The sequence below is a fragment of the Ruegeria sp. E5 genome (assembly GCF_056534105.1).
In genome coordinates, this window is the sequence record NZ_JBQFPA010000005.1 from 110521 (window position 1) to 168191 (window position 57671).

Consider the following 57671-nt stretch of genomic DNA (forward strand, 5'->3'; position numbering starts at 1 on the left):
ATATCGGGCTCGACACCTTTCGTGGCATCGGATTCCCGCGCCGTGGCCAAGGCTGTTGACGAAATCGCTCGTGAATACCCGGCGATGCAAAACGAGTTTGCCGCACAGAACCAAGTTTATCTCGCTACAGGCGTTGTGCTCGACACCTATCAGATTTTCTGCACGGAACCTGTTTCATCGGTTGCTGATCTTGAGGGCCGAAAAATCGCCGGTGCAGGTTTGAACCTGCGCTATCTCGAAGGGATCAAGGATGCCGCCGGTGTACGCGGGGGACTAACCGATTTCTACAACATGCTTCAAACCGGACTTGTCGATTGCGGCATGCTTTGGCCCGAAGCCGCAAAGACGTTTAAGATCGCGGAAGTAGCACCTTACATGCTCAAGGCTGATCTGGGAGCAGTGAATTCGAAGACCATCACCGTCAATGCCGACTACTGGGCTAGCCTCCCGGACGAAGTTAAAGACGTGTTGAAGGCTGTCGCCATCGACTACCGTGACCATGTCGCTGGCATCGCGATGGACCGCGCAGCTGCTTCGCGGGACGCGTATGTTGAAGCGGGTGGAACAATCGTTGAGGTTTCGGACGAAGACCGTGCCGCTTGGGCAAACGCCATGCCGAATGTCGCGCAGGAATGGGCCGCGACGCTGAACGATAACGGCGAGCAGGGCACAGAGATGCTGGCCGCCTATCTTGGAAAGCTGCAGGACGCCGGTTTCACCGGAGTACGTGACTGGACGGCCGAATAACTGGCTGGCGATCCACGAAAGGGTCCTTTCATGCTGAAGACCGCAGTTGCTGGCTTGTCGCGGGTCGCCAAATCGCTTGCTGTCGCCGCCAACGCATTGGGTACGCTTGTCGTCCTAGCGCTGGTGGTCATTCTGAATGTTGACGTCATTGCGCGGGGCCTGTTTTCGGCCCCACTGCGAGGTACCTATGAGATGGTGCAATTCTCGGTCGTGATGATCGTGTTCCTGCAGCTGGCCGACGTTGTCAGAGTGGATCGATTGACGCGCTCAGATGGGTTTCTGAACCTGCTACACCATCGTCGCCCCGGTCTGACAGCTAACCTGAGGCGCATCATCAACGCCATTTCGGCAATCTTCATGGCCTTGATCGCCTATGTAACCTTACCAGAATTTCTTCACATGTGGGAAACACAGGACTACTTCGGAGTGCCCGGTCTTTTCACATTGCCTTGGTGGCCGGTCAAACTGGTCATCGCGTGCGGTACTGCGCTTGCCTGCGTGATCTTCCTGCTCAAGGTCGTCACGGCGCAGGACCGCCCGCAACTTATTCGCACGCCAGAGCATGACGAGGCCGCAGAATGACGCCGATTGAGATTGGCCTGATCTCGGTCATTGCCATAGTCTTTCTGATTTACGCGGGCGTCTACATTCCGATTGCTTTGGGCGTGGTCTCCTTCGTGTCGATCTGGCTGATGCGGGACAACTTCACGCTTGCGCTCAACCTGCTGAAGGTTGCGGTCGGCGACAGCGCGATGGAATACAGTTTCGCGACAATCCCGCTGTTTACCTTTATGGGCCTCATCGTTTCAAAAGCGGGACTAGGCAGGGATATTTACGAGGTCATGACCATGCGATTTCGCAAGGTCAAAGGCGGTATCGGAATGGCGACCGTCGGAGCAAATGCTGTGTTTGCGGCCGTTACCGGGTCGTCCATTGCGTCCGCATCAGTGTTCACCAAGGTCTCGGTCCCGCAGATGATGGCGCAGGCATATAATCCACGTTTTGCGGTTGGGGTTGTGGCCGGGTCGTCGGTTTTGGGGATGATTATTCCACCCTCGGCGATGCTGATCATCTATTCCTTTGTCGCCGAACAGTCCGTAGGGGACATGTTTCTGGCGGGAGTAATACCCGGTATCATGCTGGCAATAGCTTATGTGGGCGCGATCTGGTTGATGGGCCGTTTTACACCTGCATTTGTGGGCGGCCGGGTCGTCGAAGACACCGAATGGATGTCCGGGCGCGAGATCGCATCCAAGACCCTGCCCACATTGTTCATTATCACGGTAGTGCTCGGTGGCATTTACACAGGATGGCTAACCGCTGTCGAGGCGGGTGCCGCCGGGGCACTGGTTGCGCTCGTGATTGCAGTCGTACGCAAGTCCATGACACCAAGAGCGTTCTGGGACGCGTTGCTGGAAACCGGTCACATTACAGCGGCGATCTTGTTCCTGATTACGGCGGCTTCGATCTATAGTCGCATGCTGGGGCTGGCCGGGCTGCCAAATCAGTTGCAGGATTTGCTCGCGGGAAATTCCGCGTCCTTTTGGTCGATCATGCTGCTCTACGTTCTCTTGATGCTTTTTCTGGGAACTTTGCTCGATACTGCGTCCATCATTCTGATCGTCGTCCCGCTGTTCCTGCCCATGGCCGAAGCCCTGGACATGTCGTTGATCTGGTTTGGCATTATCACTGTGGTCGGCGCCGAAATCGGGCTTTTGACCCCGCCTTTGGGCATATCTTGCTTCGTCATCAAATCGACGATCAACGATGACCGAATATCGCTCAAGGATGTATTCATGGGCGCACTTCCCTTTGCGTTCGTGATGCTGATCGTTCTGTTTATTCTGATCGAGTTCCCGATCCTCAGCCTTGCCCTGATTTAAGGAGGCGCAGATGCGCTCTGTTACCAAAGACAATATCACCGACGTGTTCATGGGATACCTGTCCAAGGACACCGATCCGCGGATGAGAGAAATCATGGGGTCTCTGGTCAAACACCTCCATGACTTCGCTCGGGAAACCAACTTGACACATGACGAATGGCGCGCCGGGATTGCGTTTCTGGAGGGATGCGCTGCCGTGGAATCAGAGGACAGGCATGAGTTCGTGCTCGCCTCGGATGTGCTAGGCCTTTCGTCATTGGTGGACATGTTGCATTCAAGTTCTGATGCAACAAGTTCATCCGTACTTGGCCCTTTCCATGTCTCTGGCGCGCCGCCTCTGCCATTCGGCGGGGATATGAAGCGCCACTACGGTGGACCTGTGCTGCTTTCTGAAGGCGTGATCCGGGACACCGATGGTAATCCGATTTCCGGTGCAGAACTGGATATCTGGCAAACCGCGCCGAATGGAATGTATGCAAGCCAAGACGAAGAACAGGACACCTATTCATTCCACGCTCTGATGACGGTTGGGGAGGATGGAAAATATGCGTTCACCACGGTCAAACCGGTGGAATACACAGTTCCGTCGGATGGACCCGTCGGAGACATCCTACGGGCGTGTGGGCGCCATCCTTGGCGGCCTTCGCACCTACACTACATCGTCAAGGCTCCTGGCTACCGTTCTTTGGTGACCGAGATTTTCCCCGACGACGATCCTTATTTGGATCAGGACACGGTGTTTGGAGTTCGGGACGATCTGGTGATGACCTATGTCGAACGGCCGGCTTCAGAATTTCCGGACGGCATGGAACTTTCTGGTACGATCACCGAACCATTCTTGCACGTGAAATTCGACGTGACGCTTGCCAGATTCTGAATAATATTGAGGAGGCATGTGGTGCTTAAACACATCTGCATTTTGAGTGCCGCGCTGTTTTGCAGCAGTGCCATCGCACAAGAGCGCCCGATCTTTGACGCGCATATTCATTACAGCCACGACGCCGTCAAACTGGTGCCACCAGAACAGGTGGCTAAAATCCTTCGGGATGCGGGTGTGCGGAAAGCACTGGTTTCCAGCTCGGATGACAATGGCACTCAGCTTTTGTTAGCCGCGGCACCGGACATCGTCGTTCCAGCACTGCGCCCGTACCGTCGTCGCGGTGAAATCAACACATGGATGCACGATGAAACTGTAATTGACTATTTGGAAGAAAACCTGGCCAAGAACGACTATGAAGCCATCGGCGAGTTTCACGCTTACGGCGACGACATCAAAACGCCGGTCATCCAGCGCATGATTGCACTGGCGAAAGAGCGGAACCTCATTCTACACCACCACGGCGATCGAGAGGCAGTGGACCTGATCTTCGAAACCTGGCCTGAAGCTCGGGTATTGTGGGCGCACTCTGGCTTTGATGATCCAGCGAGCGTTGTTGACGCGCTGGACACGTATCCCAGGCTTTGGGCCGACCTGGCGTTTCGTTCAGACATGGCTTCACGAGGCAGAATTGACCCCGATTGGAAGGAGGCTTTCGAAGCCCATCCGGATCGTTTCATGGTTGGTACGGATACATTTGCCCCGGAACGTTGGTATTACGTAGGACCTCATGCCGATTTTTCGCGTGAATGGCTGGATTTACTGCCGGACCAGATTGCGGACAACATCGCCTTTGCTAACGCAGAACGTTTGCTGACATCAAAATGATCCGTTGCGCCGTCTGTTTTATGATTTGGTCCAGCACGGCTTTTGCTTGTGACGTAATTGGGCAACGTATGAATTCGGAAGTTCAAAACGCACCCGAGATTTATCTGTCCGTCGATGAAATTCCGTTGGCTCAACCGTTTTCCGTACTGGTTTCTATTTGTAGTGAAACTGCCGTGGGCCAAATGCGTGTGGATGCAGTCATGCCCGCTCATCGACACGGTATGAACTATACCCCCAAAGTTAGCGCATTGGGCGGCGGAGCGTTCCTTGTTGATGATATGCTGTTTCACATGCCGGGTTTGTGGGAGCTGCAGGTTGATGTCGACGTCAATGGCCAATCAATTTTCTATACGTCAGAAATTACGCTGAAATGAAGCTGTGGTTTACAGCTGCGCTAATAGCCCTGACAGGTGCAGTGCGTGCAGAGGTCTTGTTATCTGCAGACGAAATTGAACAAACGCTTTCCTTTGGGCCTTGGCCACCATCCTTCCATTCGGACCCAAGCAATAGAGTTTCGAACAATGCCAGAGCGATCGCGCTTGGAGAGTCCTTATTCACCGATCCGGTGTTATCCGTCGACGGTGCATTTTCTTGCGCAAGTTGTCATGATCCGGAACAGGCATTTACAACTCCAGAGGCGCGGGCGCTCGGCCGTGTACTGTTAGATCGAAACACTCCATCACTGCGGAACCTAGCCGGACTCCGCTGGTATGGGTGGGGTGGCAAAAGCGATAACCTTTGGGCAGCTAGCCTGCATCCGATCATCGAAGAACAAGAGATGGCGCACAGCCCCGAAAGCCTAAAAACAGCAATGTCTGAAAGTGCCTACATTGATGACTTTGAAGCTATTTTTGGCGTCATCCAAAATCAGGGCCCAGAGCTTGTTTTGGTGAATGCCGCGAAAGCTCTTTCGGCTTACTTGGGGACTTTGGTTACAGACCGGACGCAGTTTGACGATTTTCGCGATGCCTTAGAGCGTCGAGATTTTCCAGCGGCTGCCTACTACCCCGAGGCAGCCCAGCGAGGTCTTCAGCTGTTTTTAGGGCGCGGGAATTGCGTATTTTGCCACAACGGCCCGAGGTTTTCCAACAATGAGTTCCACGATGCTGGTGTGCCATATTTTTTGAATGAAACCGAGGTCGACGAAGGTCGGTTTAGTGGATTGAACTTTTTGCTCTCAAGCCCCTATACACTGGACGGCGACTGGAATGACGATCCAGATAGGCAAGGTGCTTGGGCGGTTCGTAATCTACGCCGAAGCCACGCTGATTTTGGAACCTTCCGCACGCCCAGCCTGCGCGGAGTGGCTGAAACCGCACCGTACATGCATGACGGCAGCCTAAAGGATCTGAACGCTGTGGTCCGACATTACAGTAAAATCAATACCGAAAGGCTGCACGCCGACGGTGAAGCCATTCTCTCGCAATTGAATTTGTCTGAGCAAGAGATTGCAGATTTAGTTGCGTTTTTGATGACGCTGTCCAAGGCGCCTTACTAAAGCGTTTGTGTTTAAAGCCCGGGAATGGGCTATTTGGCAAGCTGGTTCGGCGACTATCGTTAGCAGTGCGGATGAGGGGGTGCTGCTCGCTCTGGGTCAGAATTGCTTGACGTTTGGGTCAGAAATGGATGACGTGATCGGCCGATTTGTGGAGGTTTTGAAGTCGATTGAGTCAAATATCAGTGACGTTCCACATGTCCTTGTAGGGCGACACATAGTTCTGCCACCAGCGACAGAACCTTGCCATTTTCGCTTCACTTCCTTCATCCAGCACCCAGACTGATTTCATTGGTCCTGACTTCCTTTTGGGAAATTCATGGCTGATTTGCAGATCAGACGCCGAAGGTGCCTGTTCCTGCTGATCTGCCACGTGGCGAACGCGGATGGGGGCGAGGCAATGCTATTCGACAATAGTGGTGCGGCCCGCAGGCACAGCCGAGGACACGGTGTTGTCTAATAGGGTTGCCCGAGGGGGAAGGCAGCGTCTTGTCCACTTCTACAGCAGCCAGATAGGAAACCTGACGCAAGCTCTACTTAAGCAACAAAGCGCCGCTTAGGTCAAAATGCTTCGGGAACATTGCGCGCAGAAATCGAAAAACAATTCTCATTGCTTCGTCACGATCAAATGAATCCGGGTGGAGTAGGTAATCTGTCCACATGCCTTCCAGCATTGCGAGTGTGCCGTGCGTAGCATCCCTAGCAACTTGATTAGGGTGTTCGCTTCCAGCTTCTTTCGCAATTCGAGCGAATGCGTTGAAAACCAGATTACGAAGCTTAGCATCGCGGGTATCTGAAAACGCAGCGATTGCCGCTCTGTTTCGGGCCTCGCCTCGAAACGCGTACCAAATGGAAACGTTTTTCTTATTGAGAATGGCTTCACTCAAGTCGCCCCGAACAATCATCTCAATATGTTCCTGTCCGGTTTGCCCGGTCGTTTCCAACAGGTCGTAAATGCCATTGTAGTATTGTTCGGATGAGTAGCGGGCGGCTTCGTCAACCAAATTGTCTTTGCCGCCAAAATGAAGGTGAATCATGCCGCGGGACAGTTCGGCGCGTTGAATGATTTCGCTGACGGAAGTCTCGGAAATCCCTTTTTCTGCAACCGAGTCGAGTACTGCCTCGATCAGGGAAAGGCGGTTTCGCTCGCGTATTTCTTGTCGTCTTCCAGTCATTGGATCAGGCGGCTCTGTTTGTTTTCAGTCTCTTGCGGTGTCTTCTAATGGCCGGTGTGAATTTGGCCATCCCCAGTTGCGAAATTATCAGTTGACACAGCTAGTCCAAAAATTCCAGATTTAAATGGACGATTGTCCATTTTGTGATCGACATTGTCGTGCCACCGAAAACGAAGCTCAGCAGGGAAGCATGGCCGGAGTACTACGAAGTGAAACGGGCAAGGGCCTGGCACTGAGCGCGCCTGCGACGCTCTATGTCGGCCTGCTCGTGGCTGTTCCGCTTTGCATTCTTGTCGCCTACAGCTTTTGGACCCAGACCTATGTCGAGATTGACCGCACACTGACCTGGGCGAATTACCAAGAGGCGTTTACCGACCCGCTGGTTCGACATCTGATGATCCGGTCGGTCGCGATTGCGGGGGCAGTGACATTGGCGACGGTCGGTCTGGCCTATCCGATTGCCTACTTCATCGCGTTTCGGACGCAGAAAAAAACCCTCTGGCTATTGCTGATTACCATCCCGTTTTGGAGCAGCTACCTGCTGCGGGTGTTCAGCTGGAAATTGATCCTTGGCTTCAATGGGGTGATGAACTCAGCATTGATTTCGCTGGGGCTGATACAGGAACCGCTTACATTCCTGCTCTACAATGAATTCGCCGTTGTCCTTACACTTGCACATGCCTGGGCGCCGTTTGCGATCCTGCCGATTTATGTGTCGCTGCAAAAGATCGACCGCAGCCTCTTGGAGGCCGCAACCGATTTAGGGTGCAGCAAGTTGGAACGGTTTGTGCGCGTAACTTTGCCCCTGACGGTGCCAGGGATCATCGCCGCTTGCTTGATCATTTTCATCCCCACGGTTGGCGACTATGTCACGCCAGCCCTGGTCGGCGGTTCGCAGGGAAAAATGGTGGCCAATTTGATCCAGGTTCAGTTTGGCGCGGCCAATAATTGGCCATTGGGTGCAACCCTGTCTCTGCTTGCCATGCTTTCGGTCGGTTGCGTCGCAATCCTGTTTGTGGTGGTCGTCACCGCACTGGGGCGGAGGATCAGATGACCAAGGCTATTCGTATCCCATGGTTGCTTGTTTACGCGATCGCCTATCTGGTGTTTCTGTACCTGCCAGTTCTGCTCTTGCCGCTGTTTTCATTTAATGACGGAACCATCGTGGCTTTCCCGCTAAAGGGGTTCACGTTGAAGTGGTACGCGCAGTTGGGTCAGCAAGACACGTTGCTGCAGGCGATGGTCAATTCGCTGATCGTCGGCAGTGTGACTGCCTTGATGGCGACGTCTCTGGGCCTGTTCGCCGCGCGCGCCTATGTCCGGTACCGTTTCAAAGGACGGGAATTCTCCGAAGGTCTGGTCATGCTCCCGCTGGTCGTGCCCGGTATCATTGTCGCCAGTTCGATGCTGGTACTGTTCATCAGCGTCGGGTTGAAACCTTCACTGACAACCGTGATTCTTGGGCATGTATTCGTGGCTTTGCCCTTTTCCGTATCGATCATGAAATCGGCCTTTGACGATTTCGACCAGTCGTTGGAAGAGGCTGCCTTCGACCTCGGCGAAAGCGTTGTGGGAACCTTTCGGCGTGTCACTCTGCCTATTGTTGCGCCCGGCATCATCGCCAGCCTGCTGGTGACATTCACCGTGTCGTTTGATGAATTTGTCCTGGCCTTTTTCCTATCCGGGAACAGCCCGACATTGCCGGTCTATATCTGGAGCCAGATCCGCTTCCCGGCAAAATTGCCCAACACGCTGGCGCTTGGGTCGTTGCTTTTGCTGTCTTCGGTCCTGCTGCTGTTGATTGCCGAGTATTTCCGCCGCCGTTCCACCCAGTCCTCGGATTGAAGCCAAAGGAAATGAACAAGATGAGCGAACAGAACATCATCGAAATTCAGGGCGTTGAAAAACGCTTTGGCTCCTTTGTGGCTGTGTCCGATCTGAACCTGACCTTGAAAGAGGGTGAGTTTTTTTCGCTGCTTGGGCCTTCGGGCTGCGGCAAGACCACGGCCCTCCGCATCATCGCCGGGTTTCAGGATCACGAAGAGGGCGAGATCCGGATTGATGGGCGCGTAATGGGCGAGGTGCCTGCCAACAAACGTCCCACCAATATGGTGTTTCAAAGTTATGCAATCTTTCCGCACTTGAATGTGGGCGACAATGTCGGGTTCGGTTTGCGCAAGACAAAGCTCTCGCGCAAGGAAATCAAGGAGCGCGTTGCTGAAGCGCTTGAGATGGTTGAACTTGGCGGCTTGCAGGACCGCAAGGCCAATGAATTGTCGGGCGGTCAGCGTCAACGCGTGGCGCTTGCTCGTGCGTTGGTTATGCGGCCGAAAGTGCTGCTGTTGGATGAGCCTCTTTCCGCGCTGGACAAAAACCTGCGCGAAGCCATGCAGCTGGAAATGCGCCGTCTGCAGCAAAAGCTTGGAGTTACCTTCGTCATGGTCACGCATGACCAATACGAGGCGATGACCATGTCCGATCGCATCGGTGTCATGTTTGCTGGGCAGCTCAAGCAGGTCGACAAGCCCGAAGTTCTGTATTCTCAACCGTGCAATCGGGAAGTGGCTTCTTTTATCGGTGGAATGAACTTTCTGGATGCTGAGGTAACGGCTGAAAATTCTGAAACGCTGGAAGTAACTGTTCAGGGGTTTGGGCAGATGACGATTGGGGTGAATCCAAACGTTCATATGCATGACAAAGAACTGCTGGTCGGCGTTCGGCCCGAACAATTGGAGATCAGCGCAGAAAAACCGGAAGGCTACGACGCTTATGTTCAAGGCGTGGTATCGGACGTCGCCTTCTATGGTGAGAGCGTCCATTATTATGTGCGCATCGACGGATTGCCCGAAAGCATCGCCGTCGCAGTGCCCAACTACTTTCACACAGTCGATCACAGCCGGGGCGATACCGTCTGGCTTGGTGTTCAAAGCGCCTCGGTGATCGATTTGGGCAAACGTGAATCATGAATCTGTGGGAGGAGACAAATGAGTAAAACAGCACCACTTATGGCAGCAGTAGTTGCCACCTTTGCCGCCAGCCAAGCTCTGGCGAACGCCGCTGATCTGACCGTTTTTGACTGGTCCGGATATGAGGATCAGGGTTTCTACGGCGACTATGTCGAAAAATACGGCGGCGCGCCTAGCTACACCTATTTTGGCAGCGTTGAAGAAGCGTTCACAAAGCTTCAGTCCGGTTTTGAAGCTGATTTGGCCCATCCCTGCACGGATGCCCTGAGAAAGTGGGTAGCGGCAGACATGATCAAGCCGATTGACACCAGCAAGCTGGAAAACTGGGACAAGCTGATGCCCAAGATCAAAGAGGTCGATGGCATCACCATTGATGGGCAGACCTACATGGTGCCGTTCGAATGGGGCAATACTGGTCTTATCTATCGAACAGATATGATTTCTGCAGATGACGTTTCGCTGCAATTGCTTGCCGATCCTGCATATCAGGGCAAAGTCGCCATTCCGGACGCCGCTTCCAGTGCCTTTGCAATGGCGGCATTGGCAACCGGCGCCTCCAGCTATACCGATATGAGTGACGAGGAATTCCAAAAAGCGGCGGACTACCTGCGCGCGATTCATCCGAACGTGCGCTTTTATTGGTCTGACGCCGGCCAACTGGATCAGGCAATTGCCAGCGGTGAGGTCACGCTGGGTTGGGGATGGAACCAATCGGAACTGAACCTGATCTGGAACGAAACGCCAGCGGTCATGATGCGTGATGTAGACAAAGGTATCGCAACTTGGGTCTGCGGTTATGTGCATCTGAAATCTGCCAAGCAGTCGGATGAGCAAGTCTATGACATGCTGAACGCGCTCAGCTCTGCGGCAAGCGGTAAATACATCATTGAAAGCTGGGGTTATGCCCACGCCAATGAAGACGCTTTTGCACAGGCAGACCCGGAGCTGATCGAAACCTACGGGTTTTCGGATGTGGACAGCTTCTTTGAAGGCAGCCTGTTCTTTGACGCTGTTAACCCCGAGCTGGAGGCCAAGATGTTGAAGGAATTCGAGCGCATCAAAGCTGGCTTCTAAGGGCACTCTTACAACACAGCCGGGAATGGTGGGGACGTAGAAATCCTTCCATTCCCACGAACCAATTTCCAATTTCCTTGGAGGAAGCGCGGCAATGTCAGGCGCTGACGAATATTCTGTTCTCTTCGAACCGGTCAAGATCGGGCCAGTAACGGCTCGAAACCGGTTCTACCAGGTGCCCCACTGCAATGGTTTGGGTCATTTGCGACCTCACGCCGAAGCTGCCATGCGGGCGATGAAAGCCGAGGGCGGTTGGGCGGTGGTGTCCACTCAGGAGGCCGAGATTCATCCGACTTCAGATTTGTCTCCTTATTCTGAAAACCGAATTTGGGACGATCAGGATATTCCCGCACTGCGTCTGATAACCAACTCAATTCATGAGAAGGGCTCGCTCGCGGCAATCCAATTGGCGCATAACGGGCACCATGCCCAAAACCACCTGACCCGCGCGCCTCTGCTGGCCCCATCAGAACTTGTCTTGCAGACTCCATACCCGAAACAGGCAAGGGCAATGGACAAGGCTGACATTCGAGAATTTCGCAAGTGGCATCGCGCGGCGGCTCGTCGCTCGCGCGAAGCCGGGTTCGACATTGTGTATGTCTATGCGGGGCATCACATGACATTGCCTCATCATTTTCTGCTGCCGCAGTTCAATGATCGGACGGATGAATATGGAGGTTCGTTGGAGAACCGGGTGCGACTGACCCGCGAGCTTCTGGAAGAAACCAAGGAAGAGGTCGGAGATGATTGCGCCATTGCCCTTCGGTTTGCGGTTGATGAAATGCTCGGGTCAGAGGGGATGCAAGCGCAGGAAGAAGGCCGTGCAGTAGTCGAATTGCTGGCCGAGCTTCCAGACCTTTGGGATGTTAATGTGGCGGATTGGAGCAACGACTCTGCGACGACCCGGTTCGAGCCCCGCGACGGCTTTCAGACCTCATACATCGAGTTCGTGAAACAGGTGACTTCTAAGCCTGTTGTGGGCGTCGGGCGTCTTACGTCGCCGGACTTGATGGCGTCACTGGTCAGGAAGGGCATCCTTGATTTTATCGGCGCGGCGCGACCATCCATCGCCGATCCGTTTCTGCCCAACAAAATTAGGGAAGATCGCATCGAAGAAATACGTGAGTGTATCGGTTGCAATATCTGTGTTTCATCCGACTCTCTCGGCGTCCCAATACGCTGTACTCAAAACCCGACTATGGGTGAAGAGTGGCGGAGGAAATGGCATCCTGAGATCATTGAGCGTCGGGTAAACGAGGAAGCTGCGCTTGTTGTCGGCAGCGGACCAGCCGGACTTGAATGCGCCATGCAATTGGCGCGGCGGGGCTACGAGGTAACTCTGGCGGAAGCAAAGCAAGAGTTCGGCGGCCGTGTGATGCAGGAAGCTGCCCTGACCGGGCTATCCGCTTGGAAGCGCGTGACAGATCACAGAATCTACGACCTGCAACAACGCGGGAACGTTCAACTGTTCACCGACAGCCGTTTGTCAGCCAGTGAGGTCATCGAGTTGGGTATACCGAACGTCTTTGTTGCAACCGGCGCAAAATGGCGGCGAGACGGGCGCGGGAAATCTGCATTTCACGGTGCACCAATCGGTTTAGGTTCTCAGATTTTCACTCCGGATGACATTGTGGCCGGAGTCATGCCGCAGGACGGCCCGATTGTGGTCTACGATGATGATCAAGCCTATCTCGGTGGAGTCTTGGCTGATCATTTGGCTCAGGTTGGGCGAGAGGTTGTCTTTGTAACGCCGGCCTCAATAGTTTCGCCGTTTACCGAATTGACGTTGGAGCAGACCAAAGTGCAACGCAGTCTGTTGGAAAAAGGCGTTCGTCTGAACCTGTCCCAGACCTTGGCCGGTGTCGCGCCCGGCCAAGCGACATTGCAGTGCGTCTACACGGGGCGAGAGAACTTCATTGAATGCAGCTCCGTGGTACTGGTGACGCAGCGAATGCGAGAAACCACTCTTTACGACGAGCTTTGCGGTTTGACAGCAAGTCCGCTGGAAACGTTGGAATTAATCGGAGATGCCGCAAACCCCGGCTTGATCGCGGATGCTGTATATTCGGGTCACATGGCTGCCCGGAATTTCGAACGTAACGCGGACGACATCGACCGTGAATTCTTCCGCCGGGAAGTCATTTCCCTTGAATCTGCATGAGGTGCGCTATGCCAAAAGATGACTTGCAAGTAATGCGCGACTTGATGGATGCGCAGCGGGAAGGTTTCGCCATGCCGCGCCATTTCTATACCTCTCAGGCAGTATACGACAACGACATCAGCACGTTCTGGAACCGCAACTGGATCTGGGTCGGCCATGTCAGCCAGGTCGCCGAACCGGGCAACTACTTCCTGTTCGATTACGGCCCGGAATCCATCATCATCGTTCGGGATCGCGAAGGCGAGGTGCGCGCGCATCTGAACGTGTGTCGCCACCGTGGATCGCGGGTTTGCATCGAACAGAAAGGCAAAGCCCGGAACTTCATATGTCCGTATCATGCATGGACATTTGACCTGAACGGCAAGCTGCGAAACGGGCGATCGATGGGACAGGACTTTGACCTAAGCCAGTATGGGTTGTTCCCTGTTCAGGTGAAGACTTTTCAGGGTCTGATCTTTGTCTGCGCCGCAGAAGATGCTCCGCCGCTGGATGCTGCCCTTGAAAGGCTGGCCCCGCTTTCAAAGCCGTTCGATTTTGAAAACCTGAAGGTCGCGCATGAGGCGTCATACCCGGTTCCGGCAAACTGGAAACTGGCTTTGGAAAACTACTTGGAATGCTATCACTGCGCGCCATCCCATCAGGATTATTCGCGTAGCCATTCTCTGAAAGACCCTGCTCAGGTTCTGGAGTTCAGCGGTGCGCTTCATGAGCGGATGAACGAAGCCGGAATTCCCACTGAGGTGCTTGATCTGACGGGAGAAAATGCGGACGCGCCGGGCGCAGATGTATATTGGCGGCGCTACCCCTTGTTCCCCGGTTATGTGACCGGCAGCAAGGATGGAGCGCCTCTGGCGCCGCCTTTGGGCGAACTGAAATCTCTCGATGGAGGAGCAACTGATCTGGGCATCGGCACACTGAACTACTTCCTCGTCTATGCAGATCACGTGGTTGGGTATCGGTTCGTCCCGCGTGCCCTGCAAGAAACAGATATTCAGATCGTCTGGTACGTGCGCAGCGACGCAGAACAGGGCCGCGACTATGACAAGGATGCGCTGACATGGCTCTGGCATGTCACATCGCTCGATGACGAGCGGATCATACGGCACAATCAGGAAGGCGTGAACTCGCACCATTTCGTCCCAGGGCCGTTGTCCGAGATGGAATGGAGCATTCCCGGTTTCTATCGCAACTATTTCAGCATGATCTGACACGCTCAGAATTCGGAGACTAAACATGACAGAGTTAACGCAGCGCAGATCACGACGGCGCGGTGGTGGGCGTGAAGCACGTGCAGCAGTGCGGACCAGCAATGTCGCTTCCCAAGCAATCTGGCCGGGCATTTCGGGTGGACGATACAGGCCTCTTTCAGACGCGGACATGTCGTGTATTCATGAAGCCGCCCTTGGCATTCTGGAGCGTACGGGTGTCGGTGATCCAACGCAGGAAGTTCTTGATCTAGTGCTGCCCAAAGGGGCAACGGTGAACGAGTATGGTAGGCTGTGCTTTCCTCGCGCGTTGATGGAAGATCTTTTAGCTAAGGCGGCCAGCGAATTTTATGTCCATGCGCGCGGATCTCGGGCCGGTAAGGACGATATGCACTGCACCAAGGACAAGGTGTACTACGCAAACTCCGGCACCGCTGTGACAACGTTCGACGCAGAAACGCGCAGTTACCGGCCATCAACTCTCAAGGACATCTACGATTTCACCCGTCTGGTAGACCGGCTCGACAACATTCACATGACTGGCGACACGGTTCTGGCAACGGATGTGCCGCAGGACTACGAGCATGACATGAGCATGCTCTACGCGATCTTGGCGGGTTCCGAAAAGCCATCCTGTCTGACGTTCCGTACGCGCGAGCATATTCAGGACGCGATCCATTTATTCGATCTGGCTTCGGGCGGGGAGGGCAAGTTCCTTGAAAAGCCCTCGGTCATTTTTGGCGGTTGCCCCATTGTTTCACCGCTTAGGTTCGGGCGGGAAAACCTGGAAATCCTGATTGATACAGCGAAGATGGGACTTGTCTGCGATTTGGCTGTTCCGCCACAAGCTGGGGCGACTTCACCTGCGCCGTTGGCCGGAACACTGGCCCAAGCCGTAGCTGAGACCTTGTCATGCGTCGCCATTGCAAACTTGATCAATCCGGGCACCCCGGTCGTCTTTGCGGCATGGCCGTTTATTACCGATCTGCGCACCGGTTCCTTCACTGGTGGAAGCGGAGAGCAAGCGTTGATCTCCGCGGCGGCAATTCAGATGGGCAACTTCTACAACCTGCCGACCAGCGTCGGGTGCGGCATGACGGATTCCAAGATACCTGATGCGCAATATGGTTTGGAGAAGGCGTTGACCTTCGCGTTGGCAGCCCATGCTGGGGCCAACCGGCTCTGTGAATTTGGCGGGATGGTTGGCAGCCTGATGGGCTGTAGTTTCGAGTCCATGGTCATCGACAACGAGGCCGCTGGTATGATCTCAAGAACACTTCGTGGGATCGAGGTGAGCGACGACACGCTGTCGGTCGACGTCATTCATGAATGCGCAATTGATCCCGGTCACTTCCTCGGCAACGCGCAGACTTTGCAATACATGGAAACCGAGTATGTCTACCCGACCCTCATGGACCGAGAGCTGACCGATACTTGGGAAAAAGCTGGTCGTCAGGACATGTTCGAACGGAGCCGATCCGTTGTGGATGACATTCTGTCCAATCACTATCCGAACTACTTTGGCAGCAAGGTGGACGAAGAGGTTCGGTCCAGGTTCCCGATCAAATTGCCCCCCGAGGCAATGCGCGCTGGGTAAGCGCCGCTGAGCGTAGGGCGGGCGCGGTTGTGCCTAAGTTTTGAATACGCCTTGGCGCGTCAGGTCTTCGGTTGTTAGCCGGATTCCTTTTTCAAGGATGTCAAACATCTCGTTCAACTCGCCCTCCGTGATGATCAGCGGAGGGGAGAACACACACATGTTGATGATGGGCCGCAAGATCAGGCCGTTTTCCTGGCAATATTGATCAATCATCGCACCAACGGACTTATCAAGATCCAATTGATTGTTAGCCTCGGCGTCCGCAACGCACTCAACGCAACCAACCAGTCCCATACCGCGGGCATCGCCGACCAGCGGCAAGTCGGCCAGAGCCTGAAGACGCTCTTCGAACAAGGGCGTGATCGCGCGGACATGTTCCAGAACGCCGTCGCGCACCATGATTTCAATGGTTTTCAAACCTGCCGCTGCGCTCACTGGGTGGCCCGAATATGTGAAACCATTTGAAAAGGTGGCATCCTGCCCGTTGTCTCCGCTCACATCTGCAATCAGCCGGTCAGAGATAATACAGGCCCCCATGGGTACATACCCTGACGTCATGCCTTTGGCGCAGGTGATGATATCAGGTTGAATTCCAAAGACGTCTTCCGAAGCAAACCAATGTCCAAGCCGCCCAAAACCGGTTACGACCTCGTCTGAAATATACAGGACATCGTATTTCCGGCAGATTTCCAGGCAGCGCTGATGATACCCCCGTGGAGGCACAATGACGCCACCAGAGCACAAGATCGGTTCAGCGATGAAAGCAGCGACCTTGCCTGCTCCAGTCTGCAGGATCGTGTTCTCCAGATCAGCAATTTTTTCGTCCAGGAAATCATTGATCGTCTGATCGGGGCGACGCGTATACGGGTTCACATTCGGTAGGAAACGCGTAAGGTCCGAGGCCTGATCCAACCAACCTTTGTCGCGCTCTTTTCCGGAAACCGAGGCCGCCAGGTACGTCGATCCGTGATAGGCCTTCTGCCGTGAGATTACGATCTTCTTTTCAGGTTTGCCCAGCAGGTTGTTGCGGAATTGTACAAAACGTATGGCGCTATCAACGGCCGTTGATCCACCCGTTGTGAAGAACACGTGGTTTAGGTCACCCGGGGTTCTCTTGGCAATCTCATGTGCCAACCGGGCTGGAGCCGAGTTGGCATTATTGAAGGGCGAAAAATACGCCATCGCTTTCGCCTGCTGCGCCATCGCATCGGCAATCTCGGTGTTTCCATATCCCAGTTGAACACACCACATCCCGGCAGGCCCGTCTATCAGGCGCTTTCCGTCCTCCGTCACGACGTGGATACCAAGACCGCTTTCGGCAAAAGTTCGTTCATTTTGGCCTAGGTACGACATCCCCTCCCACGGGTGCAGGAAGTGTTTGTTGTCCCAGTCACGTACAGACTGAAAATCGGAGTTCAAGAGTGTCATTTGGAACCTGTATGAAACACTTATCACAAAATGAACAAACATTCATTCAGTGTCAATCCTTGAACTTCTGCTCCTCTAGATGCGACAAGTAACAGGCGCGTTCCTCAACAAAGGAAAAAGACATTTCTGCCAAGACTGATATCCCAACTAATGCACGAGATTTGAGCAAGCTGCAGAACCGAAAGCAGTTGATCCACGCGGCAGCAGACGCAATCCATAAGTACGGAATTCGCGGAACGACCTCGGCAAGAATTCAGGAGCTGTCAGGGTTATCGCGGGGAATGGTGAACCTGCACTTTGGCTCAAAGGAGAAGCTGCTGCTCGCCGTGGCAGAGGAGCTATCAGCGCGGTACGCAAGGCAATGGAAGGCAATCGCAGATAACCCCGAGTTTGGCCCTGCGGACAAGCTGATCTCTATCATAAAAGCTGATTTCAACCCGTTGGTCCTTAATGCGCGGGACGTTGCGATCTGGTTTTCGTTTCGGGCCGAAGCGCTCTCGAATCCACACATTTTTCCTTTCATCGACTCGCGGGACAAAGGTTTCCGAGCGGTGATCCAAGACCTGTTGAAGCAAATTGAGAGTGAAGGTGAGTACGAAGACATCGACGCCAAACTTGCAACAGACGCTTTGATTGCTTTGCTGGAAGGACTCTGGACCGACTACCATTTGCACTCAGAAATCTTCAATCCCGAGGAGGCTTTGAAGATCTGCCTGTATGTATTGCAGTCAATGTTTCCGAAGCACTTTGTGACACAGTCGTTTCACATGTGACCGCGACAAAATGATTGAGAGTGTACTAGGGTTAATCACAAACCAGTTCGGGTTTCGCGGTTCAATCGGCGCAGGTCGTTTATCATTGCTTTGGCCAGAGAGACGCACATGAGCAGCAAGACGACACTGAACGGCAGCGCGCCGATTATCATGGAATTGGTCAAAGCCTCTAATCCGCCGCCGCCAGCGACAAGCAGAGTTCCAATGACAAGGGCCAGAAGAACGCCCCACAGGATACGATGAAGCGGGCTGGTGTCTTCAGACCCACCGGACATGATCGTGTTCATCACAAGGATGCCAGAGTCGGCGGAAGTAACAAGGAATGTCATGGTTAACATCACGCACATGACACTCACTACCGTGAGCAAGTTGCCCGATAGCATTTCCCCCAAGGTGACAAACAGTGTTGCCGTCGTTGAAGCGGCCAGGATAGATCCATTTGCATCCCCGTTAAGCTCCAAATCGATGGCGGCCCCGCCAAGTATGGCCATCCACGCGAAGCACACGAGGGAAGGGGCAATGACGGCCCCAAGTATGAATTCGCGTACGGTTCGTCCCCTGGAGATACGCGCTAAGAAAAGGCCGACAAAAGGCGAAAACGCGATCCACCATGCCCAGTAGAATGTAGTCCATCCGGCCTGCCATCCGAACAACCTGCCTCGTGTGCCCGCGTCATAAACTGCAGTCTTGGTTGCATCAGAAAGACCGGCTGAATCGTTGCTCAAACCCTCAAGATAGGTTGCGTTTGTTCCCCATGGATCAGTTGCACCTGCGAAGAGTTCGCCGACAAAGGGCGCCGCCTCTGCTGGCAATACGGAGGCAAACTCGACTTCGGAAATCGGTCGAAAAGCCTGGAAACTCAGAGGGACAAAGTTTTTGATATAGTCAACCAGCGCTGTAGCATAGGTCGTCGCCGCAAATGCGAATGAGCCATAAACAATGAATACCGCCAGCAATACCATTGAAAAGAGAAGATTAATGTTTGACAAGTACTTGACACCACGCCCCACGCCAGAGACGGCTGAGAGTGTGGACATAATCATAACAACGATCAACGCCGTAATTAGGCCGGCGGTCGACGGAATCATTTTGGTTACGTCTTTCTCCACAAGCCAATTCGCACCAGTAATTAGAAACGCACCGTCCACTAATTGAGAAACGCCATATCCGATCGTTACCGCCACGCCGAGTATTGTCGCAACGACGCCGAGCACATCGATCACATGCCCTGCAACACCGTTTGAGTATTCTCCGAGCAATGGGGTCAGTGCGGTGCGGATTGTTAGCGGCATGCCTCTTGTAAACGCGTAATAGGCAAGGCTAAGGCCGGTGACGACGTATATTGCCCAGGCGTGAAATCCGGTGTGCAAAAATGTATAGCGGTAGGCTCCTTGAATTGCGTCCTCGCTTTTGGGTGTGATTTCCCCGGAAATAGTCAATGGATTGGTTTCCCAAAGGCCAAGTGGTTCAGCGGTTGCATAGACCATTAGGCCCACGCCCAGACCCGCCCCAAACATCATCGAAAACCATGAGAAGTTCGAAAATTCCGGTTTCTCATCATCTAAGCCCAACCTTATTCGGCCAGTTGATGGAATAAGCGCGACAAGGAAGAGGAAGAGTACAAATAATCCAACGGAAAGGTTGTAGAAGGTATTGAACTCGGACAGCATTCCTGACTTCCAAGATCGCAGTGTATCGTTCGCTGATAGTGGCCAAACCAGCGCCCAGAGAACAAGCAGAGAAACCGAGAGTTTGCTGACTAGAGCAATCGGCAGGCTATACCCTTTGTAAAAGCCAGTCCGCTGAGTCCTTATTTTGAGGTCTGTGAAAGGTTCTTCAAGCGCCATGTTTTCTCGGTCTTGCATAAATTGACTGCTTTGCACGCCGCACTGCCAGTCGCTGGGTTCCAGACTAGATTACTTTCAGACAGAATAGGACTGTAGCTGCGGAAGCGATAGCTGAGAGGAAGAACTTTGAGTCGCAAATGGCAAAACCTTTGCGGTTATGAAATTTTGAATGACTCAAAATCAAAGGCTTAGCCATTGTTCAATGGCAAAACTATGTGTCGCACGACAACTCTTGTCAGGCGACACATAGTTCTGCCACCAGCGACAGAACCTTTCCATTTTCGCCTCACATCCTTCCATCCAGCACCTAGACCGATTTCAATGATCCTGACTTCCCTTTTGGGAAAATCAGGGCTGATTTGCAGATCAGACGCTGAAGGCGCCTGTTCCTGCTGATCTGCCACGTGGCGAACGCGGATGGGGGCGAGGCAATGCTATTCGACAATAGTGGTGCGGCCCGCAGGCGTAGCAGCGGTCCATTTGGGTCCGGCATTGGATCGCAGAGAAGTTGAGACTAAGCCAGCTGGCCGACGGTTTTGGAGAATTTGTGCCGATTGACGATGGTTTGACGCGGATCGGGTAGTCAAAGCAAGTTGGAACTCACACTAAATTATGAAACGGGAAGTTTTAGCGCAGTTAATGGGGTGAAATCGGCGACGCACTCAGCAAATTATTTTAGCCTTATCGCGGTTTGATGTGGATTATGTTAAAGTAACTACGGCTTTTGTGGACGAAGTTGTAATGCTGGTACACCTTGTTTATCTGGTTTTTTCGCGACTTAGGTCTGGCTTCATTGCTATTGTCATGTTCGGACCTGCAATTGTACTGGCGGACATATCTGATGCCAGGCGTATGGCGCTTGTCATAGGAAATTCGAAGTATGAGTACGTTACAAATATTCCAAACTCGGCAAATGATGCGCGGGATATAGCGGCCGCGCTTGGTCGGATAAGTTTTAATGTGACCGAACTATACGATCTCGACTACCGTCAAATGCGGCTGGCCCTTCGGGATTTTTCCGATAAGGCTGCGAAAGCTGACGTGGTGTTGGTCTATTTCGCGGGTCATGGCATCGAAATAGACAACACCAATTACCTGATTCCCACCAACGCGGAACTCAAAAGCGATAAGGATGTGGAATTCGAGGCTATACGGCTGGACTCGGTGCTAAATGCGGTATCTACGGCGAAAGGTCTCAAGCTTGTTCTTATTGACGCCTGCCGAAACAATCCGTTCCTTTCAGATATGGAGCGCACAACCGCAACGCGGTCCATCGGGCAGGGATTGGGCAGTATTGATCCCGGAGGTGTTCTGGTCGGTTATTCCGCGCGCGGCGGAACTCTGGCGTTGGACGGTGATGGCCGAAACAGCCCCTATGCCGAAGCCCTGCTTGAACATATCGAGGTGCCGGGGCTGGAACTTGGCAAACTGTTTCGAAAAGTACGCGACACCGTCTTTGAACTTACCGATGGTTATCAGGAGCCTTTTACCTACGGTTCATTGCCCGGGCGTGATATCTATCTGGTACCGGCGGCGGTGAGTGCCCCGTCGGTCGTGCAGGAAGCCTCGAAGGTCGCGACCGATCCCGTGGACGAGCGTCAAAGTTCGGCCGAGCGGGTTTTGCGCGAAGCCCTGACACTGGCAGACGAAACCACGAAACAGAATGCGCTGAAATTGATTGCGCAGCTCTACCCGGACACGCGCGCCGGTCAATATGCGCAAGGTGTTTTGGATGCCGCCAGCAGCACGAACCGAAATCCGGCAACGCATGTTGCCCCAAAAACAACGGAAGAACCGCTGCGGCAGGACGTGCCCGAGGACAAGACTGCTGCACGGTCAAGTGCAACATCGAATACCGAAGCCAATTTGAATCTAAGCCGCGGCGACTACCGAAACATTCAGCGCGGCCTGAATGTTCTTGGCTTCGCTGCCGGACCTGAAGACGGTATTTTCGGCCCCAGATCGCGCGCCGCGCTTGAGAGATTTCAAAGTAAGAACGGCGTGGCCAGGACTGGCTATTTGACTGCAGAAAGCGTTGCAGTTCTCAGCAGCATTCCTCAGCCGGAACGCCAGGAACCGGTTCAAAAGACAAGTCGGGGTCAGACGCTGGTTGCTCCGGAAGCGGCGTCGGCGACCTCTGCTGCGATTGGATTCAACGGCGAGTATGTCGTTAATATTCGTCGGCGACCGGACCCGCTGGGCACGGATGCCGGTTCCGGGATCGACACGGTGCTTTGGCTGAAATATCGCAAGACCGATGCTGGATTCGCGCTAGTAAATGCGGTCGATCGCTCCAAAGGGGGTGATAGCCGGTCCAAGAAATATCGGGCATCTTTGTCCGACAAAGGGCGTTTGAAAGTTTCCGGACGCACGAATTTTCTGTTCAACAGCGTTTATGTAGTACCCTTCTCGGTCACGCTGGACTTGCCTTCAACTTTGGCACCCAACGCGTCAATACGCAGCAATCAGGGGCGATTTGACAAGAATTGGTACGTCGATGTTGTTGTGACGCGAAAATAGGATTCACCACCAATTCCACGATAGAACTAATTTCGCAGATCTCACGTTGTTGGCGGTGCTTTCACCACCTGAATCTCTGTTCTGCCATCGTCATGAAAAAGCCCCGGTATGACTGGCCAGTTGCGGTCCGGATCGGTCAGCCGCGCAGTTTCCAGCGTCATGCAGATCGGACGGCATCCGTCCTTATCAGGTGGTAGAGTCTTTATCCAGCTTTCCAGACGTGCGGCGATGTTAATCGTGTCGCCAATGACGTTGTAATGCATGGACCCTCTGACGCCTAGGGTGCCCCCAATTGCGTCTCCGCTGTTCAGTGCAATGCGCAGCTTGTATGCAGGTTGGTTTTCAAGTGTTCCATTCAGTGTCGCAACGGCTTTGCGCATGGCATGGGCGCAGCGCAATGCGGCCTGCGCGTCAAATTGTCTTTGTTTGTGCGTTTCGCTGGGAATTGGCGCGCCAAACACAACCAATATGCCGTCGCCAGTGTATTTCTCGACAAACCCATTATGCGCGCGGGAAATTTCACTTAGCCGATCCAGTATGCGTGAGATCCACGCCATGAACGCTTCGGCATCCATCGAATTACCAGCAAGGGTCGATCCTTCAATATCCGCGAGCAGCGCCGTGACAAACAGTTGCCGAGATCGGGGCTTTCCACCCGACATTAGATATTTGCGTTGTTTCCAAATCTCAGCTGCCAGCTCTTCGGACAGATGAGAAGAAAACACCTGCGCGATGGCACGCCTTTGGTTGCGCGAAAAGCCTGAGATGATACCAAAGCCGCAAAGAAATCCAAAAGTCCAACCCAACAGAGATGGCGCGACGGGCATTAACAAAGCGAACTGTTGAAACACGGACAACGCAACCGTTAGCAAGAGGCCACCCATCCCAGCCAACAACACCGCATTGCCGGTAACCCTGACGAAAACAGACACGCAGGCACCTAAGAAGACCGAAGCGAGGATGATGAACGCAGGAATCTGGCCGTCCAAGGCGCGCAGCGGAGTGGCTTGGCCGTTGAAGTAGTCTATCAACTGTTGAACGATCGTGGCGTGGATTTCGGCCCCAAAGGTAAAATTTGACCCGGTTGACCGGTTGAGTGGTGTTAAAAAGTAATCTTTTACGGAATGACTGGTAACGCCGATTATCACAGCGTTTCCTTTAAAGCGATCCAGCCCAGTTTGAGTCAGAATCTCTGCGGCGGGAACACTGCGAGTGATCGGCAATGCATTTTTGTAATCAATGACGATTTGATAGCCTGACGTATCCACGTTGCGGAACAGGTTTGCACCCGTGGCCAAAGGTTTTACAACTGTATCGCCAAACATCAAATAGCGCGGATTGTCGGGAGCGCTTTTCAATGCAGGTTGCCCGGTATGGGTCGCGGCCAAATGCATAGGCAGTGACAGGGAAATACCATCGTGCGTATTTACTAACAACAAGGCGCGTCGGGCAACGCCATCAGGGTCAATTGGAATATCAGCGAACCCCGTGTGCGAGTCCTGCGGCGCGGAAATGCCAGCAGTCTCGCCGTCCTGTAGTTTCGAGATCACGAAAACTCTGGGATCGCTCAGCACCTCAAGCAAGGCGTCCCGACCTTCACCTACCGGAACGTCCCTGTAAATGTCTACACCCACCGTAGTTGCACCAGAGGCGAGCAAATTGCTTACAATCTGCGCCAATTGCAGATCGGGGACAGGCCAGCCCCATTCGCCCAAATCTTTGTCATTGATGGTAGCCAGATAAACGTCTGCTATAGGTTTATCTTCGGCAAAGGCTGATGTCGTCCAATCGTATTGGAGAAGCTCAAGTGGTTCGAGTATGCCTTTTTTTCGGAGTTCGATCAGAGGTATGCCCACAATCAGTGAAATGACACAGACCAAAACCCAGCGTTGCCAAATCGGCATGAGCGATGACGTTCTCTGCCATGCATGCCTTGGACGCTTCAATTTCACGGACCTACGCCAGCTGAATTCAGAAATTTTTCGAGTACGGCTGGGTTCGTCGCCTGCACTCGGCCGCTGAGGCCTATATCCACAAGTTCGGAGAGCGCATCGAACCACAGACCAGCTGCGGCCGGAGTGGCTGATCTAAATTCTTCCGGCAAACGCTCAATCAACCCTGACGACCGTTCGACCACCGCGTCGGTGTTTGGATCGAGCAGCTCAAGTTGCCAAAGGTAAACCTGGTCGGTATCCAGCATAAAACTTGACCTACTGAGGTCCAGACCATAATCGCCGGGCGGGAAAGGACCCATAATGTGTAGTTCTGTTGCAGTCGTCCCGATTGGGTTCAGCTTGACGATTACATTTCCTCGATGGCCGCGGGTCAGCCGCCAGATCAACGGCGGAAAGGCCAGAGTTGTTAACCCACCGTCTGCTGGAACCAGTAGCAGTAGGTCAGAAGCGGCATCCGAAGGTATAGTCCGGGTACCAGCGCCCATTCGATCTTTTGGCGTGCCGATTTCGGGAGGAATGAATACAATTTCTGAGGACTTTTCCGCGTTTTTCTCATCGCCTGAAGCCAGTGCAAAACCGCTGGGAAACAGGCCTGCAGCCAGTACGAAGACAAAAACAGCTATTGATACCCAATTCCACGACACAAGACGCCTCGCGAAGAAAATTGCAAATAAATCCGCTTTTTGAAGGTTTAGCGTAGGCTTGAAATTACGTTGAGTCCAGTTCCTGCTCTATCTCGCTTCAGCTGATCCTAAGCTCGGTTATCAAGCAATTTTATGCTAATATTAGGAACTGTTCGGTTCAGAGTTGAGTCTGTACTTATGATTCCTGAAATCAAATGGCGAAGCGGTGCCTGGTGTTTGTTGGTGGTTTGTTTGCTCTTGACCTTGCCGCTTGCGACAGAGGCTAAGGGCGAGCGCGTAGCTCTTGTTATAGGTAACTCTGCCTATCAATACGTCCCGGACCTGCGCAATCCGGCCAATGATGCCGAGGACATATCCAAGGCGTTACAGCGCGTTGGGTTTGAGGTTACACAACATCAAAACCTGAGTTACACCGATATGCGCATTGCATTGCGCGACTTTGCCGAAGCCGCAGCCAATGCGAAAGTGGCGCTTATGTATTTCGCGGGTCATGGAATCGAAATCGAGAACACAAACTATCTGATACCGGTAAATGCAGCGCTGAAAAGTGACCGGGACGTCGAATTCGAAGCCATTCGTCTGGACGCTATCGTGAATGCCATTGCTGGCTCATCCGCGCTAAATATCGTGATTGTCGACGCATGCCGAAACAACCCGTTTTTAACCCAGATGAAAAAGGCATCGAACACTCGTTCGATCGGGCGCGGTTTGGCCGCGGTTGAACCAGGAGGCGTCGTGGTCGGATACGCGGCCCGCGGTGGGACTCTGGCGCAAGATGGCGACGGTCGGAACAGCCCTTACGCGCAGGCGTTTCTGGAACATGTTGAACAACCGGGTCTGGAACTTGGCAAATTGTTCCGCAAGGTGCGCGATCGCGTGTTCGCGCTGACCGACGGGTATCAGGAGCCTTTTGTTTACGGCTCACTTCCGGGCGAGGACATTTTTTTGGTACCCAAGGTAGAACAAGCTGCATTGCCATTGTTGGGCCCTAAAGAACCTGACGCATCAGGCGTGCAACCGCAGGCAACTGAGAAGAACGCGCTGGCCGCAGCTATGAAGGTGAACACTGTCAGGGGGTGGGATTTGGTTGCCAGATCCTATCGCACAGCAACGTTATCCGAGCCCGAAGTACTGAAGCGGATGGCCCAGATCACACCTGCCTGGACCAGAAAGAGTGGGCAGTTCGATGAAATAGAAGCCGCGCTCTTGCCGAGCCCTACTCAGAAAAAGGAAATACAACAAAATCTTAACAGCGCAGGCTTCGACGTTGGTGTGCCCGACGGAGTTTTCGGGCCGCGGACACGATCAGGCATCAAGGCGCTTCAGGCCAAATTGGGGTTGGAACAATCCGGATACGCCGATCTTGCCGTCCTTTCCGGCCTTGGGATCAGGCCGCAGGCGCAGGATGGCGCGAGTTTTATTAGCAATCCCTTCGCTGTCCGACAGAATATTTCCGAGTTGAAGGTGTTAGGTGAATCTGAAGAAGTCACGCAAATTCTTGGTTGTTTGGGTCTACGTAAAAGTGTCTATGGCACGTTTCGTGGCAACCTTTACGTTGCGCTGGTCTATTCAGGCAGCGTGCAGAGTGCGCGCAGCGAGGCGCAAAAATGTGGATTGGATTTGGCCGCAATCACATCGGCTGCAGAGAATGCGTTCATCGTCAGGATGATTTCAAGCGACCCGGCTTTCTTTGAAATGGGATACGACAGCAAAACGAAAATCAGCTATAAGGCCGGACCTTATTTCGGGTTCAGAAAGGACCCCAAAGAAGACGGTGCCGTCATCGGATGGCGATGGTTCAGCGGAGAACCCGTGACCTATACCAACTGGTTGCCATCCAAGCCAAACAAAACCCACGGCAAGGGCAGTAAATCATTCGCGCAGTTTCAGTACGAAGCGCGAGGGAGACGCGATCTTGACGATGTGACCCCGACAAAATGGTTCGATGGCTCTGGATGGAATGTGCGTTCCGTGGTCTTGGAAGGCTCTCTGAAATAACGCGCTCTGCCCAAGGGGTTTCAGCGAAACCGTATGTTTTTTATGAGGATACGCTGGCAATCGGATCGGAATATTCGATTCAATAAGGTTTTGTGGTAGTGTTAAGGCGTCTCAACTTGTTCCGATCGGGGGCACTTTGTTTTACAGTTCATTTCAATATCTTTTCAGGACATTCTTATGGCTGATAGGCTTTGCGATTTGGTTCTCTGTTTCGCATATTGCGCACGCGGACACCAAACGGGTCGCATTGGTGATTGGAAATGCTGAGTATCAACATGTCGCCAATCTTCCAAATGCAGACAATGATGCCTCGGATCTTGCCGAAGCCTTGCAACGCATCGGTTTCACGGTTTGGCATAATCAGAATCTAGACTACCGTGGTCTTCGCATTGCGTTGCGCGACTTCGGTCGAGCGGCGAAAGATGCGGATATGGCCATCATCTATTTTGCGGGTCACGGGATTGAGATCGAAAACACAAACTACCTCATTCCTGTAAACTCTGAGCTGCGCAGCGATCAGGATGTCGAATTTGAAGCGATACGTCTGGACTCTGTTATCAGTTCCTTGTCGGGTGCCGATGGATTAAAGGTCGTTTTGATCGATGCGTGCCGGAACAACCCATTCCTGAGCACGATGGAAAGAAATGGCGGCACACGCTCCATCGGTCGCGGCTTGGGTCGTATTGACCCTAGCGGAGTTCTAGTAAGCTACGCAGCCAAGGGCGGAACATTGGCTCTTGATGGAGAGGGGCGTAACAGCCCGTATGCCACAGCGCTGCTAAAGCACATCGAAGAGCCTGGGTTGGAACTAGGTAAGATGTTCCGAAAGGTCCGCGACACCGTGTTTAAATTGACAGATGGGTTTCAGGAACCTTTTACCTACGGTTCTTTACCAAGCCAAGATATCTACCTAGTTCCGGTCACAGCGCCCGTTCCGACGAAAGCCAAGCGAGTCGGGCCTGAAAACCGTGAAATCTACGCTGACTTTGAGTTGGCTCGTTCACTCGGAACGCTGGATGCAATCGAGTCCTTTCTAAACCGCTATCAGGAACAGAATGATCACTTTGCGGTAACGCTTGCCCTTTCACTTCGGGATGATCTGCGTGAGAAGGCAAGGCTACAAGCTGCTCATGACAACAAACTTAAAACGAACGACACGGAAGTCGCATTTGTTGCTCCGCAGGACAAGCCGACTGAGAAAGCACTAACACGCAGCCTTGTCCGTGACATTCAGAGCGAATTGAACCGCGTCGGATGCAGTGCGGGCGCGGCGGACGGCGTCGTAGGTCCTCGCACAAGAGCGGCATATACTAGATACCGGAACGCCCGAAAAAACCTAGGGCTTCCGGCGGAAGGTCTGAACCAACAACAGACCCTCATTGCGCTTAAGAAAGAACAGGGTCGCGTCTGCAAGCAAGTTGCGGTTGCTGTAGGTTTTGACGGCGATTACGTCATCTCCATTCGGCGTAGATGGGATGATGACTATTGGCAAACTGCAACGCGCGGCGACGAATCCTATTACCCCGGAAAAATCGAACCACTCGCGTCATTGCGGATCAACCGGAAAGGCAGCAAAGTGACTCTGGTGTCCGCCCAAGCGTTTACCGGAGGTGGTCCGTGGTTCAAGGATTTCCGGGGGTCATTGGATGACAACGGTCAACTGAAACTCCGCTTCACCCTAAGTTCGCATTTTGGTCCACCGGTGACGCCCTACAAGGTTCGAATTGATGTAAAGTTGCCTCAAGGACTGAAACCCGACCGACGCCTCGTGTATGAGCCACGACGTATTGACGGCCAGTTTTTCCTGAATTTCCTAGTCAGGCGTGCAAACTAGCTTCCAACGGAATTCGCAAGATGACTAGGGTTGACAAGAGCGGCATGAATACCAAGCAGCGTGCCGATTGTGCCAAAGTTGTAGAGACCGATTTCTCCTACTTCGAAGTCGGCCGTCGGCTTGAGAGCCGTTTAAAATAGAATTTCCACTGAATCGCCTGAAGTAGTTAAATGTTGTTGTAGAATTCCGTACCCTGCGATGAGGGCGGTGATATCGGAAGGTTGTGGTCGGGATAGTACAAGACAAATAAAATTAGTGGAACTTGATGGAGATTCGCATTTGCACACAAGCAAAATACTTAAGTTTGATAGCCATTCGTTTGAAGCCAAGATGATCACCGATGAAGACGGTTGGAATCTAATTTTCGTTGTCGATGAAATTCAAAAATAGTGGACGGCAGTATGCGCCACGAAATCCTGCGAGACGCGACGCATTACAATGTTGGCGACCCGCGCGAGATAAATGCAGGCGTGTTGGAAGAGCACATCAAGGATAGCGCAAGTTAGCGTAACTGTTTGGTCAAAACTGGTGGTTTGTGACTGAGCTCGCTACGCGACCTAAAACCAAGAAGTTATTTGACATTAACCTTGGCAATTCCTAGGCGGTTTTGACAGGCCTTTGTCATGAGGCTGATTACAGACTGTTGCACGGTACTAATGTCTGCTTTCTAGAGTGCATTTGCTGCATACGGATTGCATTTTTAGAGTCCGCTTAGGGCCGTTGTCACACATCCCGGCAAACTGACTTATCGGAAGCTTTGTCCGCAGAGCGGTCGTTCAAGCAGTGTGTTGTGATCTTCTTCGGGCCCAGAGCCGGCGTTAATCCGGCATAGGTAGGCTCACGCAACTCGGATGTCTGTGAACGCGAGCACGTGAGGCATCGATCGAATGCGAATGCCTGCAAGGCGGAACGCCAACGCAGCAATTCATCGTATCGCTGGATGGCGGCTCTGGGCCGCCACCAACCGCTGCTGTGAAGGCGGACTGGTCGCCTAAGCTGTGCTGCCGCGGGTCTGCTCGTAGTTCTCGCTGTGAATTTAGTATTCAAGATGCGTGCGCCGCCACATAAATCCTTCTGGAAGTGCACGAATATTCGTGCTGAAACGCGGCCTCAAAACCAGTCATTTGAGCACTTATCGGAAATTGGACTCACAATGCGAGCAGGGAGCTGACATTTCAGTGTTTCGGCATTCACTTGAATTGCCACCAATCGCCAATGTCCCGAAAGGCACCAAAAGTACGGCAGTGCGTTGGCAGTTCATTTTGAGGCCGAAACGTCTTAGGCTGTGAAATGGGCCGTAAACGGAGGAACCAATCGTAATACGAACAACCGCACTCGCGCTTGTGGTAAGCGTCATTGCAAACCCTTCTTTTGCAACGTTTCTTGTTTCCTGCGAAGCGCCTGATGAGTCAGGCGTTGCGGTAGCATTTGGCTTTGGATCTGTACCCGGCCTTGCGATTATCAGCGCGACGATCCACGCGGATGGACAGGACTGGAGCATGACAGAGACAGAAGGTGCGCTGCCCATTGTTTTGGCGCAGGGGGCCTCGGAGAACACACACACATTGCTGGATTTCGCCGATCCTGAGTTTGATCGCATTGTTGCATCCGTGCGGCTGATTACGGCTGATGAAGGCGATGACCAAATCACCGTTGGCACGCTTAAGATCCCAGAGGTCGGGGTCTTTCCGCTGGTCTGCGAAGGACCATGACCCATATCTGTGCCAGAAACGTGTGGGCGGGGCAGAGAGAGAATTCCGATGCCCATGACCGGTGAAAGAACATCCAGTTATAGCTTCATTCTCCGTTTTTTGGCGATCTCGGCCCGCCCTGACCTATAGATATGAGGTCAACACCCCGGACAAATTCAGACGTGGCATTTTCTAGCTGGATTCCACACCACGCCCACCCGGCAACCTTCTAGCGGCCACGCCACCTCAGGAGACAGTCGCATGATCCAAGAAATACAACAACCTGGAGATCCAGTAGCCGGCATTCTCTTCAATTGGCTTCCATTTCTTGGGATGGTTGCGCTTGGCGTAGTAGGATTGATCATCACCGCGCGGGGCTATCGGCACTATCTCAATTCGACGTATCTAAAGCGAGCCGGCCGACCTGGGCAGGCGCGCGTGACCGACAAGTGGGTCAAGAAGGGCCACGTTGGTCGCAACGAACGGCATCGTACGAAACCTTCGAAACGTTACTTTCTGCGCTTCCAACTTTTGGATGACCCGCGCGCATTTTCCCTAAAAGAAGTCGCTCCGGTAGACCTTTGGAACGCGGTCGAGGTCGGCGACGCGGTCGACGTGCTCTATCACCCGAGGCGGCGCTTGATGCGCCTTGCTGCCTGGACGAAGTACAGCGGGACAAACGCAGGTGCGGCCCAGATGGCGATTGGTGCGATCATGCTGTCAGCAGCCATCGCTTCGGTTGCAGAAGGCGCAGTCTCCGCTTTGCGAAGTCCTGAGCAGCGCATTGCTGGCGAAAGATGGGTTCGCAGCAAGGCAGAGGTTTTGAACATGGGCAAGCCTGCGGATCCGTATCTGCGTATGTTTGCCCCAGGGTCTCGGATGATCCATGTCGTGTTCGGAGAGACCCATGGCGGCGCATTCTTAGGGAATGAGCGCTTTATCCGTGTGACCCCAGCAGAAATTGAAACTTACGCCATCGACGACGAAGCGATCCTGGTTGCCTGGATGGACCCGGAGAATGAATTCAATGCCGTTCTGGACCTTGAGAGGCGTGACACAGATTTGCGCTGATTGTTTTGACTAAAAGTAAGGCGACAAATACACTCAAATGGCGAGTTGGCCCGAATTACGTGACTGATCTTGGTTGCAAAGAAAGTGCACTTTTGATTCTGGAAAAGTCGAAGTGCTGAATAACCAGATTGGCAATGCAAGCATCAACATCGCTTTATGTCTGCCGCATGTGAACACGTGCTGCGACAGCGCTCTCTGAAATTCAAAAATCTAGAAGGTCCGCGAGTCGCACGTTGATTATTGGTCTGATGCTGCGTTGTTGATGAATGTCCGGTTCGAAGGGCCTCGCCGCAGCAACTTGACCAGGATGTGTAGGTCGGCTTTAGGCCGGGCATGTAGCCTTAGATTGGAGGTACGGCGCGTTCGGTGACCAACTGTCTGGCCGCCACCCTTTCGCGATGTATCATGTACAGCCCTGCACTGATGATGATCGCAATGCCAATCAGGCTAAGCGTATTCGGGAAGTCATTGAAGACAAGATAGCCGAACAAGGTCGCGACCGGCAGCTCAAAATACTGCAGCGGTGCCAGCGTGACGGAAGGCGCAAAAGACAGCGCATAGGTCATCATCATGTGGCTCACCGTCGCGAAGAAGCTAGCGCCCAAAAGCCACAACAGAGCGGTGTCTGTTGGCCAAACGGGATCAAACAAATCAGAGCCGGAACCTTGCGCAACAATTAGAGCTGGAATGCAAAACAGGCTGGCGATCAGACCGGTGTGGAATTGCAGGGTCACGGGGTGCACCCGACGCGACAATCCCCGGGTCACAAGAATGTAGAAGGCGAAGGAACTGCCGTTCCTACCGGAATAATAGCGACCGCGCCGAAAGCTGCGAAACTGGGCTGGATGACGAACAACACCCCGACAAACCCCACAAGCGCCGCGCAGACGCGACGCGGGCCGACATCTTCACCAAAATAGAACTTGCCGACCAACAAGACGATGAACGGGGCCACGAACACGATTGCTAATGCATCGGCAAGGGGCATCACCCGGATCGCGGCAATGAAGCAAAATGTTGCGAACACCAACAGCAATGAGCGGAAAACCAGCACCATCACCTGACCTTTCGCCACGCGCAACGACAGTCCCATTATCCAGATGAAAGGCGCCATCAACGCGCATTGTACCACAAACCGAGCAGCCGTAATCTGCCCAACCGGCACACTGGTTGACGCGAGTTTCGCAGACACATCCAGCAAAGGAGCGGTTAGGCAAAACCCCAGCATCAGCGCAACGCCAACAAGTGTGCGATCCGGAGATTGAGGTATGCGTTCAGCTGAGGTCATCACTTTATTTAGAGATGTCGCCAAATGCGTGTCTGTTCTCAGTACGACGACAGGCAAAAATCCCGCTATCCACTAGTTCGGGTTGAATTGGATATAGCGCTCGCGGCGAATGTCTCTTCTGACGGTCCGCACAGTCGCATCAGATGGCCGGGCCAAATGGCAGCTAGGGCCGTTATCACACATCCCAACAAACTGACTTATCGGAAGCTTTGTCCGCGAGGCAGCCTTTCGTACTTGTTCCACTGAACGGCCGTTACTCAACCAGAGATCGCTTCACATAAAACCGCCTCAAGGGTGATTGCGGTTTGTTGCTGTGAAGCGTTTCAACTCAAGGCTGTATTCTCGCGCCTCTGAACTAAAGCGCAAATGCAGAAGTTCGAGAACACAATAAGAGGCTCTGGCGCGGTCCAGGAAGATTTTCCTGATATACTTTCGTATCGGAAGCGATCTTATTTGCGTACAAATATGCGTCCGTGTGTCCGTCAGAAGCTGTGATTTGTTGCTACCTCAGTCCTGTCAACAGTTTCTGAGGCGACATTGCGTATATTGCACGAAACACCGGGGTCGGACCTGGATTGGAAGGTCAAAGCACCGCTGGTCGTGGAAACCCCCTCTGGCGCGGTGGTCGCGATTGAACGCTGGTCGCTTGCGGGGCTGGAATGGCCGGACGACGCGCCTGAATGCCCCAAAACCGCGACACTTAGCGTTCCGTTTCAAGGCGTAGATATCCGCTTCCCGGTACGTTTGTCGAAGCCAGGTCCCAATTCCACAGTGCAGCTGGAAGGTCTAAGCGGTCGGCAACGCGAGACGTTGGCTCTGTTTTATCGCTCTCTGTTGTCTGGGCGAATGGCAAGCAGCGCAGATGTGATAACCAGTCTCGACACTCCGGTTGACTTGGTGCCGATGGAGGAAACGGAAGGCGAACAATCCCGGAAACCTGCGAGATTTCTTCCACGATCTTTGCGTGTTGTACTCAATGTGGCGACCTATCTGCTGATCGCAGCAGCGGTGATTGGCGTTATTGGAAACAACATTTTCACCAATTTGGACCGAATTGACATCCAACACGGGCGCGTGTTGGCCCCAATGATCTCTTCTTTCCCTTCAGCCAACGGCTATATCGAACACATTGAAGTCACGGCTGGGCAGGAGGTGCGCGAGGGTGATCTTCTATTCTTGATGGACGATGCGGAAGCTGTGGCGGCGCTCAAACGCACCGAGGCGGAACTGGCGCTTGCCCGCACCGAGGATGTCAAAATCTCCGAGGCTTTGAAAGAACTTCGGTCCCTATCAAACTCGGAGGTATTATCCGAACGCGTCGCGGCAGCCATGCGCTTCTATGTAGAGTTTGTGCAGGACGGCGGGTTTGACGATCTACGGCGCCAATGGCTTAGCCTTCGTGAACGCAACCCTGAGCTGGCGCAGTCGGTCGATCCAGTATTGATCGTAACAAACTTGCTGGAAGCCGAAGAACGCAATCGCGCCTCCGCGGTAAAGGCGTTGGAAGCAACAAAAGAAGCTCAGCAACAGAAAATTGAAAACAATCACGTTCGCGCAGCAACAGACGGGATTGTTCAGGACTTCATCGTTCGGAAGGGGCAGCCGTTCGGTGGTACGGCAAACGAGTTGGTCTTTGAAACGGCTGAGTCTCGTATGACGATCGGATGGGTGTCGGAACGGTTTGCTGAAACGATTTACATCGGCATGCCCGCAACGATCGGCTTCAATGAGAAGGGAAAGAAGATCACCATTCCCGGTGAGGTCTGGGACGTGCGCGCAGGGGACAATCCTGAACGACCCGGAGAATTCGGAATCATTGTTACGGTTCGCGCAATTGGCCTGTCCTCGAAACAAACAAAGAGCCAATTACGGTTGGGAGCCCCGGTAAATCTGGAAGCAAAGCGACAGTTGGGGACACACTTCCGTACCTGGATAAAGTCCATGGACCCACGTGTGGGCCGATCCGATGACTGAATATGAGTTCGACAAGGATCTGGCTTGGCGGTTAAGGGAGCTGCAAACAAATGTTCCCAACTATTTTTGCAAGTGGTCACTACCGCAGTTCACCTTGTTTTTGCTCTTGTTTATGGGGCTGCTCTGGCTGTTGGCGAATGTACCGAACCGGTTCTTCAACCCGAGTGTTTTGCACGTCACGATGGTCCTTGGAACATTTGGGTTCTGGCGATTTGGTTGGTGGTTTACCCATGCGTTAAGGGCTCAGATTTATGCGAAAGGCAAATGGCCGGGCATGCGGCGCCGGGCGGATGCAATTTGGGATGCGGGCTGGCGCCCCAAACGCCTTCATATTCAGATGACGACCTATTTTGAGGAACCCTCCATCACCAAACGTGTTGTGGGGTCCATCCTTGGACAAATCCGCCGCGAACGGATTCCGACGACGATCTATATCGGTACAGGCAGTGCATATGATGAGCAGGTCATTCGCGACTTTGTCGAAACCTATGCGCAGGATATCCCGGATGATCTGGCGACGCTTGTATTCATCCGTCAGAACCAGCCGGGCAAGCGAATGGCGATTGGTCTGATCCTGCGGGCGATCTGTCGATCCGGTGCTTCGCCTGATGATTTGGTGATCTTTATGGACGGCGACGCCCTGTTTGGCGGGGATGTTCTACGTAAAACCCTGCCAATGTTTGCAAGCGATCCAGAATTACAGGCGCTGACCACAGATGAAGAGGTCATATGCTATGGCCCGGCCTGGATCGCAAAATGGCTGGACATGCGGTTCGCCCAGCGTCGCCTTGCGATGCAAAGCCATGCTTTGTCGGGTCGTGTGTTGACGTTGACGGGGAGAATGAGCGTGTTTCGCGCGCGCCATATTCTGGACGAAAAATTCATTCGCACGATCGAGGCGGATCACCTGCATCACTGGCTTTGGGGTAATTTCCGGTTTCTGTCCGGGGATGACAAATCAACCTGGTATCGCCTGCTGAGCGTGGGTGCGAAAATGACCTATGTGCCGGATGCGACGGTCTACACAATTGAGGTCATCAAGGAAAATGGCCTCATGCGGATGGTCCAGAATTTCCGCCGTTGGTCGGGCAACATGCTGCGGAACGGAAGTCGCGCAATCGCACTTGGGCCGACTGCAATGCCGTTTTTCATCTGGTGGTGTGTCGTTGATCAACGGATCGCCATGTGGACTATGATGGTCAGTCCGGTCATGGCCGTTGTCGGCAGCCTGATTGCGCCGGGTTACTTCTGGAACTGCATCATCTGGGTGTTGTTTTCTCGGATCGTGCTGTGTCTGTTCCTGTTCGGATACAGCAGGCGCGCGGATATGAGTTGGCCGTTCATCCTGTATCTCAATCAAGTGATCAACGCGACGGTCAAGATCTACATGATCTTTCACCTATCCAAACAGAAATGGTCGAACAGAGGCAACCAAAGCTCTGGCGGTGGATCGGGCTTTGCCGAGACACTAAAAAGCGGATTTGCCAAGTTCCAGATGGTCACCGCTATCCTGACGTTTTTAACCGCCATCCTGACCTATGTCGGTCTGATCGAGATGCAGTTCGGCTAATAGACCTATCCTTTCGATAGTGAGCTTAAGCCTATGACACACAGCAATAAGAGCGGGGGCCGATAATCTGGAATCAGACTTGTAATGATGAGGTTTCACATGATTCAGCCAATTATCCTTGCTGGTGGTTCCGGCACCCGTCTCTGGCCCGTCTCTCGTAAGAGTTACCCAAAGCAGTTCGTCGAACTGGATGGCGACAACAGCCTGTTTCAGAAAACAGTTGAACGTGTGGCCGAGCCTGGATTTTCGGCACCACTGATCGTGACGGGCGAAGACTACAGGTTCATTGCTCAACAACAATTGGCAGATGTTGATGCCGAAAAGTCTGAACTGATCGTGGAACCTGTTGGCCGCAATACCGCCGCTGCAGTTCTGGCAGCTGCTTTGCGGTACAAAGAAGAGCCGGAAACGATCCTGCTTGTCCTGCCCAGCGATCACGCAATCGATGACGTGCCGGCATTTCGCCGGACTATGGTGCGCGCTGAAAAAACAGCCAAACGCGGTAAGATCGTCACCTTTGGGATCAAACCCGATCATGCCGCGACGGGTTTCGGGTACCTACGGGTTGCAGGCGGTTACCAAGGATCTCTGCTGATTTCTGCGTTTGCGGAAAAGCCCGATGCCGAAACCGCCAAGGGCATGTTGGACAGCGGTGACTGGCTGTGGAATGCCGGGATGTTCATGTTCCGAGTTGATACCGTTCTAAAGGCATTTGAAGCTTTTGCCCCTGACATGTCTGCACCGGTCGAGGCTGCGTTGGCTCTTGGTCTAAAGGATCTGGGTTTCTACCGAATGGATCAAAACGCCTTTTCCCGCTGCCCGAGCCTCTCGTTTGATCATGCGGTAATGGAGCATATCGAAAACGGTGTCGTGGCGTTTGAATTGGACTGCGGGTGGTCCGATCTGGGCAGCTGGAAATCGGTGAAGGATCAGGGTCAGGGAGATGAGGGGGCGAATGTCACTTCTGGAAATTCGACAGCCATTGATTGCCGCGACAGCCTGCTGAGGTCGGAAAACCCGGATATCAAGTTGGTCGGACTAGGCTTGAAGGACATCGTTGCAGTCGCGACCGACGATGGAATTCTGGTCGCGGACATGTCGCACAGTGCTGAAGTCGGCAAGGTAGTGGAAGCGTTGCGCAACGAAGGCTCCGACCAGGCCGAGATGTTCCGTCGGTGCCATCGTCCCTGGGGTTACTACGAAACCCTGTCGCTGGGTCCTCGGTTTCAGGTCAAACGGATCATGGTTCTGCCTGGTGCCAAGCTGTCCCTGCAAAGCCATATGCACCGAGCCGAACACTGGGTTGTCGTCAGTGGTTCGGCAACCGTGACGGTTGGTGACAGAGTCAGCCTGCTTTCCGAGAATGAATCGACCTACATCCCGCTGGGTGCTGTCCATCGGTTGGAGAACCCGGGGAAACTGCCTTTGCATCTGATCGAAGTTCAATCCGGTTGTTACTTAGGCGAAGACGACATTGTGAGATACGAGGATATCTATGACCGTGTCGCTGTAGCTTAGAATCACTTGCACCACCCTCCTGAAGACTGGCCCGCGTGGATTTTCACGCGGGTTTTTTCTGTCGTATGGGTTTGATGACCATTCGTATATATCCGGCGTCATTTGCGCATTCCAGATAGTCTGCCGATACATTTCTCAAAATTATCAGCGCGTTACCTTGGATTTAAATCGGAGGTAAATCTATGGAACTCAGAAAAATTACTCAGAAAGACGCCGAAATTGTCATACCGACGTCTTCGCAAAAACCCCGGATCAGTGTTGTCGGGCTGGGCTATGTCGGCGCTGTCTCAACCGCCTGTTTGGCCTCACTTGGGCATCGGGTCGTAGGTGTTGACATCGACCCTGACAAAGTGAGCCAGATCGCGCGCGGAGTGAGCCCGATCCACGAAGAAAATCTTGGTTCAACTCTCAAGCAAGGCGTTCAAAAAGGGCTGATCTCTGCAACCGACGATCTGAGCGCAGCTGTACGCGAAACCGACGTTACCTTTGTATCGGTCGGAACTCCAACCGCCCCGGATGGGGGCTGCGACTATAGTTATATCGAACAGGCTGCGCGCTCGATGGCGGTCGGCCTTCGCCAAAAAGATGGTTTCCACATCTTTGCCATGCGGTGCTCGATCCCGCCCGGAACCACGATGAATGTGATGGTTCCGATCCTCGAAAGGCTTTCAGAAAAGAAGATGGGCCAGGACTTTGGGGTGTGCTTCAATCCTGAGTTTCTACGGGAAGGCGTCGCCATAGATGACTTCCATAACCCTCCGAAAACAGTGCTTGGCACCAACGATTTTCGCACGGCGGAAGTCATGAAGCGCATCTTCGCACCGGTTGATCCAAATCCCATTTTGGCAACAGTCGAAGTGGCTGAGACTATCAAATATGTCGACAATGTATGGCACGCGACCAAGGTTTGCTTTGCCAACGAAGTCGGCCGCTTGTGCAAGCCGCTGGGCGTGGACAGCCACGCGGTCATGGATGTCTTTACCCAAGATACAAAGCTGAACCTCTCACCTTACTATCTGAAGCCGGGCTTTGCCTATGGCGGCTCATGCCTGCCGAAAGAAGTGCGGGCGGTTACACATATAGCCGAAGAACTGGGTGTCGAACTGCCCATGATCGGCAACCTTGACCGCTCAAACCGAGAGCAGATCGATCAAGCGACCGAGATGCTTCGCAAAACGGGGGCCAAGCGCGTTGGGGTACTGGGGCTGGCTTTCAAACCCGGCACCGACGATCTGCGCGAAAGCCCTATTCTGGAAGTCATGGCCGAGCTCCATGCCGAGGGGGTGGAGTTGGTCCTGCATGATCCGGCGGTGACAAAAGAAACCCCTCTGAGTGGGTTGCAAGCCTACATGCATCACGCGGGCTCTGGCATTCGAAGTCTCGCGGAATCCATCAAATCGATGCTATGCGACAGCATAGAAGACGTAATGGAACAGGCCGAGGCCGTCATCGTCTGCCATCGCAACCCCGCTTATCAGAACGCCGTTTCCAGTAAACCGGAGATGCCGGTCGTGGATGTGGTGCGCTTGTTTCCCGAGAACCCGGTGAACCGTCGGATCGACGGCATCGGTTGGTAAATTTTTACTCCAAATAGCTGAAAGTAAGAGGTGAAATGATGCCTGCGGTATCTTCAAATGTAATTTCAGGAACGGGTTTGTCCGATCAACTTGTTGGCGGAAGTGAGCAGGAGACCCTGATAGGGCTTGCCGGAAACGATGAGATCCAAGGGCAAGCTGGCGATGATGTGTTGCACGGTGACTATGCCGAGGCAAACTTGCTGGACGGCACAGAAGGTGCTGTCAGTTTTTCCGACTACGCCGAGAACGGCGAATGGGGATTGATTGATCTTGCAAACGGCCACCAACAGATGGAGCAGCAGATTACGACCGAAGCGGGCGGGGTCTATGAACTGAACCTGGATCTCGCGACAAATTTTGCTGCAGGTCGTTCCGGGGCTGCCGTCGAAGTTCTGGTCGATGGTGAGGTGGTCGCAGAGTTTTCTTCTCAAAGCGGTGCCTTCGGATCTCATTCCGTTCAATTCACAGCTGACGATGACAGCTCGACCATTACGATCAGATCGATTGATGTGTCAGGCAACGGTCCAACAATTGATACGTCCGGTCCTGCGTTTCACTATGATAAGGATGTCGAGATTGGTGGACAAACCGTGACGGTTTCCGCATTCGCCGATGGGCAATCAAATCTCTATCAGGTTCTAAATGGAACACTGCATGTGTTTGATATCGAAACCCAAGCCTATGAAATGGCGGGCGTCGAGGGCACGGTCAATGTGAACTCGATGGGTTACAATTCGGAAGACGACCTTCTGTATGCCATCGCAGTAGGTGACGGAGTGGATTCATTGGGGCAGGTGGTTAGCCGCTCTGATTTGGTGATGCTGGACGCCGAAGGAAACAGTTACCGTGTTGGCAGCACACCATATCGGTCTTGGACCGGGGATTTTGATGATCAGGGCAACCTTTGGTCGTTTCAATCCAGTATGGATCGTATCGCAGTCATCGATGTTGATCAGTTTGATACGGATGGAAATCCGGTAACCACAGTATACAAGTTGCCATCCGATCTTGTGGATTTCAAAGTCTACGATGTTGCGTTCGACGCGGCCTCACAGTCGTTCTACGGTGTCTCTCGCCCAAGTTCCGAAGGTGCAGCTACGGTTATGCTGATCGTTGATATCTCTTCGGGCGAACCAGAGTTTCGAACGGTTTCAGTCACATCGACAGTGATTAACGGCGAAGTCCTGAATGGGGTCCCGCTAATGACGTTTGGAGCTGCAATCATTGACGTAGACGGAAACCTGTTTGTCGGTGGCAACTCAGGCGACCACGACATGGATGACTCGACACCTGCAACAGGCGCGATTTTCCAGGTCATCGTGGATGATGTGACCGGCGAGGCTAGTTTGCACCTTATCGAAGAGGCGCCGAAATCGTATTCGAATGATGGTGCCGCCGACCCGACAGCAACCAGTCCGTTTGCGCCCGTCGATTTGGATGCAAGCGTTTTGGTTAAGGATCTGACACTTGTTGCGACCACCGAAGGCGCGTTGAGCTACGATGATGACCTTTCGGGCAATGCAGGTACCGATGCCCTATACGGTGGGATTGGCACTGACACCCTGACGGGTGGTAGTTCAGGGGACGTGCTCGAAGGGGATGACGGCAACGATCTGCTGCACGGTGGAGCGGGCGTCGGTGCCGCCAGCGGCATTGTCTCGCAATATGACGAAGACGGTGTGCGGTACGACCAGTTTGGCAATGTTCTTACAGAAGACGATGACTCGTTGTTCGGCGGGCAGGGCGACGATCACCTGATGGGCTCGGCTGGGCACGACATGCTAGATGGTGGGATCGGCAACGACATTTTGGATGGAGGTTCAGGCTTTGACATTCTCATCGGTGGTCAGGGCGATGACACACTCCGCGGTGGATCCGAAGCTGACAGTTTGCGAGGTGAAGACGGCCAAGACGTTATGGACGGTGGCTCGGGCAATGATGAGATGTTCGGTGGCACAGGCGATGACCAACTCGATGGCGGGTCTGGCGCGGATGTCCTGAACGGTGGCGATGGCAATGATAATTTGTCAGGTGGATCCGGTGATGATTTTCTTTCCGGGGACGACGGAAAAGACACGCTGTCCGGAGGATCTGGCAACGATGACCTAGATGGCGGTGCGGGCGACGACAGCCTCTCTGGGGGCTCAGGTGATGATACCGCGATAGGCGGTCTCGGCGCGGATACTCTGGATGGCGGATCCGGAAACGACACATTAGCTGGCGGTGAGGGCTCCGACACGCTGAAGGGTGGTTCTGACGATGACGAGTTGATTGGGGGCGCTGGCAACGATTATCTGAATGGCTCCAGCGGTGACGACGTTCTGGACGGAGGTTCAGGGAAAGATCGGCTTTACCTTGGTGCAGGAGATGATCAAGCCACCGGTGGCGCTGATGCAGACAGGTTCATTTTCCGCGATGAGGATCTGGATGGGTCGACCGATACGATCACTGACTTTTCGCTCAGTGATGGCGATTTACTCGATCTGCGCGCGCTCAACATCGATAGTGGCGGAGCTGATACGTCTGACTGGTTTGATGCCAACGCGGAAATCGTGGGCGGGACCGATGTCTACGTAACTTTGTCACCGGATACGACATTAATCCTTGAAGGCGTAGCGTCGGATTTCGACCAACTCTACGATCACTTTCTATTCTGAAGTCCCCCCCCCTGCGGACCCGGGTCACTCGAACCCTGCATCCCGAGCGATCAGAGCGGCCTGGGTCCGGTTTTTTGCATTCAGTTTCTTGCAAAGGGTCCGAACATGCAGCTTGATCGTCACCTCCTGAAGATCCAGCTCTCGCGCGATTTCCTTGTTGGACTGCCCACGGCACAATCCGCGTAGAACCTGTTTTTCCCGCTGGCTGAGCTGACGGGAAAAGTCGCTTTCTTTAACATCGCCATCCATACTTAGAACGCTGGCCGGGACGAAGGTTTCGCCGGCGATCATAAATCGCACCGCGTTGACCAGAGATTTGGCGCCCATGGTTTTGGGCAAGAAACCAACGGCGCCCATTTCGACCGCTTCCTGTGCGATCTTGTTTGGTGCGGTCCCGCTCAATATCGCAAAAGCCTGTTCAGGGAATTGACGAATTGCGTCTGAAAGCCCTTCGATCCCGTTCATACCCGGCATATCAAAGTCTAACAGGACAAGGTCGAATGGATCTTCGGATGACAGCAATTTCATCGCAGCCATGTAATCGGGTACGGCAACAACTGCCGCGCGCCCCTCGGTTTCGAGGTAGGATGAGATCGTGTCACGGACCAAACCGTGATCATCAGCCAATAGAATTCGCATCGATATCGGTGACCTTGAACAAATGCTTTGATCCGATTTTATCGCACCCGGAATAGTTGAACCACCAAAAGGGTTACTATTTGACGAACTTTGCAAATTCATGTTGTTTTCCTAAACTATTACTCTTTGACGCTGGCTGCCAAAGCCTCATTATCGCACTCAGCGACAACTTTGATTGCATGGTTTGGGACGTCGAAAGTTCGCAAATTAGGCTGATGGTGTGACCTTTGGTGCGCTGAACTATCCTAAAGTATAGCGAGCTATTCTATTGCGTCTAAGAACGTTTCGCGGGGCTGTGTCAAAAGCGTTTTGACAAAGGTTCACCTACTCACGGACACAATCTCGCATGCTCAAAACTCTAAAATCACTTTGCGCCGCACTCGCCATTTCATTTGCGAGTGCGGCATATGCGAATGAAGTACTTCTTACGGTCTCGGGCGATGTCGGTCTCAATGGAAACAAGAACACTTGGACGTTCGACAGGAAAGCCCTTGAGGCATTGCCCAGTAAGTCAATCGATACAACAACGATCTGGACAGAGGGTACGCAGAGCTTTGAAGGAGTTTCCCTTGATGTGCTTCTGGACCATGTCCAGGCAGAGCAGGGGATCATACGAGCGGTGGCTTTGAATGACTACGCCGTCACCATTCCCACCAGTGATGCAACAGATGGTGGCCCGATCGTTGCCTACTTGCGCGATGGCAAGGCGATGTCAGTACGCGACAAAGGACCTTTGTGGATAATTTACCCTTACGATGCTAACGAGGCCTATCAGTCCGAAGAAATTTATGCCCGCAGCATTTGGCAACTCAATCGATTGGAAGTCGTAGCACAGTAAGTACCGAGGAGAAGGCCATCGACACTAAAGCGCCTTTAATGAGCATGAAGAGATGGCCCATTTTTGCCTTTGTAGGATTGCTGGTTGTGAGTCTGGCTATCGTGCTTTCCCTTGGGCGCGAGGTGAAATCAGATCTCGACGCACTCTCGACCGCAAAAACAGACAACGTCAGCTGGCTGATGTCTCAGCTCGAAGTCGAGCTGCTTAGGTTCGAAGTCTCGGTCATTGACGCTTCATCACGTTCCAATGGTGACTTGTCCGCTGTACGCAACCGTTTCGATATCTTTTTTAGCCGAGCGGATACGCTGTTTAGTAGCGAGCTGTTTTCATTTCTGCGAGGGGGTGCCGCCGCGCAACCAGCCCTGCAAGCCACTGAAGATTTTCTATCCCGGCTGACACCATTGATCGATGGTCCGGATGACCAGCTGCGCGCAGCACTTCCTGATCTGCGGGCGCAGATTCAAACACTGCGACCTGAAGTGCGCGAGATTGCGCTGGGCGGTATTCAGGGATTTGCCCAGGAAAACGCAACCCGACGTGCTGAGTTGGCCAGCACACTAACCCGAATGGCCTCATTACTTGTTGTACTTTTCGTTGCACTGCTTTTAGCTTTTGCAGTTCTCATCAAATTATTCCGGCAAGGGCAGTTGTTTGCCCGGCAAAGCCAGTCGGCTCGCAACCGATTTGAAGCGGCCATTACCTCGTCACTGGATGCGGTGTTGGTGGTCGATACTTCTGGAAGAATTCTTGAATTCAACGGTGCCGCCGAAGATGTCTTTGGGTACCGTCAGGCCGAGGCAATCGGTGCTGATATGGCTGAACTTATCGTTCCAGAACACCTGCGCGCCCTGCACCGAAAAGGCATGACACGATTTCTCGAGACCGGCGAGCAAAAGGTAATCGGCGCTGGGCGCGTCAGGTTAGAGGGTTTGCGCAAATCGCAGGAAACTTTTCCCGTGGAGCTGTCCATATCGCTAGCTGAAACGGATGGAGAGCAAGTCTTTGTCTCATTCCTTCGGGATATAACTGAGGAACTCAAAGCCGAGGAAGACTTGCGCACTGCAAGAGACAAGGCGCGGGAAAGTGAACAGGCCAAATCCGATCTGTTGACAGTGATGAGCCATGAAATGCGTACTCCGTTGAACGGAATACTCGGCTCTGCGGCATTGATTGATCAGAGCAATCTGACGGACAGACAAAAGCGGTATCTTCGTTCTATTGAGGTGTCGGGTAAGTTGCTGCTGTCTCATGTGACTGATGTTTTGGATTTTTCCAGACTGGGTTCAGGCAATGCCTTGCGTGACAGATCAAGTTTTGACGTTATGGAGGTTGTCCACGAAGTTGCCGACAGTCTGTCGGCGAATGCAGATGCGCGTGGCAACGACTTGAAGGTCGATGTTCTCTCTGAAGAGCTTATCGACGTTCTTGGATACAGGACTGCGCTGCAGCAATGCTTGGTGAACCTGTTAGGTAACGCAATCGAATTTACGCGGGATGGATCAGTCACGATCGAAGTCGAACGACTTCATCATGATGATCTGATTGAGTTTCGGATTGCAGATACCGGGGTCGGGATATCATCTGAATATCTGGACGTTATCTTCGACGAATTTGTCACGATCGATACCGCCTTTGCACGTGAGACGAGCGGAACGGGATTAGGGCTGGCTATTACCAAAAGATTGGTCGAGGCGATGGGTGGCGACATCACGGCGGATAGTGTGCTTGGAGAAGGCAGTCTGTTTACAATGCGACTGCCTCTGCCAACCTCAAGATCTGATGTCATGAGCGAACCGGATTCCACAGACGCGCCACAGGCAGAGCTTTATCAGGGTTTGAAAGCGCTGGTGGTAGACGACAATGAAATCAATCGAATGATCTTGACCGATATGCTTGAAGATCTTGGCTTTTCGGTTGCTGAGGCTGAAAGTGGTTACGCCGCCTTAGAACGTCTTGGGTCCGCGCGATTTGATGTACTTTTGTTGGATATCAGCATGCCGGGTATCGATGGTATCGAAACACTCGGAAAAGTTCGCGAACTGAATATCGAGTGGGGCAATTTGCCAGCGATAGCAGTTACGGCTCACGCAGCCCCAAAAGATCACGAAGTCATACGAGCAGCAGAATTTCAGGGGTTGCTGGTGAAACCCGTTCCATTGGCGGCTTTACAGTCAGAACTGTCTAAAGTTGTGAAGGTGCAAAGGGTTGAGGTTATGGAGCCAGACAATGACTTCAGGATTCGATTTGGAGAGGACAAATTCCGTGAAGCCTGCAGGGAATTGAACAACGAAGTTGTTGGTCTTATTGACAGTCTCAATAATTCCAATGAGTTAAATGACACACACAGGCAAGCGGCGCATAAACTATGTGGCTCTGCTGCGATACTCGGGCAAACCGACCTTTGGTCCAAGTTGAATGACCTTCAAAACTGCACTTCGCAGGAATGGGACGACGAGAAGGCTACTTTCTTGAGGGATTTGCAGTACGAAGCCAAACGTTGTCGTTGAAGTTCAATTCGCTGGCTACGGCCCACAATTCTCACAGTTGCACTCGAATTGGCGGGATGTATCGAAGCGATATCGGCAGGACGGCTGAGGCTTAACAGACAAGAACTTGCCGAGATTTTGATAGATTTACCTACGATCTGCGCCGAAGAAGGCGATAAAGATTCAGTCTAGCTTTTGCTCGACTGCTCCAACGTGATGGAAAGCCTTTGAGTCGCAAATGGTAAAACCTGTGCGCCCATCGAAAATCGAATGACCCAAAATCAATGGCTTAGGCCTCTCTGAATGGCAAAACTATGTGTCGCCCGACATTTCTGTTGAACTTCACACGAACCTGACCCAACCGTCGCAGTTGGTCCAGAAAAGCAGTGAACGTTCGACATCAGAAGGCGCCCCCAAAGTTGGACATCAGTTGAATTTGACCTTTGCGTTATAAACTAACACGCCGCCCCCATTTTTTGCTACCGCAGGCAGTTTGGTTTGTTCTGACTTCCCTTCCGAAAATCAGGGCTGAATTGCAGGTCAGACTGCGAAGCTGCCTGTTCCTGCTAATCTGCCACGTGGCGAACGCGGAAGGGGGCGAGGCAACGCTATTCGACAGGGGTGGTGCGGCCCGCAGGCAAAGCCGAGGACACGACCCTGTCTAAAAGGGTTGCCCGAGGGGGAGGGCCGCGCCCTCACCCTGACGGCCAATGGCGTTTGGCTTGTCCAAATCCGCTGGCCCACCAAAGGAAGGTGATGGGAAAGAGGGCTTGCTGCTGTTTGCTATTGAACCCGTCTCTCAAGCTTCAAAAATAGTGGTGGCAACACAGCGGACTTTCGCTGCGCTTGAAAAACCTGGCTAGGCTCTGGGCGGTGCCTTCACAGCGGTGCAGCTCCGCAATGCTGTCCTCGCGCTTCAGGCCGTCCAGCACGATCTTGATTTGCTCTTCTGCTGAAAATTGCTATCGGGTCACACGGCGAGTGTCCTTTACACCTTCTCACCGTGGCTATGCTTGGTTCCGGGTTTCTTTCTCCTCGCTACTCCTTGGCGGTTATGGTGAGTCCGAAACCCTTCTGTAATCGGGCCCGGTATTGCAAGGATATTGCGCCCGAAAGTGCTTGCTTCTGTCCGTGATCTGCGTAGTGCACTCAAATGATGCGGTTGGCTCTGACGGGGAAAGCTTATTCCCCTTGCGGCATATATTTTTATCAGGGTTTCTGTCGGCATTTCCCGCGCTGCGTCCTTTCAGGGGCGCCTTCCTCGCGGAAGAGTTGGTACTCGTTGTCTTTCAGACGGTTCTGAATTCCGTGCCGTCTATCCACATCCGATGCATGATGACTGCCAGTTTCCTCGCGAGGGCAATTTTGGCGCGCTTTGCACCACATCGGGCGGCAACACGCATCGGCCATGCCTTCAACGGAGTCCATCAGGTGGTTCTCACAAGCATCACATGCGCTGCTTCGTAAAGCGTCTATCCCACACTGGCATCGCCGGCCTTGGTATTTGATGTGACTCGATCCGTTTGTCTGGATTGGTTTCGCCATGGCGTCAGGCAAAAGCAGGCTCCCACCGAATTAGATGAACGGAGACGTTTGGGTCCCTCAATGGCAACACGGAAGGTCATTGCAACTATGGCGCCGACACCGGGAGTTGTCATGAGGCGACGACAGACATTATCTTTGCGAGACTGATCTCGAACCTGCTTGTCCAATTCAACAAATTCTTCTGCCATCGCATCACGCGCTGACGGGAGCGGGAAGATTGCCGCCACCAGGACCGGGTTACCTGCGATCACGCAAATTGCCGCGCTCTTGACTGAAACATCAAGACCCACGAAATAAGTCTTGGTCCTCTCCTTTGAGCTTCAAATCACTACCACAATTATGGTGAACCGGCCCGATGACCGCATCTCCCTTATCAAATCAACCTAAACTAATCCATTGGCGCCGACGTCAGACACGTCTGCATGCCTGATCCGAGACGGCACATTGTTAACCCGTCAGTTCCCTCGATTGCGAGCCTCCAGCCGTTCCAGATTGATGACTGTAGACAGCATCAGTCGATCGTGGCTCCAGTCCTGTGTTTGGCGAACTGATGCTGATCCGATGGCGAGAACAAATGCAAATGAAAGTATCAGTCCAAGAAATACGGCAGGTAGTCGGGTGTCTGCCATCGGCGCTTCGGTCAACGCTAACACGCGCTGCCGCAGTACGTGCTTTGCCTTTGTTCCGTAAACCAGTGCCACATTAAGAACACGTGGATTGTTCAACGTAATCGATCGCGCGCAGAATTCCAGCAAACAGGTCGTATACTCCTTTGAATCTATGCCCTTACGAGACACGACGGATTGGTCACAGGCCAATTCGCGTAGCCGGTCGAATTGGTGTTTGAGCACCAGATAGGCCGGGTTCCAGAACAGCAAAGGTCGCAAAAGCTCGAACCCAAGCTCCCATTCCACGTCATTGGCTCGGATGTGCTGAAACTCGTGCGCCAGGGCAAATCGCAACTCATTTGGTGTGTTCAACAGATGACTGGGCAGCACGACGTGCCGGCGGCGAAGGCCACGCACAGCGAACGGTACGGTAATCCGATCTGACAGGCGAATGTCCACCTTGGCGGATTGCCGCCAAAGAAAACTGGTCGTGATCGCGCTGCGGATGGCCCATGCATCGCGCATCACACGAACTGTCAGCACCGCTGCAATAAGAGCGAATGCGATCAATGCGCAGTTTGCGGCCATGCTTGCGCCTGCCAGTACGTGGTCCAGCCACCGCTCGCGCGTGTTCAGTAGGGTTTCAAATTGTGCTGCTGGCATGGCAATGTCGCCGCGCAGATAAGCGGCCACGGCAATATCCCCCAGTGCAACAGGTTGCCCCGGCCAGACCAGTCCTGCAAGGCTCGAGACCCCTGTAGCCAAAATGGGGCTGACAAGAACGCAGATACAAAGTGCCTTGAGCAAGCGAAGCTGAGCCACAAATCCATATCGCATCGATGTCCTATCCAGCGCCGCGCGCACTGCCAACCAGATAAAGGCCGACAATCCAAGCACGACATTCAGATCAAGAAACGTATCGAGAACCGGTTTAACCGCTGTCATTTTGCAGTCTCCTCTCTACCAGTGCTCGAATTTCCTCCAAATCATCTTCTGTCAGCCCCTCATCGTCGACCAGCCTTGCAACCAGCGTCGCGGGTGTGTCGTCAAACAGGGTCCGAGAAAGATTCTGCAGCGACCGCGACTGGTACCTGTCCTTTTCCAGCAGGGGTCTGTAGATCAGCGACTTGCCGTTCTTCTCGCTTTCGACGAACCCTTTTTCATCAAGGATACGCAGAATAGTCGCGCCGGATGTATAGGCCAAATTACGATCAGAAGGCAGGCGATCAAGGACATCACGGACCGAACCCTGACCCAGCGCCCAGAGTTCGTTCATGAACTCAAGTTCCACGTCGGTCAGAAGATTTGTTGTCTTTTTCTTTCGCATCGATCTCGGTGTCGCCATTTTCTAGTATGCCTGACAGACAAGCATCCTTTCGCTGTTTCTCAAAGCTTAAACTTTCCAGAAGACGAAGACGCCCCAACCGATGGACAGGAAAAGAGGCGTCCATACAGGTTGGCCTACCAGCCCAAGCCAGGCCAGGAAGATATAGGTCGAGCCGAGCAGTGTTATGAACAACCGATCGCCCAACGTGGTTGTCAGACCAAGTACACCGCGACGTTCAAGGCCGTCGCGGAACTTGAACCCTTCCAATAGTCCAATTAGTGCGATGGCCGCGAAGATACCCACGAATACCGCCAACGTCGCCGGGGTCCAGGCCATCCAGAAATCAGGCCAAAGAGGGGCGGTCCACGAGAATCCCTTTTCCTCTTGCTGGCCAACATTGCCCCATCCGGCTTGCTGGGCGAATGCCCGCGAAGGCAGGAAGGAGAGGGTGAGAAGAAGTCTACGCATATCGAACCTCACACACGGCCCATCGCGAAACCGCGCGCGATGTAGTTGCGGACAAACCAGATGACAATGGCACCAGGGATAATGGTCAGTGTTCCGGCTGCTGCCAGCAGACCCAACTCATACCCCGCGCTGGAGGCGGTGCGGGTCATCACGGCGGCGATGGGCTTGGCCTCGACCGCGGTGAGGGTCTTGGCCAGCAACATCTCGACCCATGAAAACATGAAGCAGAAGAAGGCCGCGACGCCGACACCCGCTTTGATGTTGGGCAGGAAGATCGTCACGAAGAAGCGCGGGAAAGAATAACCGTCGACATAGGCTGTCTCATCCAGTTCTTTCGGGATGCCGCGCATGAAGCCTTCGAGAATCCAGACCGCCAGCGGCACGTTGAACAGCGTGTGCGCGAGCGCCACGGCCAGATAGGTGTCGAACAGGTGGATTGACGAATAGAGCTGGAAGAAGGGCAGCGCGAACACCGCCGCTGGCGCCATCCGGTTGGTCAGCAGCCAGAAGAATAACTGCTTGTCGCCCAGAAACCGATAGCGCGAGAACGCATAGGCCGCTGGCAGCGCTACACAGACCGACAGCACCGTGTTGATCGTCACGTAGATTATCGAGTTGATATAGCCCCAATACCACGTCGGATCGGTGAAGATGGTTATGTAGTTCTCCAGCGTGAAGGTCTGGGGGAACAGGGAAAAGCCCGACAGGATCTCGTTCGTGGTCTTGAAGGACATCGCCACCAGCCAATAGATCGGCAGCATCAGGAACGCGATATAGAGGATCGGGATAAGGGACCGCTTCTTCATTGCGCGTCATCCTTTGTCATCAGAGTGTAGAAGACCCAGCTGACCAGCAGCGTGATGGCGAAGTAGATCAGGCTCATCGCGGCCGCAGGGCCAAGGTCGAACTGTCCCAGCGCGATCTTCACAAGGTCGATCGACAGTAAGGTGGTTGAGTTGCCGGGACCGCCGCCGGTCAGAACGAAAGGCTCGGTATAGATGTTGAAACTGTCCATAAAGCGCAGCAGAACGGCGATGGTTAGTACAGTCTTCATCTTGGGCAGCTGGATATAGCGAAATACTGACCAGGGGCTGGCACCGTCTATCTTAGCGGCCTGATAATAGGCATCCGGGATCGACACGAGGCCCGCATAACACAGCAGCACAACCAGCGACGTCCAGTGCCAGACATCCATGACGATCACGGTGATCCAGGCCGACAGTGGCTGTTGTGTCATATCATAGTTGATGCCCAGGACGTCATTCAGGAAGTAGCCCAGCAGGCCGATCTTGGGCAGAGTGAAGATATTCCACATCGAGCCGACCACATTCCACGGGATCAGCATCGGCAGGGCCATCAGGACCAGACAGACCGGCACCCAGAACCCTTTGCGTGGCATCGACAGGGCGACGATGATGCCCAAGGGCACCTCGATCAGCAGGATCAGGAAGGTAAAGAGGAACTGCCGACCGAGGGCCGCCTGAAACCGGTCGGAACGCAGGATCTGTTCGAACCAGCCCAGTCCTTCCCAGAAGAACTGATTGTTACCGAAGGTCTCCTGCACCGAATAGTTGACCACCGTCATCATCGGCACCAGCGCATTAAACGCGACCAGCGCCAGCACCGGCAGGACAAAGAACCATGCTTTTTGGTTTTCAGTTCTCATTGCGTCCGCTCCTCGGTTGCGATCCAGCCGTCGCGGTAGACGCGAGATTGTTCGGGTTTGAATTGCAGGTACACATGTGAGCCAGGGTTGGGCGCATTGTGTTCTGCTACGGCTTTCACCGGCGTATCACCGACCATGGCACTGACCACATAGTGTCGTCCGATATCTGCGACCTTGGTGACATGGGCAGGGATGCCGGTTTCGCCAAAGCTTATATATTCAGGCCGGATACCCAGATCGGTGCGGCCTCCGTCACCGTGGGTCTGGCCTTCCAGCATCACTTCATGGCCTTCGAACAGGGCCCGATCGCCCTTCGCTTCGCATGGCAGCACATTCATGCCGGGTGAGCCGATGAAATGGCCGACAAATGTGTGCTGAGGGCGTTCGAACAGTTCCACAGGGGTGCCGATCTGCACGACTTCGCCTTCCTGCATCACGACTACTTCGTCCGCGAAGGTCAGCGCCTCGGTCTGGTCGTGCGTGACGTAGATCATCGTGGCTTTGACGCGCTGGTGCAGCTCTTTCAGCTTGGACCGCAGTTTCCATTTCAGATGTGGGTCGATAACAGTCAGCGGCTCATCGAACATCACCGCGTTCACGTCGTCGCGCACCAACCCACGACCCATCGAGATTTTCTGTTTGTTGTCCGGGCTCAGACCTGAGGCCCGGGTATTCAACATATCCGTAACATCCAGCATCTCTGCAATCTCATCGACGCGACGTTTGATCGTTGCAGGGTCGACTCCCCGGTTTTTCAACGGGAAGGCCAGATTTTCGCCCACAGTCATCGTGTCGTAGATCACCGGGAATTGGAACACCTGCGCAATGTTGCGTTGATCTGGGGGCAAGGCAGTAACGTTCTGACCATCGAACAGAATTTGTCCCTCGGAAGGCGTCAGCAACCCCGAGATGATGTTCAGCAGCGTTGACTTGCCGCATCCTGATGGTCCCAGCAGCGCATAGGCCCCGCCGTCGCGCCAGGTGACGTCGATTTCCTTCAGGGCGTAATCCTGTGGCCCCTTGGGATTGGGGAAATAGCTGTGTCGCAGGTTTGCAAGCTTGATCTGTGCCATGTCAGGCTATCCTTTTGCCGTCTTGGCCGAAATACCGGCAATGGGCCGGGTTCATGTAGAAGCTGTGGTCTTCACCCACCTGATAGGGATGGACACCCGAGGCCAGGGATACCCACGCCTCATCCCCATGTTGGAAGTGCGCGCTGGAATCCGAGCCCGAAAGCTCGGTCACGATGACACGCCCGGTCAGCTCCACGTCGGCGTCGGAAGAGCGGAACGGGGTCACCCGGTGCGGACGCACGGCGACCAAGTAGTCACCATCGGCTATATCGGTGACTTTCCAGCCACCACCGCCGACCAATTGCGCCTGCGCTTCAGACACAGTGATGCGCGCCACATTGATGGGCGGGTCAGAGAACACACGAGCTGCAGAGATGTTCTCGGGGTTGCGATAGATATCTGAGGTGGGGCCAAATTGGGTGACGCGCCCGTCTTCCATCAAGGCGGTGTAGCCGCCAAGCATCAACGCCTCTTCCGGTTCCGACGTGGCATAGACGACCACTGCCCCGCGCCCAGCGAACAGGTCGGGCAATTGTTCACGCAGTTCTTCACGCAGCTTGTAATCGAGGTTGGCCAGTGGTTCGTCAAGAAACACCGCGCGGCTTTCCTTTGCAATCGCGCGGGCCAGTGCTGTACGCTGCTGTTGGCCGCCTGACAACTCATGCGGACGGCGCTGCAGCATTGGGCGTAACTGCAGCAAGTCGGCGGCCTCTTCGACACGGCCTTCGATTTCGGATTTTGCCATCCCCGCCACGCGTAAGGGCGAGGCGATGTTGTCGAAAACGGTCATATGCGGGTAGTTCACGAAGAACTGGTGTACCAAACTGATCTGCCGCTTTTGCGTGTTCAGCTTGGTGACGTCCTGCCCGTCCATCAGAACTTTGCCCGAGGCGATCGGGTCCAGCCCGGCCATCATCTTGATCAGCGAGGTTTTGCCCGACCCCGTAGCGCCCAACAGCACATTGAAATGGCCAGTCTTGAGCGTCAGGTTCGTAGGCTTGATATGGATGACATTGCCAACCCGTTTGGTGGCGTCTCTAAGTTCGATCATGTCCGTGGGTTCCGGTCCTTCAGTGCGTCGCACTGGCCTTGGGGTGGGGATGCCGCACACGGCACCCCCGGTTTCGTTTGCTTACTGAGACTGCCAGCGCTGAACCAATTCGTCATAGTTGACGGTCTGGCCCTGCGGCTTTTCGTTCTCAAGCTTGGCCTTGGGCGAGCCCGGCTTTTCCAACCAGAAGGCGGCATCCTGTGGCTCGTTCAGACGCGGACCACAGCCACCGTAGACACCGGCGCTTTCGTCAGCGGCCTGCATTCGGGCCATAGTGATGTCCATCTCTTCTGCCAGACGGTCCATCGCCTCTTGCGGGGTGAAGGCGCCCGAGTTCACGTCACCGATCTGCTGCCACCAGATCTGGGCCAGCTTCGGATAGTCCGGCACGTTGATGCCGGTCGGTGACCATGCCACACGGTCGGGTGAGCGATAGAACTCGACCAGACCACCCAGCTTGGGTGCGCGCTCGGTGAACGACTCGTGGTTGACCGAGCTGTCGCGGATGAAGGTTAGGCCCACATGGGATTTCTTCACGTCGACAGTCTTGGACGTCACGAATTGGGCATAGAGCCAAGCCGCCTGAGCACGATCCGCAGGCGTCGACTTCAGGAAGGTCCACGACCCCACGTCCTGATAACCAACCTTCTGGCCTTCTTCCCAATAGGGGCCGTGCGGACTGGGCGCCATCCGCCACAGCGGCGTGCCTTCGTCATCCACGGTGTTGTTGCCTTCGGACTTCGGCTTCACCATGTCCGCGGTGAAGGCGGTGTACCAGAAGATCTGCTGGGCCACGTTGCCTTGGCTGAGCGCCGGCAGCGACTGGTAGAAGTCGTAAGACGCCGCACCCGGAGGCGCATAAGCCCGCAGCCATTCATCCCACTTGCGGATCGCATAGACCGCAGCCGGGCCGTTCGCTGCACCACCACGCGAAACGGACGCGCCAACAGGGTTACAGGTGCCCGCTTCCATGCGGATGCCCCATTCGTCGACGGGAACGCCGTTCGGTTCACCCACATCACCGGCGCCGGCCATCGACAGCCAGGCGTCAGTCATGCGCCAGCCGAGGTCAGGCGCGCGCTTACCATAATCCATGTGGCCATAGATCGTGGTGCCATCAACTTCTTTTACGTCATTGGTGAAGAACTCGGCGATGTCTTCGTAGGCCGACCAATTGACCGGAACGCCTAGATCATAGCCGTATTTCTCTTTGAACGCGGCCTTGTTGGCTTCGTCATCGAACCAGTCCTTGCGGAACCAATATAGGTTCGCAAACTGCTGGTCAGGCAATTGATACAGCTTGCCATCAGGGCCGGTGGTGAACTGAATGCCCATGAAGTCATCCAGATCCAGCGTTGGCGAGGTTGTCGTCGCCCAATCACCTTCCATCATATCGGTCAGCGGATAGGCCAACTGCAGGCGCGAATGTGTCCCGATCAGGTCGCTGTCGTTGACATAGCCATCATACAGATTCCGTCCGGTTTGTAGCTGAGTCTGTACGGCCTGAACCACTTCGCCTTCGCCGAGAATCTGATGATTGACCTTGATCCCGGTTATTTCCTCGAACGCCTTGGTCAGAACCTCGGATTCATAGGAATGCGTCGGGATACCCTCGGACAGGACATTGATTTCCATTCCCGAGTACGGTTGTGCAGCATCGATGAACCACTTCATTTCGGACAACTGTTCGTCCTTCGACAAGGTCGATGGCTGGAATTCGTCGTCGATCCAACGTTGTGCTGCGGCTTCGTCGGCCCAAGCAGGACCATGCCCCGCAATGACGGCCGCTGCCGCCACGGCGGAAAGTAGATGTCTCCGCATCTGTCTCCTCCCAAAGATTATGTGATCCGGTGCAGACCGGATGGCAAACAGCATCGATGATATTCGGCGCTGCTGTCAAACTAATTTTTTAGTAGAAAGGAAGAAGTAGATCAACCCATTGTTTTACATCTATTATTACCGTTTACGTTGGAGGGTGAACTTCATGGATCACGCCAATTAGCATCAAATACGTGCGCTGCAAACGGCCCATTCCTTCCGTTCGACCCTGGTCACCTTCTCGCGGTGCTGACCGTCAAAGCTGTCGTTCGCTGCAATCGCGAAGCTGGAAAGTAGACGATGGTCTGGGGAACGGCTCTGAGCGGAGATGTAACTTTAACGGACGATGTTGCAGCTTAACCCAACAGACCTGCCATCTATGGATTGTGGTTTCGTCAGGACCCAAGGGCGGGTGCTGATTTGGATGGCCTTTGTGTACTTCGAAGATCTCACGTGCAAACTATCATCCCAGCTCGAACATCTGATCAGTCGGATTTGGCGATCTCTAATGCTTGTTCCCTTAGCCAATTGATCGCTGGATTGAAGCGGCTACGCTCGTGGCGGACAAGAAAATAAGGGAAGCCACAACTCGGCCGAAATGGAGCTGAACAAAGAGAGGTCAATTTCTGGACTTGCTTTGCCAGCCGCTTGGGGACAGCTGCAACTGCATCCGTCTGTCCTACCAAAAAAGGTAATGTGGTGAAGTAAGGCTGCTGGAACACAGCATTCGAACCATCTCCTTTTTCCCGCATGATCGTATCGGGTTTCAGACCCGAAGTGCCCGGAAAACTGAACTCGATTAACCGGTAAGCCGAAACGTCTTGCGGAGTAAGTGCCCGTTTTGATGACGCATGTTCTTCAAGCGGATGGCCTTGTCGGAACAGGATTTCGTAGGTTTCATCAAATAGCTTCTGAACAAGTAAATCGTTCCTGGCATCCAAATCCGCGTATAGCAGTAGATCAATTGCTCCTTTTTCCAAATCGGTAAAGCTTTGCGGCACCAGTGGCGAGACATCGAACCTTATTGCTGGTGCGGTAACGGCAAAGACCTCCATCATGGGTCCCAGGACAGCCGCGACGCCGTAATCTGTCGAAGCGATGCGGTAGCAATAGTTGGACTGTGCTGGATCAAAGGCGGAAGGCTGGAAGACGTCAGCTATCGCTGACAGGGCAGCATCGACCGGTTCATTCAAGCCCAGAGCATGATCCGTTAATTGGTATCCGGACTGCGTTCGGATCAGCACCGGATCTCCAATAAGGTCGCGTACCCGGGCGAGTATTCGACTGGCGGCGGGCTGGCTGATCCCCAGATGTATTGCCGTGCGTGTCACGCTGCTTGTGCGAAGCAGGAGCTGTAGGAACCGTAGAGTCCTAACATCCAGAGAAGTTAAAATGTCATTCATTTTTTGCATGCTCATCATGCTATTTGCGTCATCCCAATTATGCCCGTCGCGAGTTAACTGACAAGTGAAGCTTAACCGGGCGCCCCCCCAGATCGGGGCGCTCGATCCAAGATCGTTTGGTTGTCGAGACCATCAAACTGTATTCGAAAGGGCAGCAGCTGTGATTACACGACGCATGTTCAACTCAATCGCGATTGCAACATCCATGAGCGGAGCTTTCACCTCCCGCGCTAGCACAGCGGAGGCATCCGGTGACCTAGATCAATCGGCATTTGGCTCTTATGATGTTGAAACAGTGTCCTTTGACAGCTCTGGGGAAACCCTTGTTGGAAAGTTGTTGAGACCTGCTTCGGAAGGACTTCACCCGGCAGCTGTGATCATCGGCCCTGTTGCATT

44 protein-coding genes and 1 pseudogene (2 of these 45 only partly in view) are annotated in these 57671 nt (G+C 53.7%); 28 read left to right on the forward strand and 17 right to left on the reverse strand.

Annotated elements, in window-relative coordinates; genetic code table 11:
• The 7 genes in view from ACR0BI_RS17760 to ACR0BI_RS17790 are tightly spaced (at most 30 nt apart) and all read left to right on the forward strand, a layout consistent with a single transcriptional unit that may run on beyond the window.
• A protein-coding gene (locus tag ACR0BI_RS17760; protein WP_480562623.1) for a C4-dicarboxylate TRAP transporter substrate-binding protein crosses the window boundary here: on the forward strand, positions 1–747 show its 3' portion. The gene continues 327 nt to the left of window position 1, outside the view; the window shows 747 of its 1074 coding nt (coding positions 328–1074); the start codon falls outside the window, past its left edge; the stop codon is at positions 745–747.
• A 30-nt stretch (positions 748–777) separates the two neighbouring features.
• Positions 778–1329, forward strand: a complete 552-nt coding sequence (locus tag ACR0BI_RS17765; RefSeq protein ID WP_480562622.1) for a TRAP transporter small permease subunit — start codon at positions 778–780, stop codon at positions 1327–1329.
• On the forward strand, positions 1326–2630 hold the full coding sequence (locus tag ACR0BI_RS17770) for a TRAP transporter large permease (RefSeq protein ID WP_480562621.1): 1305 nt from the start codon (positions 1326–1328) through the stop codon (positions 2628–2630). The genes ACR0BI_RS17765 and ACR0BI_RS17770 overlap by 4 nt, the downstream gene beginning before the upstream one ends.
• A 10-nt stretch (positions 2631–2640) precedes the next feature.
• Positions 2641–3507, forward strand: a complete 867-nt coding sequence (locus tag ACR0BI_RS17775; RefSeq protein WP_480562620.1) for a dioxygenase family protein — start codon at positions 2641–2643, stop codon at positions 3505–3507.
• Positions 3508–3528: 21 nt separating this feature from the next.
• Positions 3529–4335 carry an amidohydrolase family protein gene (locus ACR0BI_RS17780; protein ID WP_480562619.1) on the forward strand — a complete coding sequence of 269 codons (807 nt, stop codon included), beginning with the start codon at positions 3529–3531 and terminating at the stop codon, positions 4333–4335.
• The gene (locus ACR0BI_RS17785) at positions 4332–4709 is read left to right on the forward strand and encodes a hypothetical protein (protein ID WP_480888635.1); all 378 of its coding nucleotides are present in this window, start codon (positions 4332–4334) and stop codon (positions 4707–4709) included. The genes ACR0BI_RS17780 and ACR0BI_RS17785 overlap by 4 nt, the downstream gene beginning before the upstream one ends.
• The gene (locus ACR0BI_RS17790) at positions 4706–5833 is read left to right on the forward strand and encodes a cytochrome-c peroxidase (protein WP_480562617.1); all 1128 of its coding nucleotides are present in this window, start codon (positions 4706–4708) and stop codon (positions 5831–5833) included. The genes ACR0BI_RS17785 and ACR0BI_RS17790 overlap by 4 nt, the downstream gene beginning before the upstream one ends.
• Positions 5834–6363: 530 nt before the next feature.
• Here ACR0BI_RS17790 and ACR0BI_RS17795 read toward each other — a convergent pair.
• The gene (locus tag ACR0BI_RS17795; RefSeq protein ID WP_480562616.1) at positions 6364–7005 is read right to left on the reverse strand and encodes a TetR family transcriptional regulator C-terminal domain-containing protein; all 642 of its coding nucleotides are present in this window, start codon (positions 7003–7005) and stop codon (positions 6364–6366) included.
• Between the two features lie 190 nt (positions 7006–7195).
• On the opposite strand from ACR0BI_RS17795, the gene ACR0BI_RS17800 reads away from it, so the two are divergent.
• The 7 genes from ACR0BI_RS17800 (at position 7196) to ACR0BI_RS17830 (ending at position 16008) form a co-directional block, all read left to right on the forward strand.
• Positions 7196–8059 (forward strand): ABC transporter permease, encoded by an 864-nt coding sequence (locus ACR0BI_RS17800; protein WP_170380962.1) that lies wholly within the window; start codon positions 7196–7198, stop codon positions 8057–8059.
• Entirely contained in the window at positions 8056–8850 is a 795-nt protein-coding gene (locus ACR0BI_RS17805) for an ABC transporter permease (protein ID WP_480562615.1), read from the forward strand. The genes ACR0BI_RS17800 and ACR0BI_RS17805 overlap by 4 nt, the downstream gene beginning before the upstream one ends.
• Positions 8851–8870: 20 nt before the next feature.
• Positions 8871–9971 carry an ABC transporter ATP-binding protein gene (locus ACR0BI_RS17810; protein ID WP_480562614.1) on the forward strand — a complete coding sequence of 367 codons (1101 nt, stop codon included), beginning with the start codon at positions 8871–8873 and terminating at the stop codon, positions 9969–9971.
• Between the two features lie 18 nt (positions 9972–9989).
• Positions 9990–11045, forward strand: coding sequence for an extracellular solute-binding protein (locus ACR0BI_RS17815; protein ID WP_170576840.1), 1056 nt, complete (start codon positions 9990–9992; stop codon positions 11043–11045).
• Positions 11046–11139: 94 nt separating this feature from the next.
• Positions 11140–13206 carry an oxidoreductase gene (locus ACR0BI_RS17820; RefSeq protein WP_480562613.1) on the forward strand — a complete coding sequence of 689 codons (2067 nt, stop codon included), beginning with the start codon at positions 11140–11142 and terminating at the stop codon, positions 13204–13206.
• An 8-nt stretch (positions 13207–13214) separates the two neighbouring features.
• Positions 13215–14414 (forward strand): aromatic ring-hydroxylating oxygenase subunit alpha, encoded by a 1200-nt coding sequence (locus ACR0BI_RS17825; protein ID WP_480562612.1) that lies wholly within the window; start codon positions 13215–13217, stop codon positions 14412–14414.
• 25 nt (positions 14415–14439) lie between these two features.
• Positions 14440–16008 carry a trimethylamine methyltransferase family protein gene (locus ACR0BI_RS17830; RefSeq protein ID WP_480562611.1) on the forward strand — a complete coding sequence of 523 codons (1569 nt, stop codon included), beginning with the start codon at positions 14440–14442 and terminating at the stop codon, positions 16006–16008.
• A 33-nt stretch (positions 16009–16041) separates the two neighbouring features.
• On the opposite strand, the gene ACR0BI_RS17835 is transcribed toward ACR0BI_RS17830, so the two are convergent.
• Positions 16042–17436, reverse strand: a complete 1395-nt coding sequence (locus ACR0BI_RS17835) for an aminotransferase (RefSeq protein WP_480562610.1) — start codon at positions 17434–17436, stop codon at positions 16042–16044.
• A 161-nt stretch (positions 17437–17597) separates the two neighbouring features.
• Here ACR0BI_RS17835 and ACR0BI_RS17840 point away from each other — a divergent pair, with 161 nt between their 5' ends.
• The gene (locus ACR0BI_RS17840; protein WP_480562609.1) at positions 17598–18209 is read left to right on the forward strand and encodes a TetR/AcrR family transcriptional regulator; all 612 of its coding nucleotides are present in this window, start codon (positions 17598–17600) and stop codon (positions 18207–18209) included.
• Positions 18210–18244: 35 nt separating this feature from the next.
• On the opposite strand, the gene ACR0BI_RS17845 is transcribed toward ACR0BI_RS17840, so the two are convergent.
• A complete protein-coding gene (locus ACR0BI_RS17845) occupies positions 18245–20056 on the reverse strand; it encodes a BCCT family transporter (RefSeq protein WP_480562608.1) in 1812 nt (603 codons plus the stop codon).
• 804 nt (positions 20057–20860) lie between these two features.
• Here ACR0BI_RS17845 and ACR0BI_RS17850 point away from each other — a divergent pair.
• Positions 20861–22576 carry a caspase family protein gene (locus ACR0BI_RS17850; protein ID WP_480737500.1) on the forward strand — a complete coding sequence of 572 codons (1716 nt, stop codon included), beginning with the start codon at positions 20861–20863 and terminating at the stop codon, positions 22574–22576.
• A gap of 41 nt (positions 22577–22617) precedes the next feature.
• Here the strand turns inward: ACR0BI_RS17850 and ACR0BI_RS17855 are convergent, their stop codons facing one another.
• A complete protein-coding gene (locus ACR0BI_RS17855) occupies positions 22618–24480 on the reverse strand; it encodes a CHASE2 domain-containing protein (RefSeq protein ID WP_170465212.1) in 1863 nt (620 codons plus the stop codon).
• Positions 24481–24524: 44 nt separating this feature from the next.
• Positions 24525–25175: a DUF928 domain-containing protein gene (locus ACR0BI_RS17860; protein ID WP_480562606.1), complete on the reverse strand. Its 651-nt coding sequence runs from the start codon at positions 25173–25175 to the stop codon at positions 24525–24527.
• Positions 25176–25412: 237 nt separating this feature from the next.
• Here ACR0BI_RS17860 and ACR0BI_RS17865 point away from each other — a divergent pair, with 237 nt between their 5' ends.
• The 4 genes from ACR0BI_RS17865 to ACR0BI_RS17880 all read left to right on the forward strand — a co-directional run bounded on the left by ACR0BI_RS17865 (position 25413) and on the right by ACR0BI_RS17880 (position 31769).
• Positions 25413–27173, forward strand: a complete 1761-nt coding sequence (locus tag ACR0BI_RS17865; protein WP_170465207.1) for a caspase family protein — start codon at positions 25413–25415, stop codon at positions 27171–27173.
• A 247-nt stretch (positions 27174–27420) separates the two neighbouring features.
• Positions 27421–29007: a caspase family protein gene (locus ACR0BI_RS17870; RefSeq protein WP_480888636.1), complete on the forward strand. Its 1587-nt coding sequence runs from the start codon at positions 27421–27423 to the stop codon at positions 29005–29007.
• A gap of 1499 nt (positions 29008–30506) precedes the next feature.
• Positions 30507–30719, forward strand: coding sequence for a hypothetical protein (locus ACR0BI_RS17875; protein WP_170395513.1), 213 nt, complete (start codon positions 30507–30509; stop codon positions 30717–30719).
• Positions 30720–30959: 240 nt separating this feature from the next.
• Entirely contained in the window at positions 30960–31769 is an 810-nt protein-coding gene (locus tag ACR0BI_RS17880) for a hypothetical protein (protein WP_480562605.1), read from the forward strand.
• A 341-nt stretch (positions 31770–32110) separates the two neighbouring features.
• Here ACR0BI_RS17880 and ACR0BI_RS17885 read toward each other — a convergent pair.
• Positions 32111–33057: pseudogene (locus ACR0BI_RS17885) on the reverse strand (DMT family transporter).
• A 537-nt stretch (positions 33058–33594) separates the two neighbouring features.
• On the opposite strand from ACR0BI_RS17885, the gene ACR0BI_RS17890 reads away from it, so the two are divergent.
• From ACR0BI_RS17890 to ACR0BI_RS17910, 5 genes are all read left to right on the forward strand, one after another.
• Positions 33595–35031 (forward strand): HlyD family secretion protein, encoded by a 1437-nt coding sequence (locus tag ACR0BI_RS17890; RefSeq protein WP_480562604.1) that lies wholly within the window; start codon positions 33595–33597, stop codon positions 35029–35031.
• Positions 35024–36601: a glycosyltransferase gene (locus tag ACR0BI_RS17895; protein WP_480562603.1), complete on the forward strand. Its 1578-nt coding sequence runs from the start codon at positions 35024–35026 to the stop codon at positions 36599–36601. Before ACR0BI_RS17890 ends, ACR0BI_RS17895 begins: the two co-directional genes overlap by 8 nt.
• 99 nt (positions 36602–36700) lie before the next feature.
• Positions 36701–38119 (forward strand): mannose-1-phosphate guanylyltransferase/mannose-6-phosphate isomerase, encoded by a 1419-nt coding sequence (locus ACR0BI_RS17900; RefSeq protein WP_170402708.1) that lies wholly within the window; start codon positions 36701–36703, stop codon positions 38117–38119.
• Between the two features lie 182 nt (positions 38120–38301).
• Positions 38302–39696 carry a nucleotide sugar dehydrogenase gene (locus ACR0BI_RS17905; protein ID WP_480562602.1) on the forward strand — a complete coding sequence of 465 codons (1395 nt, stop codon included), beginning with the start codon at positions 38302–38304 and terminating at the stop codon, positions 39694–39696.
• A gap of 77 nt (positions 39697–39773) precedes the next feature.
• Complete coding sequence (locus ACR0BI_RS17910; protein ID WP_480562601.1) at positions 39774–42353, forward strand: calcium-binding protein; 2580 nt, start codon at positions 39774–39776, stop codon at positions 42351–42353.
• Between the two features lie 24 nt (positions 42354–42377).
• On the opposite strand, the gene ACR0BI_RS17915 is transcribed toward ACR0BI_RS17910, so the two are convergent.
• A complete protein-coding gene (locus tag ACR0BI_RS17915; protein ID WP_155150329.1) occupies positions 42378–42992 on the reverse strand; it encodes a response regulator transcription factor in 615 nt (204 codons plus the stop codon).
• A 346-nt stretch (positions 42993–43338) separates the two neighbouring features.
• On the opposite strand from ACR0BI_RS17915, the gene ACR0BI_RS17920 reads away from it, so the two are divergent.
• Entirely contained in the window at positions 43339–43830 is a 492-nt protein-coding gene (locus ACR0BI_RS17920) for a putative pterin-binding protein (protein ID WP_170402696.1), read from the forward strand.
• A 44-nt stretch (positions 43831–43874) separates the two neighbouring features.
• The gene (locus tag ACR0BI_RS17925; protein WP_223117054.1) at positions 43875–46337 is read left to right on the forward strand and encodes a hybrid sensor histidine kinase/response regulator; all 2463 of its coding nucleotides are present in this window, start codon (positions 43875–43877) and stop codon (positions 46335–46337) included.
• A gap of 1451 nt (positions 46338–47788) precedes the next feature.
• Here the strand turns inward: ACR0BI_RS17925 and ACR0BI_RS17930 are convergent.
• From ACR0BI_RS17930 to ACR0BI_RS17975, 10 genes are all read right to left on the reverse strand, one after another.
• The gene (locus ACR0BI_RS17930) at positions 47789–48049 is read right to left on the reverse strand and encodes a transposase (protein ID WP_480544554.1); all 261 of its coding nucleotides are present in this window, start codon (positions 48047–48049) and stop codon (positions 47789–47791) included.
• 267 nt (positions 48050–48316) lie between these two features.
• Entirely contained in the window at positions 48317–49414 is a 1098-nt protein-coding gene (locus ACR0BI_RS17935; protein WP_170392849.1) for a M56 family metallopeptidase, read from the reverse strand.
• A complete protein-coding gene (locus ACR0BI_RS17940; protein ID WP_170392848.1) occupies positions 49401–49796 on the reverse strand; it encodes a BlaI/MecI/CopY family transcriptional regulator in 396 nt (131 codons plus the stop codon). The genes ACR0BI_RS17935 and ACR0BI_RS17940 overlap by 14 nt, the downstream gene beginning before the upstream one ends.
• Before the next feature lie 66 nt (positions 49797–49862).
• Positions 49863–50264 (reverse strand): DUF2160 domain-containing protein, encoded by a 402-nt coding sequence (locus ACR0BI_RS17945; RefSeq protein ID WP_480562599.1) that lies wholly within the window; start codon positions 50262–50264, stop codon positions 49863–49865.
• Between the two features lie 8 nt (positions 50265–50272).
• Positions 50273–51070: a carbohydrate ABC transporter permease gene (locus ACR0BI_RS17950; RefSeq protein WP_058280831.1), complete on the reverse strand. Its 798-nt coding sequence runs from the start codon at positions 51068–51070 to the stop codon at positions 50273–50275.
• Positions 51067–51930 (reverse strand): carbohydrate ABC transporter permease, encoded by an 864-nt coding sequence (locus ACR0BI_RS17955; RefSeq protein ID WP_170392846.1) that lies wholly within the window; start codon positions 51928–51930, stop codon positions 51067–51069. Before ACR0BI_RS17955 ends, ACR0BI_RS17950 begins: the two co-directional genes overlap by 4 nt.
• Complete coding sequence (locus ACR0BI_RS17960) at positions 51927–53003, reverse strand: ABC transporter ATP-binding protein (protein WP_170401961.1); 1077 nt, start codon at positions 53001–53003, stop codon at positions 51927–51929. Before ACR0BI_RS17960 ends, ACR0BI_RS17955 begins: the two co-directional genes overlap by 4 nt.
• Position 53004: 1 nt before the next feature.
• Entirely contained in the window at positions 53005–54054 is a 1050-nt protein-coding gene (locus tag ACR0BI_RS17965; protein ID WP_480562598.1) for an ABC transporter ATP-binding protein, read from the reverse strand.
• Between the two features lie 81 nt (positions 54055–54135).
• Positions 54136–55875, reverse strand: coding sequence for an ABC transporter substrate-binding protein (locus ACR0BI_RS17970; RefSeq protein ID WP_480562597.1), 1740 nt, complete (start codon positions 55873–55875; stop codon positions 54136–54138).
• Between the two features lie 482 nt (positions 55876–56357).
• Positions 56358–57290: a LysR family transcriptional regulator gene (locus ACR0BI_RS17975; RefSeq protein WP_170818986.1), complete on the reverse strand. Its 933-nt coding sequence runs from the start codon at positions 57288–57290 to the stop codon at positions 56358–56360.
• 190 nt (positions 57291–57480) lie between these two features.
• On the opposite strand from ACR0BI_RS17975, the gene ACR0BI_RS17980 reads away from it, so the two are divergent.
• A protein-coding gene (locus ACR0BI_RS17980; RefSeq protein WP_170818985.1) for an alpha/beta hydrolase crosses the window boundary here: on the forward strand, positions 57481–57671 show its beginning. Its footprint extends 790 nt past the window's final position; 191 of the gene's 981 nt are visible here — the first part of the coding sequence; its start codon is at positions 57481–57483; its stop codon lies off the right edge, out of view.

Coding starts and splice junctions, on each gene's coding strand:
- ACR0BI_RS17800 (WP_170380962.1), top strand. CDS start 7,196: ATGGCCGGAGTACTACGAAGTGAAACGGGCAAGGGCCTGGCACTGAGC.
- ACR0BI_RS17765 (WP_480562622.1), top strand. CDS start 778: ATGCTGAAGACCGCAGTTGCTGGCTTGTCGCGGGTCGCCAAATCGCTT.
- ACR0BI_RS17880 (WP_480562605.1), top strand. CDS start 30,960: ATGATCCAAGAAATACAACAACCTGGAGATCCAGTAGCCGGCATTCTC.
- ACR0BI_RS17795 (WP_480562616.1), bottom strand. CDS start 7,005: ATGACTGGAAGACGACAAGAAATACGCGAGCGAAACCGCCTTTCCCTG.
- ACR0BI_RS17810 (WP_480562614.1), top strand. CDS start 8,871: ATGAGCGAACAGAACATCATCGAAATTCAGGGCGTTGAAAAACGCTTT.
- ACR0BI_RS17895 (WP_480562603.1), top strand. CDS start 35,024: ATGACTGAATATGAGTTCGACAAGGATCTGGCTTGGCGGTTAAGGGAG.
- ACR0BI_RS17775 (WP_480562620.1), top strand. CDS start 2,641: ATGCGCTCTGTTACCAAAGACAATATCACCGACGTGTTCATGGGATAC.
- ACR0BI_RS17935 (WP_170392849.1), bottom strand. CDS start 49,414: ATGACAGCGGTTAAACCGGTTCTCGATACGTTTCTTGATCTGAATGTC.
- ACR0BI_RS17905 (WP_480562602.1), top strand. CDS start 38,302: ATGGAACTCAGAAAAATTACTCAGAAAGACGCCGAAATTGTCATACCG.
- ACR0BI_RS17855 (WP_170465212.1), bottom strand. CDS start 24,480: ATGCCGATTTGGCAACGCTGGGTTTTGGTCTGTGTCATTTCACTGATT.
- ACR0BI_RS17805 (WP_480562615.1), top strand. CDS start 8,056: ATGACCAAGGCTATTCGTATCCCATGGTTGCTTGTTTACGCGATCGCC.
- ACR0BI_RS17850 (WP_480737500.1), top strand. CDS start 20,861: ATGTTCGGACCTGCAATTGTACTGGCGGACATATCTGATGCCAGGCGT.
- ACR0BI_RS17925 (WP_223117054.1), top strand. CDS start 43,875: ATGAAGAGATGGCCCATTTTTGCCTTTGTAGGATTGCTGGTTGTGAGT.
- ACR0BI_RS17940 (WP_170392848.1), bottom strand. CDS start 49,796: ATGCGAAAGAAAAAGACAACAAATCTTCTGACCGACGTGGAACTTGAG.
- ACR0BI_RS17900 (WP_170402708.1), top strand. CDS start 36,701: ATGATTCAGCCAATTATCCTTGCTGGTGGTTCCGGCACCCGTCTCTGG.
- ACR0BI_RS17915 (WP_155150329.1), bottom strand. CDS start 42,992: ATGCGAATTCTATTGGCTGATGATCACGGTTTGGTCCGTGACACGATC.
- ACR0BI_RS17770 (WP_480562621.1), top strand. CDS start 1,326: ATGACGCCGATTGAGATTGGCCTGATCTCGGTCATTGCCATAGTCTTT.
- ACR0BI_RS17845 (WP_480562608.1), bottom strand. CDS start 20,056: ATGGCGCTTGAAGAACCTTTCACAGACCTCAAAATAAGGACTCAGCGG.
- ACR0BI_RS17945 (WP_480562599.1), bottom strand. CDS start 50,264: ATGCGTAGACTTCTTCTCACCCTCTCCTTCCTGCCTTCGCGGGCATTC.
- ACR0BI_RS17965 (WP_480562598.1), bottom strand. CDS start 54,054: ATGATCGAACTTAGAGACGCCACCAAACGGGTTGGCAATGTCATCCAT.
- ACR0BI_RS17955 (WP_170392846.1), bottom strand. CDS start 51,930: ATGAGAACTGAAAACCAAAAAGCATGGTTCTTTGTCCTGCCGGTGCTG.
- ACR0BI_RS17820 (WP_480562613.1), top strand. CDS start 11,140: ATGTCAGGCGCTGACGAATATTCTGTTCTCTTCGAACCGGTCAAGATC.
- ACR0BI_RS17970 (WP_480562597.1), bottom strand. CDS start 55,875: ATGCGGAGACATCTACTTTCCGCCGTGGCGGCAGCGGCCGTCATTGCG.
- ACR0BI_RS17830 (WP_480562611.1), top strand. CDS start 14,440: ATGACAGAGTTAACGCAGCGCAGATCACGACGGCGCGGTGGTGGGCGT.
- ACR0BI_RS17960 (WP_170401961.1), bottom strand. CDS start 53,003: ATGGCACAGATCAAGCTTGCAAACCTGCGACACAGCTATTTCCCCAAT.
- ACR0BI_RS17950 (WP_058280831.1), bottom strand. CDS start 51,070: ATGAAGAAGCGGTCCCTTATCCCGATCCTCTATATCGCGTTCCTGATG.
- ACR0BI_RS17825 (WP_480562612.1), top strand. CDS start 13,215: ATGCCAAAAGATGACTTGCAAGTAATGCGCGACTTGATGGATGCGCAG.
- ACR0BI_RS17975 (WP_170818986.1), bottom strand. CDS start 57,290: ATGAGCATGCAAAAAATGAATGACATTTTAACTTCTCTGGATGTTAGG.
- ACR0BI_RS17875 (WP_170395513.1), top strand. CDS start 30,507: ATGACAGAGACAGAAGGTGCGCTGCCCATTGTTTTGGCGCAGGGGGCC.
- ACR0BI_RS17790 (WP_480562617.1), top strand. CDS start 4,706: ATGAAGCTGTGGTTTACAGCTGCGCTAATAGCCCTGACAGGTGCAGTG.
- ACR0BI_RS17815 (WP_170576840.1), top strand. CDS start 9,990: ATGAGTAAAACAGCACCACTTATGGCAGCAGTAGTTGCCACCTTTGCC.
- ACR0BI_RS17835 (WP_480562610.1), bottom strand. CDS start 17,436: ATGACACTCTTGAACTCCGATTTTCAGTCTGTACGTGACTGGGACAAC.
- ACR0BI_RS17785 (WP_480888635.1), top strand. CDS start 4,332: ATGATCCGTTGCGCCGTCTGTTTTATGATTTGGTCCAGCACGGCTTTT.
- ACR0BI_RS17930 (WP_480544554.1), bottom strand. CDS start 48,049: ATGGCAGAAGAATTTGTTGAATTGGACAAGCAGGTTCGAGATCAGTCT.
- ACR0BI_RS17920 (WP_170402696.1), top strand. CDS start 43,339: ATGCTCAAAACTCTAAAATCACTTTGCGCCGCACTCGCCATTTCATTT.